Source organism: Streptomyces sp. AC1-42W, from assembly GCF_003248355.1.
Lineage (GTDB): Bacteria > Actinomycetota > Actinomycetes > Streptomycetales > Streptomycetaceae > Streptomyces.
Genome location: NZ_QKWY01000001.1, coordinates 1,952,757 through 2,009,265, shown reverse-complemented (window position 1 = coordinate 2,009,265; position 56,509 = coordinate 1,952,757). Strand labels below are relative to the sequence as shown.

The 56,509-nt window shown below is 71.5% G+C and carries 51 protein-coding genes and 3 pseudogenes (2 of these 54 only partly in view); 36 read left to right on the top strand and 18 right to left on the bottom strand.

Annotated features, from left to right (window positions below; genetic code table 11):
- Window positions 1-672 carry the 3' portion of an IS200/IS605 family accessory protein TnpB-related protein gene (locus DNK56_RS09135; RefSeq protein WP_446750459.1) on the top strand. 1,029 nt of this gene lie to the left of the window's left edge, so the window shows 672 of its 1,701 coding nt (coding positions 1,030-1,701); its start codon lies off the left edge, out of view; the stop codon is at window positions 670-672.
- Between the two features lie 254 nt (window positions 673-926).
- Here DNK56_RS09135 and DNK56_RS09130 read toward each other — a convergent pair.
- A pseudogene (locus tag DNK56_RS09130) lies at window positions 927-2,335 on the bottom strand (IS3 family transposase).
- Window positions 2,336-2,563: 228 nt separating this feature from the next.
- Between DNK56_RS09130 and DNK56_RS09120 the strand changes: the two are divergent.
- Together DNK56_RS09120 and DNK56_RS09115 are read left to right on the top strand one after the other, a co-directional pair.
- A complete protein-coding gene (locus DNK56_RS09120) occupies window positions 2,564-3,115 on the top strand; it encodes a hypothetical protein (protein ID WP_146610507.1) in 552 nt (183 codons plus the stop codon).
- A gap of 47 nt (window positions 3,116-3,162) precedes the next feature.
- Window positions 3,163-3,948, top strand: a complete 786-nt coding sequence (locus tag DNK56_RS09115) for a site-2 protease family protein (protein ID WP_111332235.1) — start codon at window positions 3,163-3,165, stop codon at window positions 3,946-3,948.
- Here the strand turns inward: DNK56_RS09115 and DNK56_RS09110 are convergent.
- Both DNK56_RS09110 and npdG read right to left on the bottom strand, forming a co-directional pair.
- Window positions 3,945-4,130 (bottom strand): hypothetical protein, encoded by a 186-nt coding sequence (locus DNK56_RS09110; protein ID WP_111332233.1) that lies wholly within the window; start codon window positions 4,128-4,130, stop codon window positions 3,945-3,947. The genes DNK56_RS09115 and DNK56_RS09110 overlap by 4 nt on opposite strands.
- Before the next feature lie 94 nt (window positions 4,131-4,224).
- Entirely contained in the window at window positions 4,225-4,938 is a 714-nt protein-coding gene (gene npdG, locus DNK56_RS09105; RefSeq protein ID WP_111332231.1) for an NADPH-dependent F420 reductase, read from the bottom strand.
- A gap of 127 nt (window positions 4,939-5,065) precedes the next feature.
- Between npdG and DNK56_RS09100 the strand changes: the two genes are divergently transcribed.
- On the top strand, window positions 5,066-5,671 hold the full coding sequence (locus DNK56_RS09100; protein WP_111332229.1) for a hypothetical protein: 606 nt from the start codon (window positions 5,066-5,068) through the stop codon (window positions 5,669-5,671).
- Window positions 5,672-5,737: 66 nt separating this feature from the next.
- Window positions 5,738-7,089: pseudogene (locus DNK56_RS09095) on the top strand (MFS transporter).
- Between the two features lie 44 nt (window positions 7,090-7,133).
- Here the strand turns inward: DNK56_RS09095 and DNK56_RS09090 are convergent.
- Window positions 7,134-7,370: a hypothetical protein gene (locus DNK56_RS09090; protein ID WP_111332227.1), complete on the bottom strand. Its 237-nt coding sequence runs from the start codon at window positions 7,368-7,370 to the stop codon at window positions 7,134-7,136.
- A 58-nt stretch (window positions 7,371-7,428) separates the two neighbouring features.
- Between DNK56_RS09090 and map the strand changes: the two genes are divergently transcribed.
- Window positions 7,429-8,286 (top strand): type I methionyl aminopeptidase, encoded by an 858-nt coding sequence (map, locus tag DNK56_RS09085; protein WP_111332225.1) that lies wholly within the window; start codon window positions 7,429-7,431, stop codon window positions 8,284-8,286.
- 228 nt (window positions 8,287-8,514) lie between these two features.
- On the top strand, window positions 8,515-9,177 hold the full coding sequence (locus DNK56_RS09080) for a biliverdin-producing heme oxygenase (protein WP_111332223.1): 663 nt from the start codon (window positions 8,515-8,517) through the stop codon (window positions 9,175-9,177).
- Between the two features lie 13 nt (window positions 9,178-9,190).
- Here the strand turns inward: DNK56_RS09080 and DNK56_RS09075 are convergent, their stop codons facing one another.
- The 3 genes from DNK56_RS09075 to DNK56_RS09065 form a co-directional block, all read right to left on the bottom strand.
- Window positions 9,191-9,907, bottom strand: coding sequence for a PhzF family phenazine biosynthesis protein (locus tag DNK56_RS09075; protein ID WP_111332221.1), 717 nt, complete (start codon window positions 9,905-9,907; stop codon window positions 9,191-9,193).
- Window positions 9,908-9,986: 79 nt separating this feature from the next.
- Entirely contained in the window at window positions 9,987-11,552 is a 1,566-nt protein-coding gene (locus tag DNK56_RS09070) for an HtaA domain-containing protein (protein ID WP_111332219.1), read from the bottom strand.
- A 66-nt stretch (window positions 11,553-11,618) separates the two neighbouring features.
- Window positions 11,619-13,052 (bottom strand): HtaA domain-containing protein, encoded by a 1,434-nt coding sequence (locus tag DNK56_RS09065; protein ID WP_111332217.1) that lies wholly within the window; start codon window positions 13,050-13,052, stop codon window positions 11,619-11,621.
- A 146-nt stretch (window positions 13,053-13,198) separates the two neighbouring features.
- On the opposite strand from DNK56_RS09065, the gene DNK56_RS09060 reads away from it, so the two are divergent.
- The 7 genes from DNK56_RS09060 (at window position 13,199) to DNK56_RS09030 (ending at window position 20,700) form a co-directional block, all read left to right on the top strand.
- A complete protein-coding gene (locus DNK56_RS09060; protein WP_111332215.1) occupies window positions 13,199-14,278 on the top strand; it encodes a heme/hemin ABC transporter substrate-binding protein in 1,080 nt (359 codons plus the stop codon).
- Window positions 14,279-14,331: 53 nt separating this feature from the next.
- Window positions 14,332-15,384 (top strand): FecCD family ABC transporter permease, encoded by a 1,053-nt coding sequence (locus DNK56_RS09055; protein WP_241989951.1) that lies wholly within the window; start codon window positions 14,332-14,334, stop codon window positions 15,382-15,384.
- Complete coding sequence (locus DNK56_RS09050) at window positions 15,381-16,220, top strand: heme ABC transporter ATP-binding protein (protein ID WP_111332211.1); 840 nt, start codon at window positions 15,381-15,383, stop codon at window positions 16,218-16,220. The genes DNK56_RS09055 and DNK56_RS09050 overlap by 4 nt, the downstream gene beginning before the upstream one ends.
- Before the next feature lie 202 nt (window positions 16,221-16,422).
- On the top strand, window positions 16,423-17,559 hold the full coding sequence (efeO, locus tag DNK56_RS09045; protein WP_111332209.1) for an iron uptake system protein EfeO: 1,137 nt from the start codon (window positions 16,423-16,425) through the stop codon (window positions 17,557-17,559).
- Between the two features lie 20 nt (window positions 17,560-17,579).
- Entirely contained in the window at window positions 17,580-18,836 is a 1,257-nt protein-coding gene (efeB, locus tag DNK56_RS09040; protein ID WP_111332207.1) for an iron uptake transporter deferrochelatase/peroxidase subunit, read from the top strand.
- 30 nt (window positions 18,837-18,866) lie between these two features.
- A complete protein-coding gene (efeU, locus tag DNK56_RS09035) occupies window positions 18,867-19,835 on the top strand; it encodes an iron uptake transporter permease EfeU (RefSeq protein ID WP_111332205.1) in 969 nt (322 codons plus the stop codon).
- Window positions 19,786-20,700 (top strand): hypothetical protein, encoded by a 915-nt coding sequence (locus tag DNK56_RS09030; RefSeq protein WP_241989950.1) that lies wholly within the window; start codon window positions 19,786-19,788, stop codon window positions 20,698-20,700. Before efeU ends, DNK56_RS09030 begins: the two co-directional genes overlap by 50 nt.
- 27 nt (window positions 20,701-20,727) lie before the next feature.
- Here DNK56_RS09030 and DNK56_RS09025 read toward each other — a convergent pair whose 3' ends face one another.
- The gene (locus DNK56_RS09025; protein ID WP_111332203.1) at window positions 20,728-21,471 is read right to left on the bottom strand and encodes a bifunctional DNA primase/polymerase; all 744 of its coding nucleotides are present in this window, start codon (window positions 21,469-21,471) and stop codon (window positions 20,728-20,730) included.
- A 363-nt stretch (window positions 21,472-21,834) separates the two neighbouring features.
- On the opposite strand from DNK56_RS09025, the gene ddaH reads away from it, so the two are divergent.
- Window positions 21,835-22,662, top strand: coding sequence for a dimethylargininase (ddaH, locus tag DNK56_RS09020; RefSeq protein WP_342211066.1), 828 nt, complete (start codon window positions 21,835-21,837; stop codon window positions 22,660-22,662).
- Window positions 22,663-22,665: 3 nt separating this feature from the next.
- On the opposite strand, the gene DNK56_RS09015 is transcribed toward ddaH, so the two are convergent.
- The 4 genes from DNK56_RS09015 to DNK56_RS09000 form a co-directional block, all read right to left on the bottom strand.
- Window positions 22,666-23,661, bottom strand: coding sequence for a small ribosomal subunit Rsm22 family protein (locus DNK56_RS09015; protein ID WP_111332201.1), 996 nt, complete (start codon window positions 23,659-23,661; stop codon window positions 22,666-22,668).
- Between the two features lie 52 nt (window positions 23,662-23,713).
- Window positions 23,714-25,027, bottom strand: a complete 1,314-nt coding sequence (locus tag DNK56_RS09010; protein WP_111332199.1) for a multidrug effflux MFS transporter — start codon at window positions 25,025-25,027, stop codon at window positions 23,714-23,716.
- 81 nt (window positions 25,028-25,108) lie between these two features.
- Entirely contained in the window at window positions 25,109-26,737 is a 1,629-nt protein-coding gene (locus tag DNK56_RS09005; RefSeq protein ID WP_111332197.1) for an alkaline phosphatase D family protein, read from the bottom strand.
- Between the two features lie 205 nt (window positions 26,738-26,942).
- Window positions 26,943-27,464 carry an SRPBCC family protein gene (locus DNK56_RS09000; protein ID WP_111332195.1) on the bottom strand — a complete coding sequence of 174 codons (522 nt, stop codon included), beginning with the start codon at window positions 27,462-27,464 and terminating at the stop codon, window positions 26,943-26,945.
- A gap of 79 nt (window positions 27,465-27,543) precedes the next feature.
- Between DNK56_RS09000 and DNK56_RS08995 the strand changes: the two genes are divergently transcribed.
- Window positions 27,544-28,194, top strand: a complete 651-nt coding sequence (locus DNK56_RS08995; RefSeq protein ID WP_111332193.1) for a TetR/AcrR family transcriptional regulator — start codon at window positions 27,544-27,546, stop codon at window positions 28,192-28,194.
- Between the two features lie 31 nt (window positions 28,195-28,225).
- Window positions 28,226-29,011 (top strand): SDR family oxidoreductase, encoded by a 786-nt coding sequence (locus tag DNK56_RS08990; protein ID WP_111332191.1) that lies wholly within the window; start codon window positions 28,226-28,228, stop codon window positions 29,009-29,011.
- Between the two features lie 54 nt (window positions 29,012-29,065).
- Here the strand turns inward: DNK56_RS08990 and DNK56_RS08985 are convergent, their stop codons facing one another.
- Window positions 29,066-29,935: a ScbA/BarX family gamma-butyrolactone biosynthesis protein gene (locus DNK56_RS08985; protein ID WP_111332189.1), complete on the bottom strand. Its 870-nt coding sequence runs from the start codon at window positions 29,933-29,935 to the stop codon at window positions 29,066-29,068.
- A 192-nt stretch (window positions 29,936-30,127) separates the two neighbouring features.
- On the opposite strand from DNK56_RS08985, the gene DNK56_RS08980 reads away from it, so the two are divergent.
- Together DNK56_RS08980 and DNK56_RS35845 are read left to right on the top strand one after the other, a co-directional pair.
- On the top strand, window positions 30,128-30,505 hold the full coding sequence (locus DNK56_RS08980) for a VOC family protein (protein WP_111332187.1): 378 nt from the start codon (window positions 30,128-30,130) through the stop codon (window positions 30,503-30,505).
- Between the two features lie 310 nt (window positions 30,506-30,815).
- Window positions 30,816-30,998: pseudogene (locus tag DNK56_RS35845) on the top strand (NUDIX domain-containing protein); the annotation flags it as partial.
- On the opposite strand, the gene DNK56_RS08970 reads toward DNK56_RS35845, so the two are convergent.
- A complete protein-coding gene (locus DNK56_RS08970; RefSeq protein ID WP_241989816.1) occupies window positions 30,979-31,893 on the bottom strand; it encodes a MerR family transcriptional regulator in 915 nt (304 codons plus the stop codon). The pseudogene DNK56_RS35845 and the gene DNK56_RS08970 sit on opposite strands and share 20 nt — an antisense overlap.
- A gap of 148 nt (window positions 31,894-32,041) precedes the next feature.
- On the opposite strand from DNK56_RS08970, the gene DNK56_RS08965 reads away from it, so the two are divergent.
- Window positions 32,042-33,478 (top strand): basic amino acid/polyamine antiporter, encoded by a 1,437-nt coding sequence (locus DNK56_RS08965; protein WP_274578583.1) that lies wholly within the window; start codon window positions 32,042-32,044, stop codon window positions 33,476-33,478.
- 41 nt (window positions 33,479-33,519) lie between these two features.
- The gene (locus DNK56_RS08960; RefSeq protein WP_111332181.1) at window positions 33,520-34,779 is read left to right on the top strand and encodes an arginine deiminase; all 1,260 of its coding nucleotides are present in this window, start codon (window positions 33,520-33,522) and stop codon (window positions 34,777-34,779) included.
- 134 nt (window positions 34,780-34,913) lie between these two features.
- Here the strand turns inward: DNK56_RS08960 and DNK56_RS08955 are convergent, their stop codons facing one another.
- The gene (locus tag DNK56_RS08955; RefSeq protein WP_111332179.1) at window positions 34,914-35,666 is read right to left on the bottom strand and encodes a lytic polysaccharide monooxygenase; all 753 of its coding nucleotides are present in this window, start codon (window positions 35,664-35,666) and stop codon (window positions 34,914-34,916) included.
- A 532-nt stretch (window positions 35,667-36,198) separates the two neighbouring features.
- On the opposite strand from DNK56_RS08955, the gene DNK56_RS08950 reads away from it, so the two are divergent.
- On the top strand, window positions 36,199-37,932 hold the full coding sequence (locus tag DNK56_RS08950; protein ID WP_111332177.1) for a glycosyl hydrolase family 18 protein: 1,734 nt from the start codon (window positions 36,199-36,201) through the stop codon (window positions 37,930-37,932).
- Window positions 37,933-38,289: 357 nt separating this feature from the next.
- Window positions 38,290-39,486 carry an IS701 family transposase gene (locus DNK56_RS08945; protein ID WP_111332175.1) on the top strand — a complete coding sequence of 399 codons (1,197 nt, stop codon included), beginning with the start codon at window positions 38,290-38,292 and terminating at the stop codon, window positions 39,484-39,486.
- On the opposite strand, the gene DNK56_RS08940 is transcribed toward DNK56_RS08945, so the two are convergent.
- Window positions 39,419-41,338 carry a helix-turn-helix domain-containing protein gene (locus DNK56_RS08940; protein WP_241989815.1) on the bottom strand — a complete coding sequence of 640 codons (1,920 nt, stop codon included), beginning with the start codon at window positions 41,336-41,338 and terminating at the stop codon, window positions 39,419-39,421. The genes DNK56_RS08945 and DNK56_RS08940 overlap by 68 nt on opposite strands.
- 330 nt (window positions 41,339-41,668) lie before the next feature.
- Between DNK56_RS08940 and DNK56_RS08935 the strand changes: the two genes are divergently transcribed.
- Window positions 41,669-42,460 carry a methyltransferase domain-containing protein gene (locus DNK56_RS08935; RefSeq protein WP_241989814.1) on the top strand — a complete coding sequence of 264 codons (792 nt, stop codon included), beginning with the start codon at window positions 41,669-41,671 and terminating at the stop codon, window positions 42,458-42,460.
- A gap of 38 nt (window positions 42,461-42,498) precedes the next feature.
- Window positions 42,499-44,637, top strand: a complete 2,139-nt coding sequence (gene pabB, locus DNK56_RS08930) for an aminodeoxychorismate synthase component I (RefSeq protein ID WP_111332171.1) — start codon at window positions 42,499-42,501, stop codon at window positions 44,635-44,637.
- 20 nt (window positions 44,638-44,657) lie between these two features.
- On the opposite strand, the gene DNK56_RS08925 is transcribed toward pabB, so the two are convergent.
- A complete protein-coding gene (locus tag DNK56_RS08925) occupies window positions 44,658-45,608 on the bottom strand; it encodes a transaldolase family protein (protein ID WP_111332169.1) in 951 nt (316 codons plus the stop codon).
- A gap of 341 nt (window positions 45,609-45,949) precedes the next feature.
- Between DNK56_RS08925 and DNK56_RS08920 the strand changes: the two genes are divergently transcribed.
- From DNK56_RS08920 to DNK56_RS08895, 6 genes are all read left to right on the top strand, one after another.
- On the top strand, window positions 45,950-47,134 hold the full coding sequence (locus DNK56_RS08920) for a 3-deoxy-7-phosphoheptulonate synthase (RefSeq protein WP_199563810.1): 1,185 nt from the start codon (window positions 45,950-45,952) through the stop codon (window positions 47,132-47,134).
- A gap of 18 nt (window positions 47,135-47,152) precedes the next feature.
- The gene (locus tag DNK56_RS08915) at window positions 47,153-47,920 is read left to right on the top strand and encodes a 2,3-dihydro-2,3-dihydroxybenzoate dehydrogenase (RefSeq protein WP_111332165.1); all 768 of its coding nucleotides are present in this window, start codon (window positions 47,153-47,155) and stop codon (window positions 47,918-47,920) included.
- 46 nt (window positions 47,921-47,966) lie between these two features.
- On the top strand, window positions 47,967-48,659 hold the full coding sequence (locus DNK56_RS08910) for an isochorismatase family protein (protein ID WP_111332163.1): 693 nt from the start codon (window positions 47,967-47,969) through the stop codon (window positions 48,657-48,659).
- Entirely contained in the window at window positions 48,656-50,533 is a 1,878-nt protein-coding gene (locus DNK56_RS08905; protein WP_111332161.1) for an anthranilate synthase family protein, read from the top strand. The genes DNK56_RS08910 and DNK56_RS08905 overlap by 4 nt, the downstream gene beginning before the upstream one ends.
- Window positions 50,530-50,877 (top strand): hypothetical protein, encoded by a 348-nt coding sequence (locus tag DNK56_RS08900; RefSeq protein ID WP_111332159.1) that lies wholly within the window; start codon window positions 50,530-50,532, stop codon window positions 50,875-50,877. The genes DNK56_RS08905 and DNK56_RS08900 overlap by 4 nt, the downstream gene beginning before the upstream one ends.
- Window positions 50,878-50,938: 61 nt before the next feature.
- A complete protein-coding gene (locus DNK56_RS08895; protein WP_241989813.1) occupies window positions 50,939-51,502 on the top strand; it encodes an FAD-dependent monooxygenase in 564 nt (187 codons plus the stop codon).
- A gap of 24 nt (window positions 51,503-51,526) precedes the next feature.
- Here DNK56_RS08895 and DNK56_RS35840 read toward each other — a convergent pair whose 3' ends face one another.
- Window positions 51,527-53,128, bottom strand: coding sequence for an IS1634 family transposase (locus DNK56_RS35840; RefSeq protein ID WP_241989812.1), 1,602 nt, complete (start codon window positions 53,126-53,128; stop codon window positions 51,527-51,529).
- A gap of 230 nt (window positions 53,129-53,358) precedes the next feature.
- On the opposite strand from DNK56_RS35840, the gene DNK56_RS08885 reads away from it, so the two are divergent.
- From DNK56_RS08885 to DNK56_RS08865, 5 genes are all read left to right on the top strand, one after another.
- Window positions 53,359-53,766, top strand: coding sequence for a hypothetical protein (locus DNK56_RS08885; RefSeq protein WP_111332157.1), 408 nt, complete (start codon window positions 53,359-53,361; stop codon window positions 53,764-53,766).
- Between the two features lie 189 nt (window positions 53,767-53,955).
- A complete protein-coding gene (locus tag DNK56_RS08880; RefSeq protein WP_111332155.1) occupies window positions 53,956-54,579 on the top strand; it encodes a flavodoxin family protein in 624 nt (207 codons plus the stop codon).
- A gap of 65 nt (window positions 54,580-54,644) precedes the next feature.
- A complete protein-coding gene (locus DNK56_RS08875; RefSeq protein WP_241989811.1) occupies window positions 54,645-55,661 on the top strand; it encodes a 3-oxoacyl-ACP synthase III family protein in 1,017 nt (338 codons plus the stop codon).
- 7 nt (window positions 55,662-55,668) lie between these two features.
- Window positions 55,669-56,493: an arylamine N-acetyltransferase family protein gene (locus tag DNK56_RS08870; protein WP_241989810.1), complete on the top strand. Its 825-nt coding sequence runs from the start codon at window positions 55,669-55,671 to the stop codon at window positions 56,491-56,493.
- Window positions 56,494-56,500: 7 nt separating this feature from the next.
- Window positions 56,501-56,509, top strand: the 5' end (the start) of a protein-coding gene (locus DNK56_RS08865; protein ID WP_111332151.1) for a YybH family protein. 420 nt of this gene lie beyond the right edge of the window; 9 of the gene's 429 nt are visible here — the first part of the coding sequence; the start codon lies at window positions 56,501-56,503; its stop codon lies off the right edge, out of view.

The following is a 56,509-nucleotide window of genomic DNA, read 5'->3' as shown; positions in this document are numbered from 1 at the left end:
CGATTCTTCTACGACCTGTCCGGCAGCGCTGATCGCCGCGACGCGCAGATCCGGCACGCCATCAGCCGACTGCTGCACTGGGCCAAGCGGTGCGGCGTGAAGGCGATCGGCCTGGAGAACCTGGACTTCACAGCCGAGAAGACCCGCGAGAAGCACGGCCGGCACAAGCGGTTCCGTCAGCTCATCTCCGGCATCCCCACCGGCAAACTCAAAGCGCGACTCGTCTCCATGGCCGCCGAGCACGGCCTCGCGATCGTCGCCGTCGATCCGGCGTACACGTCGATGTGGGGCGACCAGCACTGGAGCAAGCCCCTGACCAGCAATAAGCGAAAGATGTCCCGACACGACGCCGCGAGCGTCGCGATCGGGCGACGCGCCCTCGGACACCCGATCCGGCATGGGGTATCCCCTGCTCGAACGGAGCTGAGAGCTTGGGGAAGGACGGCACCGCCCCCGCAGCACCGGAGCGATGCTGCGGGGCATCGGACCGCCCAGGCCGGACCGTGTGCACGAGGGCGTGAGGGAACCCGCCCACCCGTCACGGACCGTGCACACGATGCACGTCGCCGGATCGGGGCACAGCGAACGCGGGAACCCAGCGCGTCCAACACCGTTCGGGATGCGCGCTGTACTGGGAGCTGGCAGCAAATGCCACTCCTGGACACTGTTTAGGAACGGTGACACGCCTCCTCCTCTCCGCGTCCTCCGCGGCACACTGGTCGGACGCTGCCGCGGTTGTCTCACGGCCTGTCCAGGCCCCCCACGTCCGAAGGATTGTCGATGCCTTCAGCACCTGATGACTCCACTGCTGCAAGGCTGCTGGAGGCAACTCAGCAAGCAGCCTCTGCTTCGGTTCACCATCACCGGACCACCGATCTGGGGGTGGGAGGGCGGTAGCTGTCAAGTCAAATGAAACGATTGTGCGGCTATGAACTGTGTTGTTGTGATTCGTGTCGTCGGGTGGGGTCGTTGATCCATGCCTGCTGGGGGATCTTCGGTGGCACGGGCCGGTGGTTGAAGCGTTCGGGGTGCTGCTCGAACGCGACCGTGAGGGTGGTCGCCCGTTGCTCGCGGACGAGGTCGGCGGTGCCGAAATGGACGCTGGCCGGGGTGTGGTAGCCGATCCCGGAGTGCCGGTGGACGTGGTTGTAGTGCGAGATGAACGCGTCCATCCACTCGCGTGCGTGGGCGAGGGAATCGAAGCGTTCGGGGTAGTCCGACTGGTACTTCGTGGTGCGGAACCGGCTCTCGCTGTACGGGTTGTCGTTGCTGACCCTGGGTCTGGAGTGGCTTCGGGTGACGCCCAGGTCGAGAAGCATCTGGGAGACCTGCCTGGAGGTCATCGAGGTGCCGCGGTCGGCGTGAACGGTGTGCGGCACGATCCCGTTGCGGTCGATCGCCTCTTGGATCAACTCCTCGGCTCGCGCCGCTGATTCGGCCTGCTCGACGGTGTGGCCGACGACATAGCGGGAGTAGATGTCGAGGATCACGTAGCCGTGGAACCAGACTCCCTTCGCCGGGCCGGCCAGGCGGGTGATGTCCCAGCTCCAGACCTGGGAAGGCCCGTCGGCGACGAGTTCGGGAATGGTGCGGGGAGGATGGGTGGCCCGCCGGCGGCGTTCGCCGTCCTGACCGGCTTCCTTCAGGATCCGGTACATCGTGCGCTCGGAACAGTGGTAACGGCCCTCGTCCAGCTCGCGGGCATAGACCTGCGCGGGCGGCAGGTCCACGTACTCGGGCCGGTTCATCAGCTCCAGCACCGCCCGCCGCTCGGCCGCCGACAGCGCGTTGACCGGCGCCGGACGCGGAGCCTTCGGCCTGGGCGGGGCCGGGTTGAGCCGCCGGTGGTGGGTGGCCCGGGAGCGTCCCGTCAGACGGCACGCCACCACGATGCCCACGTGCGGAGCGAGCTGCTCGACCAGGGCGTGCAGATGATGTTCGAGGACGTCGTTCAGTCCGCGCTGTCGGAGACCGATTCCAACAGCGCGACAGCTTTTCCCAGCACCTCCACCGCGGCGCGGTTCTTCGCCAGCTCCTTCTCCAGCCGTTCCACCTGCCTGCGCAGCCTGTCGTTCTCCGCCTCGGCCGGGTGCTTCCTCGGGCGGGCGGGGCTGGTGCGGTGATCGGTCAGCTTCTCCAGCGCGCCCGCATCCCTGGCCTGCCGCCACTCGATGATGTGCGAGTGGTACAGCCTCTCCCGGCGCAGGACAGCGCCCTTGTCCCCGGCGGGGGCCGCGTCGTACTCGGCGACGATCCGCAGCTTGTACTCGGGGGCGAAACGGCGGCGCTTCGGCTTCGGCGCCGGATCCTGCCCGGCGGGCTTGGTGCTGGTCATGCGGGTGGTTCTCCTGTCGTACCCGCCCACAATATCTGATCATTTCGGGGCGTCTCACCCAACGGTGTCAGAGAGGGGGGCAGGAGCATCAGCGTGCCGGTCGAGGCTGACCGGTGGCTTCGGCTCCTCACCGTCCCCGAGGACCGCACCCCTTCATGGGATGGGCCCGAGGCAGCCGAGGCCGCGGTACCGGATTCCGTCCCTCGGCCCCGCCTGCATGAAGTGCACATGTGGAGGGGCGACGCCTTCGCCTACCGCGCGGAGGTCTATGACCGAGTGGACCGCCGACCGCTGAGTGACAGCGCCCTCCTGGACTACGCGCCTGACCTTCCCGACTCGTGGTGGTCGGCGTTGCGGCAATCCCTGGACACCGTGGCATCCGTACAGACGGACCGCGTCGCCATCCGCCAGGAGCGCCTTCACTGGGCCCTGCCCAAGTTCCTCGAAGCGGAGGTCGGAACCAAGGTCCCTGCCTGGTCGACAGCCCACGCCGACATCCAGTGGAGCAACGTCTGCGGGCCTGATCTCTGCATCCTCGACTGGGAACGCTGGGGCTTGGCACCCGCCGGCTACGACGCCGCCACGCTGTTCATCTCCAGCCTGATCGAACCAACGCTGGCAGCACGGGTCCGGCGCGAGTTCGCGTACGTACTCGACACTCCTGCCGGCCGCTTCTCCGAGCTGGTCGTCGCCTCAGAGTTCCTCCAGGGCATGGGGCGAGGGAACAACCTGGCACTGGAAGGCCCGCTTCGCGAACGAGTGGACCAGCTCCTCGGATGATGCTTGGCGGCCTCTGCGCGGCACATACGTTCCCCTAGGCTCGGGGCATGCCGAGCACTCAGCACCAACGCATCAGTCCGGTCTTTCTGGGGATCGTCGCGGTGACGGCCGTGGCCGGGTGGGCGGTGTGGACGGACTTCGCGGCGTCGCCCGGGTTCGCCGCGTTCCTGTTCGTCACCGGGGCGTGGGTGGTGTCGCTGTGCCTGCACGAGTACGCGCACGCCAGGACCGCGCTGCACAGCGGGGACATCTCGATCGGGGCCAAGGGCTATCTGACGCTGAACCCGCTGAAGTACACGCACGCGCTGCTGAGCATCGTACTGCCGGTGCTGTTCGTGATCATGGGCGGCATCGGGCTGCCCGGCGGGGCGGTGTTCATCGAGCGGGGGCGGATTCGCGGGCGGTGGCGGCACAGCCTGATCTCGGCGGCGGGCCCGCTGACCAACGTGCTGTTCGCGCTGGTGTGCACCGCGCCGTTCTGGCTGGGCGCGCTGGACGGGGTGCCCGCGGCCTTCCGGAACGCGCTGGCGTTCCTGGCGATGCTCCAGGTGACGGCCGCGATCCTGAACTTCCTGCCGGTGCCGGGGCTGGACGGCTACGGCGTGGTCGAGCCGTGGCTGTCGTACCGGACGCGGCGCGCGGTCGAGCCGTTCGCGCCGTACGGGCTGATCGCGGTGTTCGCGCTGCTGTGGGTGCCGGAGCTGAACCGGGCGTTCTTCGACGCGGTCTACGCCCTGCTGGGGGCGCTGGACGTGCACGGCTTCTGGACCGACTGCGGCCTGGACGTGTACCGGTTCTGGCAGGGGGCGAGTCCGGTGTGCGCGGCCGGTTAGGCGCGGTCGCCGGCCGTCGCGGCGCGGTGGCGGCGCACGTAGTACCAGGCCATGTTGGAGGAGAGGCCGAACAGCAGCACCCAGACGACCCCGATGATCACGCTGCCCTGGGCGAAGGAGACGACCGCCGCGGCCAGGGCGAGGAGGCAGAGGACGAGGGCGTAGAGAGCGAGGCGGGGCATGGGGGTGGCTCCTGTCGGGGTGATGCGCGGTCCCGTCCAGTGTCCCCCATGCCCGGCCCCGGTCCGTGCGGGGCCCGGCGGCGGGCCGTCGCCGTCAGACGTCGGTGGTACGGAGTCCGGCGTGGGCCTTGTAGCGGCGGTTGACCGAGATGAGGTTGGCGACCAGGGCCTCGACCTGGTGGGCGCCCCGCAGCCGGCCGGCGAAGATGCCCCGCATGCCGGGGATGCGGCCCGCCAGCGCCTGGACGATGTCGGTGTCGGCGCGGGATTCGCCCAGCACGAGGACGTCGGTGTCGATCTCCTCGATCGTCTCGTCCTGGAGCAGCACCGCGGACAGGTGGTGGAAGGCGGCGGTGACGCGGGAGTCCGGCAGCAGGGCGGCGGCCTGCTCGGCGGCGCTGCCCTCCTCGGGCTTCAGCGCGTAGGCGCCCTTCTTGTCGAAGCCGAGCGGGTTGACGCAGTCCACGACGAGCTTCCCGGCCAGCTCCGCGCGGAGCGACTCCAGCGTGGCGGCGTGCCCGTCCCACGGCACGGCGACGATCACCACATCGCTCTCGCGCGCGCAGCCGGCGTTGTCCGTACCGCGTACGCCGTTGCCCAGCTCCGCGGCGGCCGCCTCCGCGCGGTCCGCGGCGCGGGAGCCGATGATCACCCGCTGTCCGGCGCGGGCGAAGCGGTACGCGAGGCCGCGGCCCTGGGGTCCGGTGCCGCCGAGGACGCCGATGGTCAGGTCCGACACGTCCGGCAGGTCCCAGGGGTCCTTGGCGGGGGGCTTGGGCGCGCTGCCGCTGTCGTCATTCGTAGTCATGGCCCCGACACTACTGCCAGGTAGCGGGCGCGGTCCCGGACCCGCGCGCCCGCACGGCCACTCGTACGGATGGCGCTCGGGCCGTTCGCCGGTGGCGGGGCTCCGGCATGGTGCAGGATGCCGGGCCATGGATGCCGTACGAGTGGCGCTGCTGCGCGAAGTGCTCGCCAGGACCCAGTGGCCGGCGGCCGCCCGCCGGTTCGCCGGGGCGCTGCGCTCCTCCGTCGTCCCGCACGGCGGCGGGCTGCTGCTGGTGGGGACGGAGGTGTACGAGCCCTGGCATCTGGCCGCCCATCTGGTCGACGAGTCCACCTGGTCCGGGCTGCCCGAACTCCGCCCCACCCTGGTGCGTCACCGGGTGGAGCCGGGCGATCCCGCGCACCTCGCGGTCGGTCTCGGCCGGATCGAGGCGGCCGGGCGCGGCGAGACCCTGCTCGTGGTGATGCCGCGGCGGCCCGGCGAGGGGCTGCTGGAGCGGGTCCACGACGCCCGCCGGGCCGGGGCGACGGTCCTCTCGCTGGACGACGGCGATCCGCAGGTGCGCGGGCTCGCCCACGAGGCCCTGTCCGTGACGGACGGGGACGACGTGGACCTGGACACGGTGCAGCATCTGGTCAGCGCCGCCGCCGGGGAGAACGGCGCGCCCGTGCCGCGCGGCGGGCGGCGCACGTTCCGCGACCGGCTGTCCCGGCTGGCCGACCAGCTGACCTCGCCTCCGCCGCCGCGCTGGTGAGCGGGGCCGTCCGGCGGAGAAAACCCGTTTGCGCGCCGCGCGGAGCACGTCGGAGCATGTCTCCCCGTGACCTCACGCCCCTCCCTCGCCGCCAGGCTGGCCGCGCTGCTGCCCGATCTCTCTCCGTGGCGCTCGTCGGCGGACTTCCGGCTGCTGTGGGTGCAGGGGATCATCACCTACTTCGGCAGCTTCATGGCGCTGATCGCGCTGCCGCTCCAGATCAAGGACCTCACCGGCTCGCCGCTCGCCGTCGGCGCGATGGGCGCGGTGGAGCTGGTGCCGCTGGTGGTGTGCGGCCTGTACGGGGGCGCGCTGGCCGACGCCGCCGACCGGCGGAAGATCATCCTGGCCTCGGAGGCCGGGCTCGGGCTGCTCGCGGTGATCCTCCTGGTGAACGCGGCACTGCCGGACCCGATGCTGTGGCCGCTCTATGTCGTGGCGGCGGGGGTCTCGGCGCTCTCCGGGCTCCAGCGGCCCGCGCTCGACTCGCTGATGGCGCGGATCGTGCCGCACGACCAGCTGCCGGCCGCCGCCGCGCTGAACTCGCTGCGCTGGCAGGCCGGGGCGATCCTGGGGCCCTCGCTGGCCGGTCTGGTGGTGGCCTACGCCGGGCACCCCACCGCCTACTCCGTCACGGTCGTCACCTTCGCCGCCTCCGTGCTGATGTGCCGGCGGCTCGCGCCCGCACCGCCCGCCGAGAAGGGCGCGAAGCCGTCGTTGCGCGGCATCGTGGAGGGCGCCCGCTATGCCTGGAGCCGGCCGGTGCTGCTCGGCACGTACGCGATCGACATGGCCGCGATGTTCTTCGCGTTCCCGAATGCCATCTTCCCCTTCCTGGCGGACGACCTGGGCGCCGACTGGTCGCTGGGCAGGGGGGCACCTCCCATGCCCTTCAGGCTATGGGGGAGTACGCGGCGGACTCGGTCGGCGCGCTGCTGCTGGGGCTGACCAGCGGGTGGACCGCGCGGGTGCGCCGGCACGGGCTGTTCGTGGTGTGCGGTGCCGCCGTCTGGGGGCTGGCCATCGCGGCGGCGGGCTGGTTCGGCAATGTGTGGCTGGTGCTGTGCTGCCTCGCGCTCGCCGGGGCGGGCGACATGCTCAGCGGGCTCGGCCGTTCGACCATCTGGAACCAGACGATCCCGGAGACGCTGCGGGGCCGGCTCGCGGGCATCGAGGTGCTCTCGTACAGCGTCGGGCCGCAGCTGGGCCAGGTCCGGGCGGGCTCCATGGCGAGCTGGACCGGCACCCGGGCGGCGATCTGGAGCGGCGGGGTGGCCTGCGTGGCCTCGGTGGCGGTGCTGGCCGCGACGCTGCCGAAGCTGGTCACGTACGACTCGGCGACCGACGAGGACGCGCTGCGCAGGCGCGCCGCCCGCCCGGAGGAGCCGGAGGAGCCGGCCGCCGCCCCGGCCGCCTGAGAGCCGGGGCGCGGCGCCCGCGCGCCCGGCCTCTCACGGCGTTCTCAGCCCGCCGCGTCGTCCTCCCCGGGGCCCTTGCGGTCGTGCCATTTGGGGTCCGTGTCCCACTCCAGGTTCCGTTCCCGGGCCGTCTCCATCGCGTGCTGCGCCTCCTGCCGGGAGGCGTACGGGCCGAAGCGGTCCTTGGCGGGGCACTCGGGGCCCTCCTCGACCGTTCCGTGCTCCAGGCAGTAGAACCACTCGCCCGGCTTGCCGACCGTGCGCTTCTTGAACAGGGCCATCGTCGGTTCCTTTCCTCTGTGCCATGGTGCCCCGGACTCGCTGGTTAGACTCGCTGGCATGTCTGGCCAGTCGCTGCTCGTACCAGGGGAGATCACTCCCGTCCGTTCCGTGCCCGGAAACATCCGGCGCCCCGAGTATGTGGGCAAGCCGGCTCCGACGCCGTACACCGGTCCCGAGGTGCAGGACGCCGACACCGTCGAGCGGATGCGGATCGCGGGACGGATCGCCGCGCAGGCGATGGCCGAGGCCGCCAAGCACATCGCGCCGGGCGTCACGACGGACGAACTGGACCGCGTGGCGCACGAGTTCATGTGCGATCACGGCGCCTACCCCTCGACGCTGGGCTACCGGGGCTTCCCGAAGTCGCTGTGCACCTCGCTCAACGAGGTCATCTGCCACGGCATCCCGGACTCCACGGTGCTGCGCGACGGCGACATCGTGAACCTGGACGTGACCGCGTACATCAACGGGGTGCACGGCGACAACAACGCGACGTACCTCTGCGGCGACGTGGACGAGGAGTCCCGGCTGCTCGTCGAGCGCACCGAGGAGTCGCTGCGGCGGGCCATCAAGGCCGTGAAGCCGGGCCGGCAGATCAATGTCATCGGGCGGGTCATCGAGTCGTACGCGAAGCGCTTCGGCTACGGCGTCGTCCGGGACTTCACCGGGCACGGGATCAACACCTCGTTCCACTCCGGGCTCATCGTGCCGCACTACGACAGCCCGCACGCCACCACGGTGATGAAGCCCGGCATGACGTTCACCATCGAGCCGATGCTGACCCTGGGCAGCCACGACTACGACATGTGGGACGACGGCTGGACCGTGGTGACCAAGGACCGCAAGCGCACCGCGCAGTTCGAGCACACGCTCGTGGTGACGGAGACCGGCGCGGACATCCTCACGCTCCCGTAGCCCGTACCGCCCCCGCGTCCCCGCTTCCGAAACGGCCGCCCCTCCGGGCGGCCGTTTCCGTTCTCCCCTGCTCACAGTTGCCGACAAGACGTCGGCAAGCAGTTGACTTAGGTAAGCCTAAGTAGGAAGATCGACGCATCGGCCCGCGCCACCGGCGGACAGCTGTGGCGGGCCGATTTTTCCGTCTCTTTCTGGACTTCTCCCCCCCCTTGGCCCCGGAGGCCCGCCTTGGACGCAACCGTCACCGCCACGCCCTTCTCGACGCTGATCCGCACCGCGTCCCACGAGCAGCACACCGAGGCGGAGACCTCTGCCTTCATGGGCGACCTGCTCAACGGACGCCTGGGCGTGGACGCGTACACGCGCTACACCGAGCAGCTGTGGTTCGTGTACCGCGCCCTGGAGGAGGGCGCCGGGACCCTGGCCGCCGACCCGGTGGCCGGGCCCTTCATCCAGCCGGAGCTGATGCGCACCGCCGAACTGGAGCGCGACCTCGCCCATCTGCGGGGCGACGACTGGCGCGAGGGCCTGGAGCCGCTGCCGGCCACCGCCGCGTACGCCGCACGGGTCGCCGAGTGCGCCCGTACCTGGCCCGCCGGGTACATCGCGCACCACTACACCCGCTACCTCGGCGACCTGTCGGGCGGCCAGATCATCCGGGACAAGGCGGAGAAGACCTGGGGCTTCGCGCGCAAGGGCGACGGGGTGCGGTTCTACGTCTTCGAGGAGATATCCAACCCCGCCTCCTTCAAGCGGGGTTACCGGGAGCTGCTGGACGCGGTGAACGCGGACGACCTGGAGAAGCGGCGCGTCGTGGACGAGTGCAAGCGCGCGTTCGCGCTGAACACCGCCGTGTTCCGGGAGCTGGGCGAGGAGTACCGCGCCGCCTGATACGCCGTACGCCCTAGCCGTGGTGGGTCAGGACGACCCGGCCGCCGATCTCCACCGTGCCGTCCGGCGCGGGTGCCGTGAGGATCTGGGAGCCGCGGCCCTGTGTGATGTTGAGCGCGCGCCCGAGGTGCGCGCTCAGCAACAGGGCCGCGGCTCCCGTCGCCTCGTCCTCCGCGATGCCCCCGGTGCAAGCACCGGCTCCACCGGAGCGGCTGACGCCGCGCTCATCGAACCGGCGCGGGAACGCCCGTGCCCGGACGCGGCCCGCCGCCTCCTCCTCCCACGCCCAGGCGTAGAGCCAGCCCTCGCCGGGCGGCGGGGTCGGGAGCGCGTCGACCTCGGCGGCCGAGGCGTACTGCCGGAGGGTGCGCGGCGGCGCCCACTCGGGGCGGGCGGTGATCCAGGTGAACTCGCCGTCGTGGCGGGCGAACACCTCGCCCACCCCCAGCTCCAGGATCTCCAGGTCGAGCAGCCAGGCGGCGCCGACGACGGGATGCCCGGCGAACGGCAGCCGCAGCCCCGGGGTGTAGATGTCGAGCTGCCCGCGCTCGTCGTCGTCCACGAATACGGTCTCGCTGAAGCCGAGCCGGCGGGCGAGTTCCTGCCGGGCCGCGGGGTCGGGGTGGCCGCGCCCGTCGCGTACGACGCCGAGGGCGTTGCCGTGCCGGCCGTCCGGGCCACAGAACACGCGCAGGATGTCGATGCCGGCGGGTACGTCGTTGTCGCTCACGTGGGGCATTCAAGCACCGCACGGGCACCCGCCCCCAACGCGAGGGCCGGTACCCGTGCGGTGCCGTCGTGCGCCGGGGTCAGGCTGTACGGCGGCGGCGGGCTACGACGACCGCTCCGGCGCCGGCCGCCACGACCAGGCCGGAGGCGGCGAGCAGGGCTCCGGCCGGGACGTCGGAGCCCGTGGCGGCCAGGGCGCCCGAGCCGCCGACCGTACCGGCGCCGCCCACACCGCCGACGCTGCCCGCGCCGCCCACACTGCCGCTGCCGCCGCCGGACGTGGTGGAGCCGCCCGTGGTGGAGCCGGACGGGAGCGTGGCGTTCTTGTCCAGGGACACCGCGACGGTCAGCGGGTCGAGCCGGTCACCGGCCTGGTACATCCCGCCGAACACCTTGGTGCCGCCCTCGGCGGTCAGCGTCACGGGGACGCCTGACAGGGTGACCACGCCGTCCTTGGCGGTCAGCTTGCCGCCGGGCAGCTTCAGGTCGGCGACGGGCAGGGCGGTGTACGTGGACACCTTCTTCGTGGCGCGGTCCTTGGCGGAGACGTCGGCGAGGAGGGTGCCCTTGCCTCCGTTCACCCGGACCGTCAGCCGGGAGAGCGACAGGTCGAGGGTGTACTCGCCGTTCTCCTTGTGCCCGAGGAAGCGGACCTTGCCGCCGAAGGTGGCCTTGAGGGTCTGTCCGGCGGCGTCGAAGGTGCCGGTGGCGCCGGTGAAGCGGTAGCCGCCCGCCGTGGCCTTCGCGCCTCCGGTGGTCTCGGCGCGGCCCTGGGCGATGGGGCCGGTGACGTACGAGCGGAAGGACTCCTTCACGCCCCAGTTCAGGGCGCCGTCCACGATGTCGCCGGTCGTGGCGGCGGGCCCGCCGGTGCCGGTCGCCGTGGCCGTGGGGCTGGGCACGGCGGTCGGCTTCGTGGGCGTGGTGGTGGGCTTCCCGGTCGGCTCGGTGGGCTTCTCGCTCGGCTTCTCGGTCGGCTTCTCGCTCGGTTCGGTGGGCTCGGTGGGCTTCTCGGTCGGGGCGGGGGCGGCGGTCACGGTGAGCGTGGCCGGGTCGAGCGCCTCGCCCTCCTGGTACTGGCCGTTGAACGCCTCGGAGCCGGCCTTGGTCAGCTTGGCGGGTATGTCCTTGAAGACCATGGCGCCGCCCGCGCCCTGGCCCGGCTTCACGGCCGAGAGGTCCAGTTCGGCGACGGCCACGTCGTCGGTGGTGCCCTGCGGCGTTGCCACGTCGGCGGTGATCGCGCCGCCCTTGCCGGTGGTGGTGACCTTGACGTCGGAGAGGGTGATGTCCAGGACACCGCCGTGCGCCGAGAAGTTGACGCCGCCCTCGAAGGCGGTGGCGGTGCCGTGCGTGGCGGTGTCGTACGTGCCCTTGCCGTTGACGAAGGTGAAGACGCCGTTGTTCGCGGCCTGGGTGGCGCCGTCGCTGACCGTGATCTTGCCGGCGCCGCCGACGTACCGGCGGAAGGACGCCTTGAAGCCCCAGTCCAGCGTGCCGTCCTTCAGGTCGATGACCGGTGCCCCGGCGGTGGTGCTCCCGTCGGAACGGTCGGCGGCGAGGGCCGGGAGGGCGAGGGCGGCGCCGAGCGTGGCGGCGGTGGCGACGGCTGCGGCAAGGGTGAGGGGGCGGCGGGTGGCTGCCATGGTCGAGGTCTCCTCGGGGATGAACGGTGTACGGGGGTGGGGTGGGGGGACGGGTGGTGCGGGGGGTCAGGAAGAGGCGTCCGGTGTCGCCCGGTTGCGGCGTACGAGCACCAGCACGGTGACGGCCGCCGCGGCGAGCAGTCCGGCGCCGCCGAGGGTGAGGTAGAGCCCGGTGCGGGAGTCGTCCTCCGGGGCCGCGGTGGCCACCGGGGTCGCCGCTGCCGCCGGGCTGCCGGTCGGTTCGGGGGTGGCGGAGGCGTCGCTGCCCAGGTCGGGCAGGGCGGGCAGGACGGCATCGGCGCCGGTGGCCACGGCGAGCGAGACCGGGTCCATCGCGGTGCCGGCCCGGTAGAGCGAGCCGAAGACCTTCGCGCCCTCGGCGGTCAGGGTGGCGGGAGCCTCGGTCAGGACCGCGAGGCCCTTCTCCGGTGCGAGGTCCCCGGCGGCGAAGGTGACGAGCGGCACGGCTTCGGTGGCCCCGCCGTCGCGCAGGACGTCGGCGCGCAGGGTGCCCCGGCCGTCCTTCACGGCCACCGCGAACCGGGACAGCTTCAGATCGAGGCCGTCCTGCGCGGTGAAGCGGACGCTGCCGGCGAAGGTGGCCGCCAGGGTCCCGGCCGCCGGGTCGTAGGTGCCCTTGCCCTTCGGGAAGCGGAAGAGCGCTCCGCCGTCCTGGGCGCCGCCGGCCAGGGTCCATTCGCCCTTGCCGATGGGGCCGGTGACGTACTCCCGGAAGGTGCGGCGTACGCCCCAGTCGACGGCGGCGTCCTCGAAGCGGCCGGCCGCCTGCTCCGTCTTCTTCTTACCGCTCTTCCCGCCGTCCTTCTTCGGGCCGGCGCTCGTGCCGGAGCCGGTCGCGGAGGGCTTCGCCGCCGGGGCGAGGGTGTCCACGGAGAGGCTGATCGGGTCCAGCGGGGTGCCGGCGGTGTAGTAGCCGGCGAAGGACTTGGCGCCCTGCGCGGTCAGCGTGGCCGGGATGTCGGTGAGGGCGACGGGGCTGGTGCCGCCGCGCATGTCGATCCCGGACAGGCCGAGCGTGGCCAGCGGGACCTGGCGGGCGGTGGTGACGCGTCCGCTGCCGCGGTCCTTGCTCACCGTGTCCGCGTACAGGGTGCCCCCGCCGTTGCGGATGTGGACGGTGGGACGGCTGACGGTGAGGTCGAGTTCGTAGGAGCCGTTGGACTGCCGGTGGCCGGTGAAGCGGACGCCGCCCGCGAAGGCGGCCCGGAACTCGCCGGTCGCCGGGTCGTAGGAGCCGCTCGCGGAGTGGAACCGGAACCGGCTGCCGCCGACCGTGGCGGCGCCGCCGGTCAGCCCCCAACTCCCCTGCGCCACCGGGCCCGTGACATAGCTCTGGAACGAGGACTTGATGCCCCAGTCCAGCCGCCCGCCCTGCACCGTACGGCCGGCGGCCTGAGCCGCGGTGGCCGGAAGCAGGGCACCCAGCAGGGCCGCGAACAGCACGACGACCGGCATGCGGGCAGGTCTGAACGGTGGCATGGAACCCCTCCGGGATCTGGAAACGCAGGTAAGGCTAACCTAAGCTACGTACATCCGTGCCGGTACCCCCCTTCCGTCACATTCCTCGCAGACCCCTACCAACTGCTCGCCGCAGTACGAGCCGTAGAACGACAGGACGGTGCCCCGTGCACTTCTCGCAGGACTTCGCCCCACCGGGCCGCGGCCCCCGGCGGACCGGGCTCCGGCGCGGCGGCGCCCGCACGGCCGCCCTCGCCCTGGCCGGGGCCCTGCTGCTCGCCGGCTGCGGCGGTACGGGGGCGCCCTCGGCGAAGTCCGCGGGCGCCGGGGCGTCCCCGGCGGCGGACGCGGACCGGATCGAACCGCTCACCGGGACGCCCGCGCCGAAGCTGCCGGCCACCGTGGAGTCGGCGGACGGCAAGCGGGTCACCGTCACCTCGGCCGACCGCATCGTGCCGCTCACCGGCGGCCTCAGCGAGATCGTGTTCACCCTGGGGCTCGGCGACCGGGTCGTGGCCCGCGACATCACCGCCACCTTCGAACAGGCCGCGAAGCTGCCCGTGGTGACCCGCGCCCACGACGTGTCGGCCGAGAGCGTGCTCTCCCTGCGGCCCACCGTGGTCCTCGCGGACACCACCACCGGACCGGCCGAGGCCATCGGCCAGATCCGCGACGCCGGGATTCCGCTGGTGGTCGTCGAACCCGCCAAGGAACTGGCCGATGTGGGCAGCCGGATCGGCGCGGTGGCCGCCGCGCTCGGCGTACCGGAGTCCGGGACGAAGCTGGAGCGGCGCACCGAGGACCGTATCGACGCGGTCCGCGAGACCGTGCCCGCCCCGGCCGGCGGCGCCGGGAAGCCGCGCGTGGCCTTCCTGTATCTGCGCGGCTCGGCGTCCGTCTATCTGCTGGGCGGCCGGGAGTCCGGGGCGAGTTCGCTGCTGGAGGCGGCGGGCGCGGTGGACGCGGGCAAGGCGTCCGGACTGACGAAGGACTTCACCGCCATCACCAGCGAGGCGCTGGCCAAGGCCGCGCCCGACGCCATCCTCGTGATGGCGAAGGGCCTGGACTCGGTGGGCGGGATCGACGGCCTGGTGAAGATTCCGGGCGTCGCGGAGACCCCGGCCGGAATGGACCGGCGGATCGTCTCCATCGACGACGGGGTCCTCCTCAACTACGGCCCGCGCACCGACCGCGTCCTGGCCGAACTCGTCGCCCAGCTCTACCCGGAGAGCGGGGCCGGCCGATGACGGCGACCACTCGCGAGGCCGCTCGCGAGACCGCTCGGGAGGTGTCGAAGCCGATGGCGCCGCCCCCCGCCGCGGCCCGGCGCTCCACCGCCGTCCCGCTCACCGCCGGACTGGCAGCCGCCCTGCTGGTGGGCTGTCTGCTCTCCGCCGGGCTCGGCGCGTACAGCATCCCGCTCGGGGACGTCCTGGCCTCCGTCCAGCACCGGATCGGGCTCGGCGGGCACGCGCTGGACCGGGTCGCCGAGAGCGTCCTGTGGAACGTACGGCTGCCCAGGGTCGTCCTGGCCCTCCTGGTCGGCGCCTCGCTCGGCTGCGCGGGCGCCCTGATGCAGGGCGTGTTCGGCAATCCGCTGGCCGAACCCGGCGTCATCGGGATCTCGGCGGGCGCGGCGGTCGGCGCGGTCGGCTCGATCGCGCTCGGGCTCAGCTTCTTCGGCAACTGGACCATCACCGTCTGCGCGTTCGCCGCCGGACTGCTGACCGTGCTCCTGGTGTACGCGCTGTCGCGGTCCGGCGGCCGGACGGAGGTGGTGACGCTGATCCTCACCGGGATCGCGGTCAACGCCTTCGCCGGAGCGCTGATCGGCCTGTTCATCTTCTTCGCGGACAACGCGCAGATCACCCAGATCACCTTCTGGCAGCTCGGTTCGCTGGCCCAGGCCACCTGGCCCAAGGTGCTGGCCGTCCTGCCGTGCGCGGCCCTCGGGCTGCTGATCGCGCCCTTCTACGCGCGCAAGCTGGACCTCCTCGCGCTCGGCGAGCGGCCCGCCCGGCATCTGGGCGTGGACGTGGAGCGGCTGCGGCTGGTGCTCGTCCTGGTCGTGGCGCTGCTGACGGCGGCGGCCGTGGCGGTCGCCGGGATCATCTCGTTCGTCGGGCTCCTCGTACCGCATCTGCTGCGCATGGCCAACGGGCCCGGTCACCGCTTCCTGGTGCCCGGCAGCGCGCTGGGCGGCGCGCTGGTGCTGGTCGCGGGCGATCTGGCGGCCCGGACCGTCGCGGACCCGGCGGAGCTACCGCTCGGGGTGCTGACCGCGCTGTTCGGCAGCCCGTTCTTCTTCTGGCTGCTGCGCAGGACCCGTCGCAAGCAAGGTGGTTGGGCATGAACATCCTGCGGAATCTCCTCGCCCCGCAGAGCCGGCGGCTGCCCGTGCGGGTGCCGGCCGGGGCGCCGGCCGCCGAGGCGGTCGGGCTGCGGGTGCGGCTCGGCGGCCGGCCGGTGCTGGACTCGATCGATCTGACGGCGTACGCGGGCGAGGTGCTGGCCCTCGTCGGCCCGAACGGGGCCGGGAAGTCCACCCTGCTGGCCGCGCTCGCCGCCGACCTGCCGGCCGAGAGCGGGGCCGTGCGCATCGACGGGCGGCCGGTCACCGGCTGGTCCGCGCCCGAACTGGCCCTGCGCCGCGCGGTCCTGCCCCAGTCGGCGGCCCTTGCCTTCCCGTTCCCGGTGGAGGAGGTGGTCCGGATGGGCCGGGCGCCCTGGGCCGGTACGGACCTGGCCGACGAGGACGAGGAGGCGGTGGCGTCGGCGATGGCGGCCACCGAGGTCGCCGGGTTCGCCGGGCGGCCGTTCTCGGCGCTGTCCGGGGGCGAGCGGGCCCGCGTCGCGCTGGCCCGGGTGCTGGCGCAGCGCGCCCCGCTGCTGCTGCTCGACGAGCCGACCGCCGCGCTGGACCTGCGCCACCAGGAGCTGGTGCTGCGGATCTGCCGGGAGCGGGCGGCGGCCGGGGACGCGGTGGTGGTCGTCCTGCACGACCTGGGGCTGGCCGCCGCGTACGCGGACCGGGCGGCCGTGCTGCACGAGGGGCGGATCGCGGTGGCGGGTGCGCCGGGCGAGGTGTTCTCGGGCGAGCTGCTGGGCAGGGTCTACCGGCAGCCGGTGGAGGTGTTCCCGCACCCCCGGACCGGGATTCCGCTTGTGGTGCCGGAGCGCACCCCGTGAACCGCGCTTTACCCATGCTTTACCCGAGCGGGGTTCGTCCATGGGTCGACCGTGACCATGCCGTTCCCGGACCCCGCGCAGTGAGAGCTGAATCACTGCACGGGTGGGTATCGGGCAGGTAAGCCTCGGTTAAGTTAGGTCCGCCTCACCCGCCTTTGTCCGGCCCTTCTCCCCTACTCCTTCATCCTCATGTGGAGCCCAAATGCGAGCCGTTCGTCTCTCCGTCGTCACCGCTGCCGTCACCGCGGCCGCTCTGACCGCCGTCACGGGATGCTCCGAGAAGAGCGACGGGAAGGGCGAGGGGGCCGTCGAGGTCATCGCCAAGGACGACTCCTGCGAGGTCTCCCGGACGAAGCTGCCGGCCGGTCACATCGAGCTGGCCGTGCAGAACAAGGGCTCCAAGGTCACCGAGGTCTACATCCTCTTCCCGGACGACCGCATCGTCGCCGAGCGCGAGAACATCGGCCCCGGCACCAAGGCCACCATCACGGCCGAGATCAAGGCCGGTTCGTACGAGATCGCCTGCAAGCCCGGCATGAAGGGCCACGGCATCCGGCAGAAGATCGAGGTCAGCGGCGGCAAGGCGGTCAAGCGCAGCCCCGAGATGGACAAGGCCGTCGCCGCGTACCGCACCTATGTGCAGGCGCAGGCCGACCAGACGCTGCCGAAGGCGAAGGTCTTCACGGACGCCGTCGCGGCGGGTGACATCGAGGCCGCGAAGAAGGCGTACGCCGACTCCCGTATCGGCTGGGAGCGCACCGAGCCGGTCGCCGAGTCCTTCGGTGACATCGACCCCAAGGTCGACGTCCGCGAGGACGGCCTGGAGGAGGGCCAGAAGTGGACCGGCTGGCACCGCCTGGAGAAGGCGCTGTGGCAGGACGAGAAGCTGGGCGCCGAGGAGAAGGCGCTCGCCCCGGTCCTCTACAAGGACCTGGTGGACTGGCAGAAGCGGGTCGGCACCGCCGAGATCACCCCGACCTCGATGGCCAACGGCGCCAAGGAGCTGCTGGACGAGGTCGCCACCGGCAAGGTCACCGGTGAGGAGGAGCGCTACAGCCACACCGACCTGGTCGACTTCAAGGCCAATGTGGAGGGCGCCGAGCAGTCCTACAAGCTGCTGAGGTCGATCGCGGCCAAGAACGACTCCGCGCTCACCGAGACGCTCGACAAGCGGTTCGGCGAGCTGAACAAGCTGCTGGAGAAGTACCGCAAGGACTCCTCCACGTACGAGTTCACCTCCTACGACAAGGTCGGCAAGGCGGACCGCAAGGAGCTGTCGGACGCGGTCAACGCCCTGGCGGAGCCGCTGTCCAAGCTGGCCGCCGCGGTGACGAAGTAACCGGCGGAAGAGGGGCCGCGATGAGCGAGGAGAAGCACGCCTCCGGCGGGGACGCCCCGTCGCGGCGGGCGCTGCTGGGCTGGGGCGGGGCCGGGCTCGCGCTCGGCGCCGCGGCCGGTGTCGGCGTCGGCGCGGCCCGCTCCGGCGGCGGAGGGACGGCCGCGGCAGCCGACAGCGGCGCCGCCGTGCCCTTCCGCGGCGCGCACCAGGCCGGAATCGCCACCGCCGTCCAGGACCGGCTGCACTTCGCCGCGTTCGACGTGACGACGAAGGACCGGGGCGAACTGGTCGCGCTGCTCAAGGAGTGGACGCGGGCCGCCGAGCGGATGACCGCCGGTCACGAGGTCGGCGACGGCGCCTACGGCGGTGTGCCCGAGGCGCCGCCGGACGACACGGGCGAGGCGCTGGGCCTCAAGCCGTCCCGGCTGACGCTGACCTTCGGCTTCGGGCCCTCGCTGTTCGCGAAGGACCGCTTCGGCCTGGCGGACCGGCGGCCCGAGGCGCTGGTGGACCTGCCGAAGTTCCCCGGCGACAACCTCGACAAGGCCCGCAGCGGCGGCGATCTGTGCGTCCAGGCGTGCGCGGACGACCCGCAGGTGGCGGTGCACGCCATCCGCAACCTGGCCAGGATCGGCATGGGCCGCACCGCGGTCCGCTGGTCCCAGCTGGGCTTCGGCAAGACCTCGTCCACCACCCCGGACGCGCAGACCCCGCGCAACATGTTCGGCTTCAAGGACGGCACCCGGAACATCTCCGGCACCGACGCCGCCGCGCTGGAAAAGCATGTGTGGGTCGGCTCCGGCGACGGACCCGACTGGATGACCGGGGGCTCGTACCTGGTCGCGCGGCGCATCCGGATGCACATCGAGACCTGGGACCGTACCTCGCTCAAGGAGCAGGAGGACGTCTTCGGCCGCGACAAGGGCGAGGGCGCCCCGGTCGGCCGCTCCAAGGAGCGCGACGAACCGTTCCTGAAGGCGATGCTGCCGACCGCGCACGTACGGCTGGCGCACCCGGACACCAACGGCGGGGCGACGATCCTGCGCCGGGGCTACTCCTTCACGGACGGCACCGACGGCCTGGGCCGGCTCGACGCGGGGCTGTTCTTCCTGGCGTACCAGCGCGACACCCGCAAGGCGTTCGTCCCCCTGCAACGGCGCCTGGCGGCACACGACGCACTCAACGAGTACATCCAGCACGTGGGTTCGGCGCATTTCGCCGTCCCGCCGGGCGTCCGCGACAAGGACGACTGGTGGGGCCGTGCGCTGTTCTCGTAACGGGACTCGAAGCGGAAAGGGAACCGAGACGTGTTCAGCAACTTCCTGATCGGGCTGCGTGAGGGCCTGGAGGCCAGCCTGGTCGTCTGCATCCTCATCGCCTACCTGGTGAAGACCGGCAACCGCGACAAGCTGGCGCCCATCTGGATCGGGGTGTCCATCGCGGTCGTCGTGAGCCTCGGCTTCGGCGCCGGGCTCGAATTCGGCTCGCAGGAGATGACGTTCAAGGCGCAGGAGGCGCTCGGCGGTTCGCTGTCGATCCTCTCGGTGGGCCTGGTGACGTGGATGGTCTTCTGGATGCGGCGGACCGCGCGCCACCTCAAGGCGGAGCTGCACGGCAAGCTCGACGCGGCGCTCGCCATGGGCACCGGCGCGCTCGTCGCCACCGCGCTGCTGGCGGTGGGCCGGGAGGGCCTGGAGACCTCGCTGTTCGTGTGGCGCGCGGTGCACGCGGCGGACGACGGCTGGCATCCGATGATCGGCGCGGTGCTGGGCATCGGCACGGCGGTGGTGCTGGGCTGGCTGTTCTACCGGGGCGCGCTGAAGATCAACCTGGCGAAGTTCTTCACCTGGACCGGCGGCATGCTGGTCGTCGTCGCGGCCGGCGTGCTGGCCTACGGGGTGCACGACCTCCAGGAGGCCGAGTTCCTGGGCGGTCTGCAAAGCCGGGCGTTCGACGTCAGCTCCGCCATCCCGCCGGACAGCTGGTACGGCACGCTGCTCAAGGGCACCTTCAACTTCCAGCCGGACCCCACCGTCCTCCAACTCACGGTGTGGGCCCTGTATCTGATCCCGACCCTCGCGCTGTTCCTGGCCCCGGTAGGGTTCGGACGGTCAGTGGCGACGGATCAGAAGGCGCGGAAAGCAGCGGATGAGAAGTCTGAAGCCGGTGCGGCGGGCGGCGGCACTCGCGGTGGCGACGGCGCTGAGCCTGACGGCGAGCGGATGCGTGACGGTGCACGGCGAGCGGGAAGTCGTTCCGGCGGCGACGAAAGCTGAGGCCGCCGGGGCGCTCAAGGAGTTCACCGCCGCGTACAACGCCGCCGACAAGGCGTACGATCCCGCGCTCGACGCGGGTGTGGTGACGGGCTCCCTCGGCGCCATCAACCAGGCGGGGCTCAAGGCCCGGCACCGGATATCGCCCACCGGGAACTCGCGGCACCGGCCGCTGGAGCTGACAGACGCCCGGTTCGTGTTCCCGCGCAAGGCCGGCTGGCCGCGCTGGTTCCTCGCCGACACGGACTCCAACCGCGACCAGGACGAGGGCGCGCGGGACAACCGCTGGCTGCTGGTCTTCGTCAAGGCCGGCCCGGACGCGGGCTGGAAGGCCGCCTATCTGTCGGTCGTCACGCCCGGCGACATGCCCGCCCTGGCGAAGGACGGCGAGGGCGGGGCGAAGCCGGTCGCCCCGGACGACCCCGGTCTGGTGGTGGCTCCCGAGGACCTCGGCACCCGGTACACGCAGTACCTCCAGAAGGGCTCGCCGGACGTCTTCGCGCCCGGTCCCGACACCTCTCAGTGGCGCGAGGCCCGGCTGAACACCCGGCGGGCGGGCTTCTCCTACCAGTACGTGGACCAGCCGATGGACAGCGGCGCGTTCGCCCCGCTCGGGCTGGTCACCGAGGACGGCGGGGCGCTGGTCTTCTTCAGCAGCAGGCACTACGAGCGGCAGACCGCCGCCCAGGGGCTGCGCCCTGCGGTCGATCCCGATGTGGAGGCGCTGCTGACCGGCGAGGTGAAGAACACGCTCACCAAGGATCGGGTGTCCAGCCAGCTGGTGTACGTGCCGAAGAAGGGCGCCGACGCGAAGCGGGTGGCCGTGCTCAACCGGCTGCCGGGCCTGACGTCGGCGAAGGGTTCGTAGGGCGGGACCGGGCCGCCGGCTCCGCGGCTATCGGCGCAGCGGCCAGGCCACCGCGTCGTGGTCGGACTCGCCGCCGGCGGAGCCGACGAACCGGGCGCAGGCGTCGGTCAGCGTCTCCAGCAGGGAGAGCGGGTCCGGCAGCGGGTGCTCGGGGCCGCGCAGCCAGGCGACGTCCAGCTCACCGGGCAGCTGGGCGGGCGGCAGCAGCACATAGCTGCCCCGGCAGTGCCAGCGCAGTCCGGGGTGCTCGTCCATCGTCTCGGGGTGGCAGTCCAGCTCGCAGGGCCACCACTCGTCCTCGTCCTCGGGGGTGCCGCGCGTCGCGGTGAAGAACAGCATCCGGTCGTCGCCGGAGCGGGCCACGGGCCCGACCTCGACGCCGGCGGCGAGCAGCCGCTCCAGGGCCTGTTCACCGGCGGCCAGCGGGACGTCGAGGACGTCGTGGATCATGCCCGTCGCGGTGATGAAGTTGGCCTGCGGCTGGCTGCGGGCCCAGCGCTCGATCTGGGCGCGGTCCGTGGTGGACTGCGTCTGCCAGGCGAAGGAGAGCGGGTGCCGGGCGGGGGTGGGACAGCCGATGCGTTCGCAGGAACATCGGTAGCCGACCGGGTGGGCGGCGGGCGCGATCGGCATTCCGGCTTCGGCGACAGCCAGGAGCAGCGCCTCCCGCGCGGTGTCGTCGACCTCGCGCTGCTGCGGTTTGGGTCGGCGCCGCAGCCACTGGGAAAACCTGCCCTCTGAGCCGCGAGAACGGCCGAAATCGACGCCCATCTATCCCCTTGCCTTTGCGTTGTGCCCCAGCCCATGGTCCCACCATCCTGCGCCTCGGGTGGCCAGAGTCCGGAAGCGGGGTGGGACGGGTGAGGGAGCGCGGGCGGCGCTATGCCACTCTTTGTCACGAAAGAGCACGCTTCGTGACGGGCTCGCGCCCAGCCGGTGCCGTCCGCCGGGGGCCTGTGTCCGCGTGAACCACCCGTTCGGACCACTGTGCCCGGGGCGCCGGACGGCGCACCATGGGCTCACGCACACACCCGTGCGACGCACCCGCCGCAGTGGCCACCAGCCGCCGCGACACCTCGTGAGGAGCCCTCTTTGCCCACCCGTCGCCCGACCACCACCCCTCATCGAGGCGCGGTGCGCCACTCCACCAGCCGTCAAGCGACCCCCCGGCACTACCTGATGTGTGCCCCTTCCCATTTCCGGGTGACGTATTCCATCAATCCCTGGATGGACCCCACCAAGCCGGTGGACCTGCCGCTGGCGCAGACGCAGTGGGAGGATCTGCGCGACCGCTACCGTGCTCTCGGTCACACCGTCGATCTGCTGGAGCCGCGTCCGGAGCTGCCGGACATGGTGTACGCGGCGAACGGGGCCACGGTGATCGACGGGCGGGTGCTGGGCGCCCGGTTCGCCTATCAGGAGCGGTTCGAGGAGGCGGCGGCCCATCGCGACTGGTTCCTGGCCCACGGTTTCACCGAGGTCCATGAGCCGGATCACGTCAACGAGGGCGAGGGCGACTTCGCGGTGACCGCCTCCTGGGTGCTGGCGGGGCGGGGTTTCCGGTCCTCGCCGCTCTCGCACGGGGAGGCGCAGGAGTTCTTCGGGCGGCCGGTGATCGGGCTCGATCTGGTGGACCCGCGCTACTACCACCTGGACACCGCGCTGTGTGTGCTGGACGACGCGGCGGACGAGGTCATGTACTACCCGCCGGCGTTCTCGCCGGGCAGCCGGGCGGTACTCGCGCGGCTCTTCCCGGACGCGCTGATCGCCGGGGAGGCGGACGCCGCCGCGCTCGGCCTGAACGCGGTGAGCGACGGGCTGCACGTGCTGCTGCCCCAGGCGGCGACGGGCCTGTTCGACCCGTTGCGGGCGCGCGGCTTCGAGCCGGTGCCGATGGACCTGAGCGAGCTGCTGAAGGGCGGCGGCAGCGTGAAGTGCTGTACGCAGGAGCTGCGCGGCTAGCCGCTACTCCGCGTCCTGCCGGGGCGGCCAGGGGTCGCCCCAGTCGGTGTCCCGGGCGGCGCGGTAGAGCCCGCCGTGCCGCTTGGTGACCGTGGTGCGGCCCAGGGCCTCGTCGCGGGTGCACAGGTCGAGGAGCACCTGCCCCTTGCGGATCTGCGGCCTGCGGATCACGCGGGCGGTGACCGGGTCCGGGGCGAACCGGGTGGCGACGACGTAGGAGAACTTCTCGTCCTCGTACGCCAGTGAGCCGCCCTTGACCTGCCGGTGCAGCGAGGACCGGCTGACCCGGACCGCGAAGTGGCACCAGTCGGTGCCCGGCTCGATGGGGCAGGCGTCGCTGTGCGGGCAGGGCGCGGCGACGGTGAGGCCGGCGGCGGTGAGCCGGTCGCGGGCCTCGATGATCCGGGTGTAGCCGTCCGGGGTGCCGGGTTCGACGACCACGACGGCCTGCGCGGCCGCGGCGGCGGCGTCGATGAGCGCGGTGCGGGCGGGGCCGGTCAGTTCGTTGAGCACGTAGGAGATGGTGACCAGGTCCGCGCGGGCGAGTTCGAGGTCCTCGCCGATGCGGGCCCGCCGCCAGTCGGCGGTGCGCAGCGCGTCCGGGCCGGCGGCGGCCAGTTCGCGGCCGAGGGCGAGAGCGGGTTCGGCCCAGTCGAGGACGGTGGTGCGGTGGCCCCGCCACTCCCCCGCGACGGCCCAGCTCGCCGATCCGGTGCCGCCGCCGACGTCGGTGTGGGTGGCGGGCGCCCAGTCGGGGGCGGCCTCGCGCAGCGCGCCGAGGGCGGCCCGTACCGCTTCGAAGGTGGCGGGCATCCGGTACGCGGCGTACGCGGCGACGTCCGAGCGGTCGCGGAGCACCGGCGTCCCGGTGGGCACCGTGCCCCGGTAGTGGGCGATGAGCCGGTCGACGGCCTGGCCCGCCTGCTTGGGCGGCAGCCCGTCCAGTGCTCCGGACAGGGCCGCGCGCAGGGCGTCCGCGGTGGGGAGGGTGGCGTTCACCGGGGAATTGTAGGCGGGCCGGGGGCGGGCCCCGGACGGCCGCCGGGACCGGTCAGGGGCGGCGGGCCCAGGGGCGGCACAGGGTGAGGAAGCAGAGCAGGGCGCCGGCGGCGCAGGCGAGCTGGACCACGGCCATGGGCACGGCGGTCTCCTCGCCGGCGATCCCGACGAGCGGGGACGCGATGGCGCCGATCAGGAACTGCGAGGTGCCCAGCAGCGCGGAGGCGGAGCCCGCCGCGTGCTTGGTGCGCATCAGGGCCTGCGCGTTGGTGTTGGGCATCGCCAGGCCCATCGCCGACATCAGCACGAAAAGCCCGGTGGCCACGGGCACGAGGCCGACGTCGCCGAAGATCCCGGCGGTCATCAGGAGCAGCGCGGCGGCGGCCGCCACGATGATGACGAGTCCCCAGGTGAGGGCCTTGTCGAGGCTGACCCGGCCGACGAGCAGCTTGCCGTTGACCTGGCCGACGGCGATCAGCCCGATGGAGTTGATGCCGAACAGCAGGCTGAACGTCTGCGGGGAGGCGCCGTAGATCTCCTGGACGACGAAGGGCGAGGCGCTGACGTAGGCGAAGAGGGCGGCGAAGGCGAGGCTGCCCGCGATCATGTAGCCGGTGAAGACGCGGTCGGCGAGCAGGCCGCGCATGGTGCGCAGCGCGTCGCCGATGCCGCCGGTGTGGCGCTCGGCGGGCGGCAGGGTCTCGTGCAGCCACTTGTGGACGGCGAAGGTGAGCAGCAGGCCGACGACGGTGAGGACGCCGAAGATGCCGCGCCAGTCGGTGAGCCGCAGTACCTGGCCGCCGATGACGGGCGCGATGACGGGTGCGACGCCGGAGATCAGCATCAGGGTGGAGAAGAACCGGGCCATCGCGTCGCCGTCGTACAGGTCGCGGACGACGGCGCGGGCGATGACGATGCCGGCGGCGCCGGCCAGGCCCTGGACGAGGCGGAAGGCGATGAGGAGCCCGGCGGACGGGGCGAAGATGCACAGCGCGGTGGCCAGCACGTAGACGGCCATGCCGAGGAGCAGCGGGCGGCGCCGGCCCCAGCGGTCGCTGAGCGGTCCGACGACGACCTGGCCGAGGGCCATGCCGGTGAGGCAGGCGGTGAGGGTGAGCTGGACCGTGGCGGCGGGGGCGTGGAGCGAGTCGGTGACGGCGGGGAGCGCCGGGAGGTACATGTCCATGGACAGCGGCGGGACCGCCGTCAGTCCGCCGAGGACCAGGGTGACGAGGAGACCGGTGCGCCGGGCGGCGCCGGTGGCTCTGCCGGCGGGCGGCTGTCCGGACTGCGCGGGAGCGGCGGTTTCGGGGGTGGTGTCGGTGGTGCGTATGTGCTGGGCCCGGCTGCCGCCGCTCTCCGGCATTCTCATCTCCATGGTTGTTGAATCCGGCTCTATCCTCTCAGCTCGGCGGGACGGTCGATACCTCGCGATGGTCGACGGCCGTCAGGCGGGCTTGAGGCCGGGGTCGCCGGCCTCGGTGACGTAGGAGCCGGCGGTGGTGATCGGCGCGCCCGGGGTGGTGACGGCGGAGACCGTACGGAAGTCGGCGCGTGCCTGGCGCTCCTGGAGGGTGATGACGGCGTAGCCGCGGCGCCCGTTGTAGAACTTCAGGTGCGGGTTGGCGCGGGTGAGGTTGTTGTGGTTGGCCGGCTTCTCGGAGCCGTTCTTGCCGCTGGTGATGGACGTGGTGACGATCTCGGTGCCGACGGTGCGCGAGTCCGGGTCGTCGAAGTCCCGCTTCAGGTCGAAGCCGTAGCTGACGTGGACGTCGCCGGTGAGGACCATGAGGTTGTCCACGCCGGCGCGCTCGGCACCCTCGATGACGCGGTCGCGGGAGGCGGGGTAGCCGTCCCAGGAGTCCATGGACAGCTTGAAGGCGTCGGTGGGCACGTCGCGGCGCTGGGCGAAGGTGACCTGCTGGGGCACGATGTTCCAGGTGGCGTGCGAGCGGCGCCAGCCGTCGAGGAGCCAGCGTTCCTGGGTGGCGCCGGTCAGGGTGCGCCTGGGGTCCTCGGACTCGGGTCCGGGGGTGCGCCAGCCGTCGCCGTACGCCTGGTCGCTGCGGTACTGGCGGGTGTCGAGGACGTCGAACTGGGCGAGCCGGCCGAAGTTCAGGCGGCGGTAGAGCCGCATGTCGGGCCCGGTGGGCCGCTGCGGGGCGCGCAGCGGCTGGTTCTCCCAGTACGCGCGGTAGGCGGCGGCCCGGCGGATCAGGAACTCCTCGGGCGGCACGCTGTTCTCGGGGGTGCCGCCCGCGTAGTTGTTCTCGGTCTCGTGGTCGTCCCAGGTGACGACGAAGGGGTGCGCGGCGTGGGCGGCGCGCAGGTCCGGGTCGGACTTGTAGAGGGCGTACCGCAGCCGGTAGTCCTCCAGCGTCGTCGTCTCGCGGTTGAAGAGGGCCGGCAGGGTGCGGTCGGTGTAGGCGCGGGCGCCGCCGGTGGCGTTGACGGCGTACTCGTAGAGGTAGTCACCGAGGTGGAAGACGACGTCGACGTCCTCCTGGGCGAGGTGGCGGTAGGCGGTGAAGTAGCCGTCGTGGTACGCCTGGCAGGAGACGGCGGCCAGGGCCAGTTCGCGCTTGTGGGCGCCGGGCGGGGGCGCGGTGCGGGTGCGTCCGGTGGGGCTGGTCCACCGGCCCGTGCGGAAGCGGTAGTGGACGACCCGGTCGGGGGCCAGGCCCCGCACCTCGACGTGCACGCTGTGGTGGAACTCCGGATGGGCGTACGTGGTGCCGCGCCGCACGATCCGGGTGAAGCGCTCGTCGTGGGCGACTTCCCAGTGGACCTCGACGCGGGCGTGGGGCAGGCCGCTGTCGGGTTCGAAGGGGCGGGGCGCGAGGCGGGTCCACAGGAGGACGGAGTTGTGCTGCGGGTCTCCGGACGCGACGCCGAGCGTGAACGGGTTCTCGCCGATGCGGTGGCCGCTGAGCTCGGCGGCGCCGGCCGTTCCGGCGGCGGGCAGGCCGACCGAGAAGGCGAGCGCGGCGGCGGCTCCGGTGACGGTGAGGAAGCGGCGGCGGTCGGTGTGCCGGGCGGCGTCGCGCAGCTCCTGCTGTGGCGATGAGTGCGTCATCTGTCCCTCCCCTGACTGGTGGTATGGGTGGAAGTCCACCGGCCGGGCGCATCCGGAGGCTGACGTGTTCGCGTCGTGCGGGCGTCGTCCGGATGAGGAGTGCGGCAGGATGGTGCCCCGGGGGGCAAACGCCGCGTTCGGGGCGGATCGATGATCGCCGAGCGGGGCCGCGAGGGCGCGTGAATCGCCGTGGCCGCCCGCGAATTCACCCCAGGGGGTTGCGTCCGGCGAGGCGTCGCGCGAGGGCGCGCAGCAGCCGTGTGTACGGTCCCCTGCGCGCGGGCCGGGCCACGGCGCCCGCGCAGGACCGTTCCGCCCGGTCCAGGCTCTCCTCGATCAGCGCGTCGTGCAGCGGGCGCCAGACGAGCGGCCGGCTCAGCCGGGCCGGGCCGGTGGCGCGCATGGCGAGGGTGTGCCGCAGCAGCGTTCCCGGCTCTCCCGGCCCGGCGGGCAGTACGGCGTACTCGTGGAAGCCGTGGAAGCCGCGCGGCCCATCGAAGGCGAACCGCACCCAGAGCGCGGGGACATGGGCGACGACCGTGTACCGCACGGGTCCGTGGCCGCCGGCCGCGCCGACGCCCAGCGGCCGGTCGAACGCCATCGCGGGCCAGCTCCGGTGCGGCCACAAGCGGTCCTGGGCGCCGGGGCGCGCCAGGGTGTCCAACAGGGCGCCGGCCCGGTCCGCCGCGACGGGCAGCAGCCGTTCATGCACGTTGTAGACAGCCATGCGTCCCGCCCCCGGCGAATAGAGAAACAGAAAATAGAGACACCTCTCCAAAATCTTTATGGAGAGTACTCTCCGATTCATGGCCAGGCCACCCCGTTTCAGCACCGATCAACTCCTGGACGCCGCCGTGCCGCTGGGCGCCGCCGCCGGCCCGGCCGGGATCACCATGTCGGCCCTCGCCCGCGCGACGGGCGCCCCCAGCGGCTCCGTCTACCATCGCTTCCCCGGCCGCGACACGCTGCTCGCCGAGGTGTGGCTGCGGACGGTGGAGCGCTTCCAGGAGGGCTGGTTCGCGGCCATGGACTCCGGGGCGGACGCCCGGCGGGCCGGTCGCGCGGCGGCCCGCCATGTCGTCGCCTGGAGCCGCGCCCACCCGCAGGAGGCGGCGCTCCTGCTGTACGGCGCCGAGGACTTCGGCCGCTCCGGCTGGTCCGGGGAGCACCGCGCCCGCGCGGACCGGGGCGACCGGCGGGTGCGGGCCGCTCTGGCCGCGCTGGCGGCCGGGCTGGGCGCGGACGGGCCGGGCGCGGACGGGCCGGCGGACCGGGAGCGGATCGCCCTCGCGCTGATCGATCTGCCGCTCTCGGTGGTCCGCCGCCCGCTGCGTGCGGGGCAGCCGCTGCCCGCGCACGCGGAACGGCTCGCCGAGGAGTGCGCGGACGCGCTGCTGGGCGGGTCGCCCCTGTCCGGCGCACCGGATGCTCCCGGCCCCGCCGGTCCTGCGGGCTGAGGGCGACAGGCCACGCGTACGCTGCGGCGGCATGAGCAACAATCTGTTGAACTCCGCGAAGGACTCCGCCCCGCGCACGGCCGTGGTCACCGGTGCCGGTTCCGGCATCGGCCGCGCGGTGGCGCTCGCCCTGGCCGGCGCGGGCTGGTCGGTGGCGCTCACGGGCCGCCGCCCGGACCCGCTCGCCGGGACGGCCGCGCTGGCCGGCCCGGACGCCCGGATGATCACCGTGCCCGCCGACGTCTCGCGCCCGCAGGACGTGGACGCGCTGTTCGCGTCGGTGCACGAGTGCTTCGGCCGTCTCGACCTGCTCTTCAACAACGCGGGGACCTTCGGTCCGGGCGGGGTGCCGGTCGAGGACCTGGCGTACGAGGACTGGCGCGGGGTCGTCGAGGTGAACCTGACCGGGGCGTTCCTGTGCGCGCAGGCGGCGTACCGGCGGATGAAGGAGCAGGACCCGCAGGGCGGCCGGATCATCAACAACGGCTCCCTCTCCGCCCATACGCCCCGCCCGCACTCGGTCGCGTACACGGCGACGAAGCACGCGATCACCGGCCTGACGAAGTCGCTCTCGCTGGACGGCCGCCCCTACCGCATCGCCTGCGGGCAGATCGACATCGGCAACGCGGCGACGGACATGACGGAACACATGCGGACGGGCACCCTCCAGGCCAACGGGGAGCCGGCCGCGGAACCGATGATGGCGGCCTCCGACGTGGCCCGGACGGTCCTGCACATGGCGGAGCTGCCCCTGGAGGCGAACATCCAGTTCGCCACGGTCATGGCCACCACGATGCCGTACGTGGGCCGGGGATGAGGGGCGCGCGGGTGCAGCGGGACGGTGGCCCCGACCGGGACCGCGGCTCCGCTCTCAGGCCGGTCCGCCGAGCGTGCAGGTGAAGACGGTGTCGCCGTCCTGCTCCGCCCGTACGAACACGCCGCCCGGCGCATGGCGGGCCTCGACCCGGCAGGGCCGGTCCAGCTCCACGTACCGCAGGAAGTCGGAGCGCACCGTGACCGGGAGGAAGCCCGGCACCGTGGCGTTGGCGGCCTGCCGGGCGGCTTCGAGGAGCAGGATGCCCGGTACGTGGTCGTTGGGGCGGCCGAACAGCGTCGGGTGCCCGGTGTCGAGCCGCAGCGGCCAGCGGCCGGGGCCCTCGGCGGGCCCGAGGACGACGTCACGCTCGGCGGTCCGGCCTGCCGTGTGCGGCGCGAGGGCCGGGATCAGGGGCACGGACACGGGGCCCCTGCTGCCCCGCAGCCGGTGGTAGGCGGCGGCCGAGGTGCAGCTGATCCGGGAGCCGCAGGTGGCGAGCACCCCGCCGTCCCGGCGTATGACGAAGTCGACCCGCATCGAGCGGAGGCTGCTGCCGCGCCGGCGTATGTCGGAGCAGGTCACCTCCACCACGACGTCCCAGGGCTCCTCGCCGAGCACCAGGTGTTCGGCGGCGGTGGCGTAGTTCAGCTCCCACATCACGAACGCGTCGCCGAGCGGCACCCCCAGCTCGGCGTGGCAGACCAGCATGGCCGCCTGCCGCATGGTCTCCGCGATCAGCAGCGGGTCCTGGTGGCTGCCGCCCACAGGGGCGAAGAAGCGGTGGGCGCGCGGCCAGTGGGCGGGCACGCAGAACCGGGTCTCGTTCAGCCGGGCCACCGCCGTGGGGAACACGTCAAGCGGGTCCCCCCGGTGGACCAGTCGCCGGAAGTGTTCCTCGGCCACGCGCGAGGAGAACTGGATCATGAGGCGCCCCCGGGGAACTCCGATGCGAATGGCCGGTTCGGGGTCACCCCGGACCGGCCGTGATCAGGCCAGTTTGCCCCGGCCGCGCCCGCAGTTTCCAGCCACCCCCTGGAGTAGCTCTCAAGCGGCCTCGGAGCGGACGTCTAGTGTGGGTTGAGTGACTGACCGTCATCAATGTGACAGGAGTGATCCATGTCTGTACAGCGTGTGGTCCCGAACATCCCGGTCGGCACGGGTGACGAGGACGGAGCGAACGAGTCCGTGCTGCGGGACAACGCCGCGTTCTACGGTCTGCTCGGTTTCGAGGAGGTCATGAACCTTGGCTGGATCATGACCCTCGCCTCGCCGACGCGGCCGGCGGCCCAGATCAGCTTCATGACACGGGACGCGACCGGCCCGGTCAACCCGGACATGAGCGTCGAGGTGGCGGACGTGGACGCGGTGCACGCCGCGCTGGTCCGCGCGGGCGCGGAGATCGTCCACGGCCCGCAGGACGAGGAGTGGGGCGTACGGCGCTTCTTCGTGCGCGACCCCAACGGCAAGGTGGTCAACGTACTGTCACACCGCTGACACGGCGGCAGCCCGGCGTTTCGGCCATTCCCGCTCCGGGTGGCCGAAATACAGGGGTGCGAGGGGTGGGGGCGGTCGTTGAACACGGTGATCCTGCCGCGACGACCCCAGGAGGGCCTTGTTGACCTCGTACAACACGCATGGAGGCGGCACGAGCGGGCGGGTGCTGCTGCCGCCCGACGAGTACGCCCGCTCGGTGCCCAAGTCGACCGGCTTCGCCTTCGTCTTCTTCACCGACGAGGACTGCCGCCCGGTGCAGTTGCGGGCCACGTACTCGCGCACGCACCCCTGGCAGTTCCCGGGCGGGACGATGGACCACGGCGAGCGGCCCTGGGAGACGGCCCGCCGGGAGTGCCGCGAGGAGACGGGTATCGAGGTGCCGGGCCCGCCCCGGCTCCTGGCCTCGGTCTTCGGGCCGCCCGGCGCCGACTGGCCGTACAGCACGGCGGGCTGCGTCTTCGACGGCGGCCGGCTCACGGACGAGCAGATCCGTTCCATCGTCCTGGACCCGGACGAGCACGACGCGGTCCGGGTGCTGTCCCTGGACGAGTGGCGGCCCCTGATGCCCCGCCAGGACTTCGCCCGCCTGGAGGCGGTGCTGACGGCCCGTCTGACGGGCACGGCGGCGTACTTCGACGCGTGGGGGTGGGGGGACGGCTGAGCGGCGGGGTGCGGGTGCGGCGGTGAGGCGGCGGTACGACCAGGGCGAAGGCGCGCGGATCGGCGGCGAAGTCGTCCGCGATGCGCCGGTGCATGTCCGGCGGGCAGGCGGTGAACCAGCGCGAGATGTGCAGCCGGTGCTCCTCGGCGAGGTCCCTGGCCCGCTCGCCGTCGCTCGGCTCCCCCTCGTCGAAGGCGGCCAGCAGTTCCGCGCGCCAGGCCGTGGCCTCGCCCATGAGCCGGCGCCAGTCCTCCTTCGTATGGGCGGCGGCGCGGGCCATCGACTCGCGCCGGCCCGGCGAGTCGGCCCACTTGAGCTCCGCCTCGGTGGCGTAGCTCAGGTCGAAGGCGATCTCGCCGAACACCTCGAAGCGCTCCTGCGGGGTGAGCGCGACCCCGGTCCGCTGCACCTCGATCGCGCGGCGGGCCACCTCGGACAGCCGTTCCAGCCGGGCGATCTCCGCCGCCGGCCGCTCCTGCCGTGCCAGCAGCCGGTCCAGGGCATTGGCCTGCGGGTCCTTGAAGATCTCGGCGATCTCGTCGAGGGAGAAGCCCAGGTCGCGGTAGAAGAGGATCTGCTGGAGGCGGACCAGGTCGGCCTCGCCGTACAGCCGATACCCGGCCGGGGAGCGGCCGCTGGGCGAGAGCAGCCCCGCCTTGTCGTAGTGGTGCAGCGTGCGCACGGTCACTCCGGCGAAGGCCGCGACCTGACCCACGGAATAGCTCATGCGCCTGCCCTTTCGTCGTGGCCGATCTCGGGCCTGACGTAAGGGGAGGGTCAAGCCGGGCCCCGATCCGGGGACACCGGCCCGTCAGCCGCGCCCAGCAACGTGACGAAAGGTACATTTCACCCCCATGCAGGAAGGGCCCAGCTCCGTGTCCACAGTCACCGAAGAACAGCCCCACACGGCGAAACTCTCGCTGATGACGCTGTCCGCGCTGGTCGTGGGCTCCATGGTCGGCGCCGGGGTGTTCTCGCTGCCCCGGCGCTTCGCGGAGGAGACCGGCGTCGCGGGGGCGCTGATCGCCTGGACGATCGCGGGCACGGGCATGCTGATGCTGGCGTTCGCCTTCCAGTCCCTGGCGATGCGCCGGCCGGACCTGGACGCCGGGGTGTACGCGTACGCCAAGGCCGGGTTCGGCGAGTACCTCGGGTTCTTCTCGGCGTTCGGCTACTGGGCGAGCGCCTGCGTCGGCAATGTGACGTACTGGGTGCTGATCATGTCGACCATCGGCACGATCTGGCCGGCGCTCGGCGACGGCGACACCGTTCTGGCCGCGGCGCTCTCCTCGGTCGGGCTGTGGAGCTTCTTCCTGCTGATCCGGCGGGGCGTCAAGGAGGCCGCGGCGATCAACCGCGTCGTCACGGTCGCCAAGGTCGTACCGATCCTGGTCTTCGTCGTGCTGGCGCTCTTCTGCCTGGACCCGGAGGTGTTCGCGGAGAACTGGGGCGGCGCCGACTACGCGGGCTCCCTGTTCGACCAGATCCGCGGCACCATGCTGGCCACCGTCTTCGTCTTCCTCGGCGTCGAGGGCGCGAGCGTCTACTCCCGGCACGCCCGGCGCCGCAAGGACGTGGGCCGGGCCACGGTCCTGGGCTTCCTCAGCGTCTTCGCCGTCTTCGCCTCGGTCACCATCGTCTCGTACGGGATCATGCCGATGAGCGAGATCGCGGAGCTGCGCCAGCCCTCCATGGCCGGGGTCCTGGAGCACGCGGTCGGCACCTGGGGCACCGTCTTCGTCAGCGTCGGGCTGATCGTGTCCGTCCTCGGCGCCTATCTGGCCTGGTCCCTGATGGCCGCCGAGGTGCTGTACGTGGCCGCGCAGGACCACGACATGCCGCGCTTCCTGCGCCGGGCCACGGCGGACGACGTGCCCGTGCCCGCCCTGGTCATGACCACCGTGCTGGTGCAACTGGTGCTCGTCGTCACGCTGCTCTCGGACGACGCCTTCAACTTCGCGCTGAACATGACCAGTTCGCTGACCCTGATCCCGTTCCTGCTCGCCGCCGCGTTCGCGCTGAAGATCTCGCTCACCGCGGACCCGCTGGCCCAGCGGCCGACGACGGGGCGCGACCTCGCCATCGGCGTCCTGGCCACCCTCTACACGGCGTTCCTGCTGTACGCGGCCGGGCTCAGGTTCGTCCTGCTCTCCTTCATCGTCTACGCCCCGGCCACGATCCTGTTCGTGATGGCACGCCGCGAGCAGGGCCGGCGCCCCTTCTCCCCCCGTGAGCTGCTGATCTGCGCCGTCTCGGTCGCCGGTGCCGCCCTGGGTGTGATCGCCCTCGCGGTCGGCTGGATCAGCCTCTGAGCCGGACCCGCCTCCCCCAACCCGTCTGCGAAGGACCGCACATGACCGCTGCCAGCGCTTCCCGCATCCCGCTCGGTGTCCACTCCGAGGTCGGCCGGCTCCGCAAGGTCCTGGTGTGCGCGCCGGGCCTCGCGCACCGCAGGCTCACCCCGACCAACGCCGCCGATCTGCTCTTCGACGACGTGATGTGGGTGGAGAACGCCCAGCGGGACCACGCCGGTTTCGTGGACGCGCTCACCGCTCGGGGCGTCGAGGTCGTCGAGCTGCACGGCCTCCTTGCCGAGACGCTGGCCGTGCCGGGCGCGAAGGACTGGCTGCTCGACCGGAAGATCACGGCCGGCGAGGCGGGCCTGGGGCTGATCGACTCCACCCGCGCCTTCCTGGACACCCTCGCCCCGCGCGCGCTGGCCGAGTTCCTGATCGGCGGCCTGGCCACCACCGACCTGCCCGACGACTACCGCCCGCCGTACATCGCCCTGGCCCGCGAGTCGAACGGGGTGCGCGAGTATCTGATGCCGCCGCTTCCCAACACGCTGTACACCCGCGACACCACGTGCTGGCTGTACGGCGGGGTCACGCTCAACCCGCTCTACTGGCCCGCCCGGCACGGCGAGACCCTGCTGATGAAGGCCGTCTACCGCTTCCACCCGGACTTCGCCGACGCCACGGTGTGGTGGGGCGACCCGGAACGGGACTGGGGCCAGGCCACGTTCGAGGGCGGCGACATCATGCCCGTGGGCAACGGGGTCGTCCTGATGGGCATGAGCGAGCGCACCTCGCGCCAGGCCATCACCCAGGTCGCCGCCGCCCTGTTCGAGCGGGGCGCGGCGGAGCACGTCGTCGTGGCGGGCATGCCGAAGCTGCGGGCGGCGATGCATCTGGACACGGTGTTCACCTTCGCCGACCGGGATGTCGTGACCCTCTACCCGCGCATCGTGGACGCGATCCACGCCTTCTCGCTGCGGCCGGGCGGCGGCGCGGTGCCGGTGGACATCACCGACGAGGGCTCCCGGCCGTTCACCGAGGTGGTCGCCGGGGCGCTGGGGCTGCCGGGGCTCCGGGTGATCGAGACGGGGGGCGATGTGTACGCCTCCGAGCGGCAGCAGTGGGACAGCGGCAACAACGCGGTCGCGGTCGAACCGGGCGTGGTGTTCACGTACGACCGCAACACCCAGACCAACGCGCTGCTCCGGGAGGCGGGCATCGAGGTGATCGAGATCGTCGGCGCGGAGCTGGGCCGGGGGCGGGGCGGCGGCCACTGCATGACCTGCCCGCTGATCCGCGAGCCGGTGGCGTTCTGAGACGGGGCCCCGAAAGCGGCCGTACCCGGAACACACGGCGGCCCAGCGGGATATCGATCACCGCTGGGCCGCCGGTACGGGCGTACCGTCAGGGGCACGCCGTCATTGGGGGGCGCTCCGTGGAGCGTGGCGCGTCAGGCGCAGGCGCCGAGGTCCTCCCAGACGCCCCACTCACCGCCGGCGCCGGGCTGGTCGCCCTGCACCCACCACTTGGCGCGCCAGTTGTGGCCCTCGTAGGAGACGGTGTTGCCGCCGGTGTAGACGGCCTCGGTGCTCCACGCGGGCGCGTCGCAGGTGCCGGTGTCGCCACCGCCGGTGTTCCCGCCGTCGCCGCCACCGGTGTTGCCACCGTCGCCACCGCCGGTGTTGCCGCCGCCGATGTTCACGTCCACGCAGGCGTAGAAGGCGTTGCCGGTGTCCGCGACGTTCCACACGGCGAGCACCTTCTGCTTGCCGGTGAAGTTGCCGAAGTCGACCTGCTGGCTGACGTCGACCGGCGGCTGGGCGTTGTTGCCGGAGAACTCGGCGATCTTCGTGTCACCGATGAAGTACTGCCAGTTGGCCGTGGCGTGCCGGGCCGTGTGGTGCCAGGTGAAGGTGAAGGTCTTGCCGACCGGGGTGACCTTCCAGCCCCGGTTGTCGTCGTCCAGCTCGGCGTAGGCCGCGTTGCCGCCGCTGCAGCTCTTGAGGCCCTTGGGGCCCTCGACGCTCTGCGGCTCGTACTTGATCTGGCCGCAGTCGACGACACCGTCGGCGCACTGGGCCTGCCGGCTGGAGGGAGCCGAGACCCAGCCGTGGGCGCTCGCGGTACCGGCCTGGATGCCGAGGGCGAGGGCGGGGGCGACCAGCGCGCCGATCGAAAGGGCCATCCGTCGCTTGCTGTTCATGCCACATCACTTCCTTTGCTCTTACGGAGACCGGCCGGATGCTCGCCGGGGCGCTCGGGGGTGTGCGCCCGGCCATGGGGGGAAACGGCCGTTCCGTCGGTACGGGGGTGGGACCGCCCGGTCCGTCGCGGCCACCGCTCGGGCGGGCCGCGTCTTCGGGCAGGCGCCATCCTCGACCGGGTGCCCCCGGACGAGGTCTAGACCTGGACGATGCGGTCTAGACCTTAATCGCGTTCAGGCGCCAGTCAAGGGCTCGGAGCAAGCCCGGCGGCGGCTCCGTTTTCCGCATTCAAGTGGTTCGTTTTCGAACTACTCGTTTGCCATTTTTAAGTGATCCTTAAGCCCCTGGTCACCGGCACCGCCCGACCGATCCCCGGTGCGCACCGACCCTCCGACCGGCCCACAGACCGTCAAATTGGTCTAGTCCTAATCTTGTTGGAATCGTTGACGCGCAGGTCACGGGCCGGTTATCACTGCTCCAACCCCCCATTCCCACAGCACCACCCCGCACCCCCATGCTGGAGGCCCGCACGTGCACCCCCGCAAGACATTCACCGCCGCGCTCCTGAGCACGGCCCTCGCCGCCGGAGCGCTTGCCGCGACCGTCGGCATCGGCTCGGCGCAGGCGGCCGACGCGCCGGCTTCCGCTTCCGCCTCCGCCTCCGCCTCCGCCTCCGCCGGCAACGTGCGCATCGCGTACTACGACCAGTGGAGCGTGTACGGCAACGCGTTCTACCCGAAGCACCTCGACACCCGGGGCATCGCCGGGCAGCTGGACATCATCAACTACTCGTTCGGCAACATCCACCCGACGAACCTGACGTGCTTCGAGGCCAACAAGGCCGCGGGCGACGACAACAACCCCAACGCGGGTGACGGTGCCGGCGACTCGTACGCCGACTACCAGAAGTCGTTCAGCGCCGCCGACAGCGTGGACGGCGTCGCCGACAAGTGGGACCAGCCGATCGTGGGCGTCTTCAACCAGTTCAAGGAACTGAAGGCGAAGTACCCCCACCTGAAGATCAACATCTCGCTGGGCGGCTGGACGTACTCCAAGTACTTCAGCGACGCGGCCAAGACGGACGCGAGCCGCAAGAAGCTGGTCTCCTCCTGCATCGACCAGTACATCAAGGGCAACCTGCCCGTCGAGGGCGGCTACGGCGGCCCCGGCACCGCGGCCGGCATCTTCGACGGCATCGACATCGACTGGGAGTACCCGGCCTCCGCGGGCGGGCACCTGGGCAACCACTACGCCCCCGAGGACAAGCAGAACTTCACGCTGCTGCTGGCCGAGTTCCGTAAGCAGCTCGACGAGTACGGCGCCGCCAACGGTGGCAAGAAGTACCTGCTGACCGCGGCGTTCGGCGCGGGCCAGGACAAGATCGCGAACATCGAGACCGACAAGATCGGTCAGTACCTCGACTACGCGAACATCATGACGTACGACATGCACGGCGCGTGGGACAGCGCCGGCCCGACGTACCACCAGTCGCCGCTCTACTCGGGCAGCAACGACCCGTCCAACCCGGTCGCGCCCGGCACCGAGAAGTACTCGATCGACAACGCGGTCGACTCCTGGATCGACGGCAAGCCGGCCTACGGCATCGCCGGCGGCTTCCCGGCGAAGAAGCTGACCCTGGGCTACGAGCTGTACTACCGCGGCTGGAAGGGCGTCCCCGAGGGCGGCACCCACGGCCTCGCGCAGTCCGCGACCGGTGGCTCCGGCGCACGTCCGCTGAGCCAGCAGGCCGGTATCGCGCACTACAAGGAGCTCGGCGGCATCGTCGACAACCCGGCGACGACCTACTGGGACGACGAGGCGAAGGCCTCCTACTTCTACAAGGACGGCGAGTTCTTCACCGGCCTGGACAAGAAGTCCATCCAGGCGCGGGCCGACTACGCCAAGCAGCGCGGCCTGGGCGGCGCGATGATGTACTCCCTGCTCGGCCTGGACGAGAACATCACCCTGCTGAAGCAGATCAACGCGGCGATCGGCGGCTCCACCACGGAGCCCACCACCCCGCCGACCACCGAGCCGAGCACCCCGCCCACCACGGAGCCCAGCACTCCGCCCACCACCGAGCCGAGCACCCCGCCCGCCACGGGCTGCGGTTCGACCCCGGCGTACGTGGCCGGCACGGTCTACAACTCGGGCAACGAGGTCTCCTACAACGGCCACAAGTACAAGGCCCAGTGGTGGACCCAGAACGAGACGCCGGGCAGCACCGGCGAGTGGGGCGTCTGGAAGGACCTCGGCGCCTGCTGATCCCGCCACCGCCTGAACGCGAGCCCCCGCCGGAGCCCCGGCGGGGGCTCGCGCGCGTGGTCGGACTTCTGCGGCAGTGCCCGGATCCGCATCACGCGGTACGCGTGTCACCTGCGAAGACGTATGCCTCCCTGTGGTCTCGTCACCACTTCCCCCCCTCATGCGGTGGCCGGCCCACCACCGCCTGGAGAGAGACCTTCCCGCTGCTCCCCGCCCGCCTCCGGAGTACCGGGGCGATGAGGGGCCGCAGTACACGGCCGGCCGGAAGTGTGTGACGGCCATACCTGGTTCGCGGTGCTTCTCGAACCCCACTGTGAGGGGACGAAGCACGAACCCAGGGGGAAAGGGAGGCAGCCGATGAGCTTGCTGAGTCCGGAGCGGGCTCCGGGGCAAAGACGGTGGTCCCTGCCGGCCACGGTGGTGGAGGAGCTGAGTGCGGAACTCTTCGCCTCATTGCCGCGCAGCGACCAGCGGCGCAAGGGCGAGCTGTACCTGCGGGGCCTGCTCCTCGCGGAAGGCCGCAAGTCGATACGCAACATCGCCGCATGCGTGGGAGACCGGGCCGCCGAGCAGAGCCTGCACCACTTCATCGCCTCGTCCACCTGGGACTGGGCACTGGTCCGCGCGGCGCTCGCACGCTATCTGGAACGAACGCTCCAGCCGAGGGCGTGGGCGGTGCGCCCCGTCGTCATCTCGAAGGCGGGCACCGAGTCGGTGGGCGTCACCCACCGGTTCGTCCCCGATCTCGGGCAGATGGTCAACAGCCAGAAGGCGTACGGGCTCTGGGCGGTGGGCGAGGGCCACGCCTCTCCGGTCAACTGGCGGCTCGACCTCTCCGACAAGTGGCGTGACAGCCTCCTGGGCGCCTCGCCGCACACCATCGGTTCGGCGCTGACCACCATGCCGCTGGAGAATGTCGCATCGGCCGCGCACGAAGTGCGGGGCTGGTCCGGAGGGCCGGTCCGGCCCGTGGTGATCGACCTGCCCGACCTGCGGCCGGCCGAGGTGGCGCACCGCTTCGCCCGGACCGGGACACCGTTCGTGCTGGCGGCCCGCGGCACCACACCCGTACGGTGCACGGACCCGGCTCTGCCGAGCGGTGCGGACAACGGCATCGGGGCGCACCGGCTGCTGTTACAGGCCCGGACCCTGCGCCGCCCGGTGGCCTGGACCGAGCCGGCCGAGCTGCGCACTCGTACCAGTCTGGTGGTGGTGGTACGGATTCGGCTGCCCAGTAGCACGCGGCCGCTCGTGCTGCTCGGAGAGTGGACCGATCCACGAGGCTGGCCCGAGCGCTGCTGGATCAGCGATCTGACGCAGGTGTCCCCGGGCGCGCTGCTGCGTATCGCGAAGCTGTCGCGGTACGCCGAGCGGGACTTCAGCGGGATCTCCCTGCCGGTGGGGCTCGCGGACTTCGGCGGCAGGTCGTTCGAGGGCTGGCACCGGCATGTCACGCTGGCCTCCGCCGCGCACGCCGTACGTATGCTCACGCTCGCCGAGACGAGTGCGGTGTCCCCCTCGTCTGCTTGGTCGGAGTACGGCGCCCTCGGCTGAGCACCTTCCGCGTCTGGTGCAGCTGAAGGGCCAGCTGCACCTGGAGCACCCGTGCGGGCTTCTGCCATTCCTCGCCGAGCAGTTCGGTGATCCGCTCCAGGCGGCGGGAGACCGTGTTGGGGTGGACGTGGAGTAGCTCGGCGGCCCGCGACGGGCTGCACGAGGAGTCGAAGTAGGCATGCAGGGTGGGCACCAGCTCGGTGCACTGCTGCTCGTCGTAGTCGAGGACCAGGCCGATCGTGTCCTGGATGAATCCGCTGACATCCGGCTGGTCGGCGAGGAGGAGACCGAGAAAACCCAGCCGGCGGGGCGAGGCACTGCTCCCGGGACCGGCCAGGGCCCGCATCGCGTCCAGGCAGCGCCGAGCCTCCTGGTGGACCCGGGCGACCGAGCCGGGGTCGGCGGTCGGGCCGGCCGAGCCGGTCGTCACCGGAACGCCGAGGACCTCGCCGAGTTCCCCGGAGACCTTCCGGGCACGTTGCTCGGGGTCGGTGCCGGGCAGCAGCAGCACAATGACGTCGCCGTCCACTGCTCGCAGCCCGTTGTACCGGTGCGCGTAGGACGACGCCCAGGTGACGGCGCGTCCCCTGACGCCTTGTTCGGGCCTGGCGGCCACCAGGACGTGCGGCTCGTCCAGGAGGACGGAGAAGCGCCGTCCCTGCTCGACGAGCTGCCGTGAGGGCTCTTCGGTGCCGTTCAGCAGGCCGGCGAAGAACTCGTCCCGCAGGTGGCCCTCGGTCAGGGCGGTACGATCCTCCAGCACCAGAACAACGGCCGTGACCTGGGCGGTCACTTCGAGCAGTTGCGACTGGAACGGTGTGACGGGTTCGTCTCCGATCAGGACGATCCCGCCGAGCATCTCCTCCCCGGCGCTCACCGAGGCGACCCAGGTGTGCGCGTCGAGCGACAGCGCCGTGCCTTCGGTGTGCGCGTCCAGGAGGCGGGCCTGCGACCCGGCCGGTTCGACCCGCGAGGACGTGCCGTGGGTGTGACGGGCGAGGGTGCGGCCTTCCCGGTCCTGCACGACGAGTGTGGCGCCGATCGCCTCGGCGGCGGCCGCGGCCAGCACGGGCAGCCCCGCCCCGCCGAGTACCAGGTCGAGCAGGGTCCGGTGGGTACGGCTGAGAGAGCTGCTGGCGGAGGACGACAGCATGGCGCGCGACGTGCCCCGCTCCAGCTCGGAAACCTCGTGGCGCGTCTGTTCGAGCAGACGGGTCTTTTCGATGGCAACCGCGGCAAGGTCTCCGAGCGAGCTCATCAGCGACACCTCGTCCGGCGTGAAGTGCCGGACGTTGCGGTCGGCGACGTAAAGGACGCCGAGTGCGGCATTCTCGTGGTGCAGCGGGACCGCCATGATGGCGTGCAGGCCCTCGGCCCGTACCACTTCGTCGATGACCTTGTTGTGGGCGAACCGGTCGTCCCGCAGGTAGTTGGAGGTCCAGAACGGGGCCGTACTCACCGCCGCCTGCCGTCCGACGCCGCCGTCGAGCGGCACGGCGAAGCCGACAGTCAGCGCCGAGGCGTGACCGTCCGCGGCACCCACCCGGGAGCAGCCCTCCACGAGGTCGGTGAAGGTCACCCAGGACATGTCGAGTCCGAGCAGCAGCCGGGCCCGCCGGGTGATGACTTTGAGCAGGGCGTCCAGTTCGTACGGCTCGGTCAGGTCGCGCGCGGTGTCCACGAGTGCGGCAAGACCTGCCTCGCGTTGCTGCCGGCGGGAGAACAGCGACCGGATGTTCAGGCTGAGGCCGGTGGCCCGGACCAGACGGGACAGCTCTTCGGGCGATGCTCCGTCCTGGCGCGCCTGACGAACCAAGTCCTCGAACGCGGTGGCGGGAGCTTCTCTCTCCAACAGTTCAAGGATGTCAAAAACTAAATCTGCCACGGTAGTTCGCTGCCCCCTAGTGACCGGACCCCAACGCGCCCGGTGCGCCCAGCGCCCCGATGGCCCCTCGGTGCGCCCCCAGGTGAACGTAAGCGGCGGTACGAGAAATGGTCAAGGCCGCCTAGGACGCGAGGACCGCACGACCGATGTGCGGAGTGTGACCGGGCCACCACCCTCCATGATGACGATGTTACCGGGACACCTTCTGAAGCACCGAGTCCAGCGGCAAACATGATCGGCGGTCGGGTGGGTGCCACAGCCACCACGCAGAGCACGTCCGCTGACGAGGGAGACATCGTGTCGCAGCTTCAGAATGCCGAGACGCCACTGCTCGAACTGTCCGGGGCGCAAGGGCACCGCACCGCCTGCCGGCTCCGGAGCTGGGAGCGGTCACTGCGTCGCAGCCGGCTCTCGCTCACCCGGCGGGACCGCCCCCGGACCTTCGTCCTGGGCGGTCTCGAATGGGACCTGTTCGACGAGGTCTTCGCTCCCGTCTACTCACCGTCCACTCAGGTGGCGCTGGACCTGCTCGGTCTCGACCCTCGGCAGACGTCAGCGCGGCGCTCCGGGTCCTTCCTGGAGATCGGCTGCGGTACAGGTGCCGTCGCCGTGCTGGCGGCGCTGGCCGGCTGCGAACGCGTCACCGCATCGGACATCAGCCCGCAGGCGGTTGCGAATGCGGCGGCCAACGCCGAGCGGCACGGGGTGGGCGATCGAATACGGACGCTGCGCAGCGACATCTTCTCGGGCATCGACGAGGGCGAGCGGTTCGACACGGTCTTCTGGAGCTCCAACTACGTGCTCGGGCCGGACTCCTACGAATACCGCTCGGTGCACGAGCGCGCCTTTGTGGACACGGGATACCGCTCACACCGCAGATATGTGGAGCAGGCCCTGCGCCGGATCACGCCGGGCGGCACCGCGCTGCTGCACTTCAGCGACCGGGGCGACGTCTCCGCACTCCACCGGATAGCGGACGACTGCGGCCGGGAGTTGCGTGTGCTCAAGAGCGTGCCCGTGCACGAGAGCCAGTACGGGGACGACGTCGTCGAGCACATGCTGATCGAGATCCTGCCGACAACACGCTGAACGCATCCGCGACCGACCGGAACAGGGAAGGAACAAGCGTGCGCACGCTCCTGGTCGACAACTACGACTCCTTCACGTACAACCTCTTCCACCTCCTGGCAGAGGTCAACGGCCGCGAACCCGAAGTCGTCCGCAACGACGCCCCACACTGGACGGCCGGCCGGCTCACGGCATTCGACAACGTCGTGATCTCACCCGGTCCCGGGCACCCGGGTCGGGCCGCCGACTTCGGCATCTGTACCCGGATCATCGACGAATCCGACCTTCCGCTGCTGGGCATCTGCCTCGGCCACCAGGGGATCGGTCTGTCGGGCGGCGCCACCGTGAGCCGCGCGCCGAAGCCCCGGCACGGGCTGCCGTCGCCGGTGTTGCACGACGGCACGGGGCTGTTCGACTCGCTGCCCTCGCCGTTCGAGGTGGTGCGCTACCACTCGCTTGCGGTCACGGATCTTCCCGAGGAGCTCGAACCCACCGCATGGACCCCCGACGGGGTGCTCATGGGACTGCGGCACCGCACGCGGCCACAGTGGGGGCTGCAGTTCCACCCCGAGTCGGTCTGCAGTACGTACGGCGCCGGTCTGCTGCGGAACTTCGCACGGCTCACACGGGAGCACCGGCGCGCAACCGCCGGCACGGTACGGACAGCGGGCCCTGCTTCCGGCCGTACGGCGGCAGCCGTGGCCCGTACCGGACAGGACACCGCCGAACGCGCACCGGCGTCCACGGAGCGGATCCGCTCACTGCGGGTGCTCAGCCGCACCACGCCCGCCCGTTGCGAGGCCGAGACCGCCTACGACCTGCTCTTCCGAGGCAACGACCACGCGTACTGGCTGGACAGCAGCCAGTACGGCCATGGGCGGGGCCGCTTCTCGATGATGGGGGACGCCACCGGTCCGCTGGCCCGCGTGGCTGTGGCCGATGTGTGGAGCGGCACGGTCACGGTGACTCCGGCGCACGGTACGGCGGAGATCGTCGCGGGTCCGTTCCTGGAGTGGCTGGACCGTGACCTGCGCGGAATCAGCACACGACTGCCCGACACCCCCTGCGACTTCGCGCTCGGCTGGGTCGGCTTTCTCGGCTACGAGCTGAAGGCCGAGTGCGGTGGCGACTTCGTGCACCGATCGGACGAGCCCGACGCGGTCATGGTGTTCGCCGACCGTGCGCTGGTCTTCGATCACGTCGAACGCGTCGTACACCTGCTGGCCCTGGTGGAGGGCGCGGACGAGACGGCGGCGCTGACCTGGCTCGACGCGACCGGGCGGCGGCTCGAACGGGCCGCGGGCCGCGTCCTGCCCGGGCCGCGGCCGCCCGAACGGCAGGCGGCCGTCACTCTGCGACACGACCGGGATGACTACCTGGGGCTCATCGACGACTGCCTCGACCAGATCGCCCACGGCGAGACCTACGAGGTCTGTCTCACCAACCAGGCTGTGATATCCGGGAGTTACGATCCGTGGGAAACGTACCGCGTCCTGCGCAGGGTCAGCCCGGCACCGTTCGCCGCGCTGTTGCAGTTCGGCGGCGTGAACGTCCTCAGCACCTCGCCCGAGCGGTTCCTGCGGGTGGACCCGACCGGCCTGGCCGAGTCCTCCCCGATCAAGGGCACCCGGCCTCGCGGAGACACCCCCGAAGCGGACGCGGCGCTCGTCGCGGACCTTGTCTCGGACCAGAAGGACCGCGCCGAGAACCTCATGATCGTCGACCTGGTGCGCAACGACTTGGGCCGCTGCGCGGTACCGGGCTCGGTCGAGGCGAACGACATCTTCCGGGTCGAGAGTTACGCCACTGTCCACCAGCTGGTGAGCACGGTGCGCGCCCGGCTGCGTCCGGAGCTGACCGCCCTCGATTGTGTGCGGGCGGCGTTCCCCGGCGGCTCGATGACGGGAGCCCCCAAGATCCGCACGATGCGTGCCATCGACAGGCTGGAGGGAGGGCCCCGTGGGGTCTACTCGGGCGCGGTCGGCTACTTCTCGCTTTCCGGCGCCGCGGATCTGAGCATTGTGATCCGTACGGCCGTGGTGACCCCTGACCGGATCACCTACGGGGTCGGCGGCGCTGTGGTGGCGCTGTCCGATCCGGCGGCGGAGTTCGAGGAGACCGCGGTCAAGGCCGCGCCCCTGCTCGCCCTGGCCCGCACAGAGTTCCCACAGCGCACCCAGCGACGGGTCCAGGCGTAAGTCCCCGTAGGGCGTTGTCCCTAGTCGCGCTGGAGATGGCTGTGCCCCGCCGCCTCCAGCGCATCGGTGACCTCGTTCACCGGCACCCCGAGCCGGACCAGGGACTGGAGGGTCCGCCGGCCCTCTGTGTCCGAGTTCATCAAGGTGTCGCCACGCAGGCCGGGACCGTCGGCGGCCTCCTCCAGAGTCTCCAGGGAGAGCGCGTGCGCGGTGTGCCAGCCGACCAGATCACTCACGCTGCGCCGGTCACCACCCGTCCACAGCAGCCTGGGGGGGACGGCGCCTGCCGCTCTGAGCACCCGCCACCACTCCTGCGCCAGCCGACCCTCCCTCAGCCGGAACATGCGGCGCGCCATCGCGAGCCCGGCCGTGCCGCGGGCTTCGTGGTCGGCGACGATTCCGAGCTGGTCGAGGCGGGTCTCCACCGCCCTGTCGAGCATCCCCACGGGACACGTCGTCTCCACCGGGATGTGGGCGAGGTGCCGGCCCGCCACGAGTGCTCGCTCCATCCCGTCGTAGTAGGCGTCGAGGACCTCGTCGTACCGCTCGGTGGAGAAAACCGCGGCCGCGTCCACCCCGATGCCGTCGGCGAGACAGTCGGCGAAGGCCTTCAGGCCCTCGGCCGTCATCGGGATGCGCACCATCAGGTTGGACCGGTGCACGGCGGAATGCAGCATGCGCGCCCCCGCATACTGGGATTCGGCGTCCTCGGCAAGACGGCGGGCCATCGGCACCGACACCTGGCCCGCCATGCCCTCACTGTCGGTGAACAGCGGCAGCAGCGCATCGCAGACGCGCCGGACCTGGGCCTCGGTGCTGCCCGCCGGCAGCACCGCGCCGTGGAAGTGCCCGTCCAGCAGATCGTCGAGCGGTTCGTCCTCGATCTGTTCGGGGCGGGAGAAGACGATCCACGGCGAGACACCTTCGGCCGTCAGTTGTTTCAACAGCGCAGCGGCTGCTCGACTCACCATGCTCCCGACCCTAGGACGCCCGCCCTTTCCTCGGGGAAACCAGCGAGTGGAATGTCAAGTCCGGGCCGGGAGACATACCCCTGTGCCCGTCATGGACGGTCCCGGACGGAATGACATGTCCCGGTTCCGGCGGCTACCCCGCTCCGGATTCCGCGACACCATAAGGCGCGGCGCCGTCGTGCGGCAGCCTCCGTCTGCGCTGTGTCACCTCAATCCTGTTGTTCTTCCGCCGACTTGATCGAGTCGGGAACACCTGACGGACTAGTCGGATTCAAATGGTTCCTTCCTTTCTATTTTTCCACACTTCCCTCTGCACCCGAAGTGACAGCGAATTCAGTTCTATGGGGAGGCACCAGGTGTTCGGAGCCGCAGTCTGGCGAATGTTGCCGGCCGGTCAGCAACCCGACTGGCCCGACGAGAACGAGCTGAACAACGCCCGCGCGCGGCTCGTCCGCGCGCCGGGTCTCGTACGGGCCCAGGACGTATCCCGGCTCAGGTGGCAGCTGGCCCGGGCCGCACGTGGCGAACTGCACGTGATCCAGGCCGGCGACTGCGCCGAGGACCCGGCGGAGTGCTCGCCCGGGCATGTGGCACGGAAGACGGCGCTGCTCGACGTGCTCGCCGGCGTGCTGAAGGAACGCACACTCAAGCCGGTGCTGCGCGTGGGCCGGCTGGCCGGGCAGTTCGGCAAGCCGCGCTCCAGTCCGTTCGAGACCGTGGACGGCGTCCAGCTGCCGGTGTACCGGGGGCACATGGTCAACCACCCGGAACCCGACCCGGCGCTCCGGCGCCCCGACCCCCGCCGACTCGTCGCCGGGTACGAGGCGGCCGGTGCGACCATGCGGCTGCTCGGCTGGCACGGCGAGCACGGGCCGGACGAGGCGGAGGCGCCGGTGTGGACCAGCCATGAGGCCCTGCTCCTCGACTACGAGGGCGAGCTGCTCCGTACCCAGGACGACGGCTCCGTACTGCTCACCTCGACGCACTGGCCCTGGATCGGCGAGCGCACCCGGCAGCTCGACGGCGCCCATGTCGCTCTGCTCGCGTCCGCCGTCAACCCGGTCGCCGTGAAGGTGGGTCCGGGGATCGACCCCGCCGAGCTGACCGCGCTGTGCGAGCGACTCGACCCGCGGCGGGAGCCGGGCCGGCTCACGCTCATCTCCCGGATGGGCCGGGGCACCGCGGCAGAGCGGCTGCCGGGACTGGTGCGTGCGGTGCACGCGGCCGGCCACCCGGCGCTATGGCTGTGCGATCCGATGCACGGCAACACCGTGAGCGCGCCCGGTGGCGTCAAGACGCGTTATGTATCGACCATTATCGGCGAGGTGGAGGAATTCCAGCAATCCGTGGCCGGGAACGGCGGAACAGCCGCCGGACTCCATCTGGAAACGACTCCCGATCAGGTCCACGAGTGCGTGAGCAATGAGATTCACCTGGTCGAACTCGGCGAGAAATACACATCTTTCTGCGACCCGCGGCTCAATCCCGAGCAGGCACGCGAAGTCGTTTCCGCCTGGCGCGGCTGACCGAAGGAGTACTCAAACATGAAGGAAAGGATTGCCCTGGTCACCGGTGCGGCCGGCGGCATAGGCGAAGCCGTCGTGCGCGCGCTGGCGGCACAAGGCGTGCGCGTCGTCGCGGTCGACCGCGACGCCGACCGGCTGCACGCGACAGTCGGGAGGCTGTCCGCCGTCGGCAGGGTCGAGGCGTTCCCGGGCGATGTGACGTCGAGCGCCGGAGTCGAGGCGTTCGTCGACGAGGTGGAAAGGGCCGTGGGCCCGCTGGACTACCTCGTCAACGCGGCCGGGGTGCTGCGGCTCGGTACGGCGCACACCCTCACGGACGAGGAGTGGAACTCGACGTTCGCGGTCAACACCACGGGCGTGTTCCTCGTGTCCCGGGCTGTCGTCAACCGGATGGTGGCGCGCCGCCGCGGCGCGGTCGTCACGATCGCGTCCAACGCCGCGGGCACCGCACGCACCGAGATGTCGGCCTACGCCGCGTCGAAGGCCGCCGCGACGATGTTCACCAAGTGCCTGGGCCTGGAGGTCGCCAAGTACGGCATCCGCGCCAATGTGGTCGCGCCGGGCTCCACCGACACCCCGATGCTCACGTCGATGTGGCAGGACGAGGGCAGTGCCGAAGCCTCGATCCAGGGGGTACCGGACGCGTTCCGGGTGGGCATCCCGCTGGGCAGGCTGGCACGCCCCGAGGACGTGGCGGAGGCCGTGGTCTTCCTGCTCTCGGACAGGGCCGCGCACATCACCATGCACGACCTCACCGTGGACGGCGGTGCCGCCCTGGGCGTCTGAGTCCGGTGCAGTCCGACAGCCGACCGTGAACCAGAAAGAGGCCTACATGCCAGGTATCCCTGAGATCACGCCCTACCAGATGCCGCCGGCGGGCGAGCTGCCCGCCGGCGTGGACTGGTCGGTCACCCCTGACCGGGCGGTACTGCTCGTCCACGATATGCAGAAGTTCTTCCTGTCCCCGTTCCCGGCCGGGCAGCAGCCCGTCACGGATCTCGTACGCAATGCGAGCCTGCTCCGCGACCGCTGCGCGGCACTCGGCATCCCGGTCGCCTACACGGCGCAGCCGGGCGGCATGACCCCGCAGCAGCGCGGCCTGCTCGCGGACTTCTGGGGGCCGGGCATGACGCCGAGCCCCGAGCACCGGGAGGTGGTCGCGCCGGTCCGGCCCGTCACCGGCGACTGGATGCTCACCAAGTGGCGCTACAGCGCCTTCTTCAGAACCGACCTGCTGGAACGTATGCGCAAGGCGGGCCGCGACCAGCTCATCATCTGCGGCGTGTACGCGCACGTCGGTATCCTGACCACCGCCATAGAAGCGTTCACCCACGACATCTGGACGTTCCTGGTGGCCGACGCCGTCGCCGACTTCAGCCGGGCGGAGCACGAGATGGCCCTTCGGTACGCGGCCGGTCGCTGTGCTGCGGTGACCACCGCCGAGGACGTCCTGCGAGCACTGCCCGTCCACGTCCGGCCGGGTACACGGGCCGACTGCTGCGACGAGGCGGAGGTACTCGCATGAACGACGACCTGTTGACGCGGGTGCTGGCCGAATCCCCCGGGCCTTTCGCGCTGATCCAGCGTCCGGAGTCGGCCGGGGGCGATCGGGTGGACGTGCTTCTCGGTGAGTTCGCGCGGTTCGAGACCCTCGCCGAGCTGCCGCTCCCCGAACCCGGCCGGATCGCGCGGCACGACGTGCTCGTCCTCATCCCGTACCGGCAGATCACCGAACGCGGCTTCGAGGCACCGGACGACGGTACGCCGCTGCTCGCCATGACCGTCGGGGAACAGGCCTCGGTGCCCCTCGACGAGGTGCTGCGGCGTATACCCGACCATCCCGTGTCGCTCTCGGACGGCGGCGGCTTCGACCTCGACGACGCCTCTTACGCCGAGACTGCGCGCCGGATCATCCGCGACGAGATCGGCACCGGCGCCGGCGCCAACTTCGTCCTGCGGCGTTCCTTCGTCGCCGACATCAGCGACTACTCGGTGGCGTCGGCGCTGCGCTTCTTCAGCCGTCTGCTGGAGCAGGAGTCCGGCACGTACTGGAGTTTCATCGTCCACACCGGCGAGCGCACTCTGGTCGGCGCGTCCCCGGAACGGCACATCAGCGTCGCCGGCGGCCGCGCTGTGATGAACCCCATCAGCGGCACCTATCGCTTTCCCTCGGCGGGGCCGGAACTCGACGGCGTCATGGATTTCCTGGCAGACCGCAAGGAAGCCGACGAGCTGTACATGGTCGTCGACGAGGAACTCAAGATGATGGCCCGGATCTGTGACTCCGGCGGCCAGGTCGTCGGGCCCTATCTGAAGGAGATGGCCCGGCTCGCGCACACCGAGTACTTCATCGAGGGGAACACCACCCTCGACCCCCGTGCGGTGCTGCGCGAGACGCTGCTCGCACCGACGGTGACCGGCTCCCCGCTGGAGAGCGCGAGCCGGGTCATCAAACGGTACGAACCGCACGGCCGCGGCTACTACAGCGGCGTCCTCGCCCTGATCGGCCAGGACGGCCACGGGATGCGCAGTCTGGACTCCACGATCCTCATCCGCACCGCGGACATCGACGGCCGCGGCCGGATGCGGATCGGCGTCGGCGCCACCCTCGTGCGGCACTCGGACCCGCTCTCGGAGGTGGCGGAGACCCGGGCGAAGGCCGCAGGACTGCTGGCCGTCCTCGGCCCTCCGGTGCCGCGACGCTTCGGCGACCATCCCCGGGTACGGGACGCGCTCGGCCGACGCAACGAGACGATCGCATCGTTCTGGCTGGAGGAGGAGCGGGGACGCGCACGGCCGGTGCCGCGACTGGCGGGGCGCAAGGTCCTGGTGGTCGACGCCGAGGACACGTTCACCGCGATGATCGCGCACCAGTTGCGGGCCATGAGCATGGAGGTGACGGTCGTACGGTTCGACGAGCCGTACTCCTTCGCCCCGTACGACCTGGTCGTCATGGGGCCCGGTCCGGGCGATCCGCGGGACGCGGCGCACCCGAAGATCGCGCATCTGCGCGAGGCGGTGGACATGCTGCTGCTGGAGCGGCGCCCGTTCCTCGCCGTCTGCCTGAGCCATCAGATGCTGAGTCTGCGGATGGGGCTCGACCTACGGCGCCGGGCGCATCCCAATCAGGGCGTGCAACGGGAGATCGACCTGTTCGACCGACGCGAGCGGGTCGGCTTCTACAACACCTTCGCCGCGCACAGCGTCCTGGACCGCTTCGAGGTGCCGGGGATCGGGACGGTGGAGGCGTGCCGTGAGGCGGAGAGCGGGGAGGTGCACGCGCTGCGCGGACCCGGGTTCCGTTCCATGCAGTTCCATGCCGAGTCGGTGCTCACCGGGGACGGAACGCGCATCGTCAGCGAGGCCCTGGTCGGACTTCTCGAGGAGCAGACCGTATGAGGGCGACGATCGCGTGGTGGGATCTGGCCGGCACCGGACACTCCATCGCCTCGATGCGGAGGTATCTGGCCGACGAGGCCATCGACCACTTCCGCGGGGTCGAGGGGCTGCGGCTGAAGTTCTGGATCGCCGATCCGCGGACCGAGCGGTGGGGCGCGGTCCTGCTGTGGGAGTCCGCCGAGGCCGCGGCGCGCCCGCTGCCGCCGCGCGCCGCCGAGCTCATCGGACGGTCTCCGGCGCAGCACACGGTGTTCGAGGTCGAGGCGGTGCTGGAGGGGCTGCACACGATGCCAGGCCTGCCGGCCGGGCTGCTCACTCCACCGGCTCCGGCGGGTGGGGGCTGAGAGGCGCGGCCGGACCTTCCCCTCACTCTCCATGACGCCGAAGACAAGGACCTGAGGCACCATGGCCGACATCCTCGTCGCGGGCGGCGGCATCGGCGGACTCACCGCGGCGCTCGGCCTCGCGCGGTGCGAACATCGGGTCACGGTTCTCGAACGCAGGGAGATCCGCGCCGACGCGGGGGCCGGTATCCAGCTCGGAGCCAACGCTTTCCGTGTGCTCGGCGTGGGCCGTGAAGTCCGCGAACGTGCCGTCCATGTGGATGAGTTGTGCTTCATGGACGGCACGACGGGCGACCGGGTCATGTCGCTTCCGGTGGCCGGTGCGTACCGGCAGCGGTTCGGTCATCCGTACGCCGTCGCGCACCGCGCGGACCTCTGCCTCCCGCTCCTGGAGGCATGCCGCCGCCATCCGGCGGTCACGCTGCTCGGCGGGCACCACGTCGTGGCGTACGAACAGGACGGGGCACTGGCCACGGCCATGCTCGCCGACGGGCGGCGTGTCACGGGCGACGCCCTGATCTGCGCCAACGGACTGCACTCGGACCCTGTGGGCGGGCCCCGAGTGGCACGTCGTGCACTACCCCAACTCGATCTCGCGGTGCCCCGGGACGACGACGCCCGCTAGACCCGTACTTCGCGGGTGACCGTTTCAGGTCTGTGGCCAGCGGGTTTGTCCGATGTCGGTGTCGAGGAGGTCGAGGAGGTGGAGTTGGACGCCGCGGTTGATCTGGACGGTTGGCGGGTCGGTGACGTTTCCGATCCGGAGGGTGAGTTCGCCGAGGTGGTAGAGGATCATGCGGCCGGTAGGGCGGACCCGTCGGTTGTCCGGGTAGAGGCCGGCCATGGTCTCGTCGGGGCCCAGAGCGCGTCTGACCTGCCGCTCAATCAGACAGAAGACGAGCAGGGCCAGGCAGATGACCTGGATGAGCGCGGCGACGCGCCGGTTGTGCTGCACGAAGACCGGTGCGACCGCGAGGGGGCCCTTGAAGTCGTGGTAGCGCCGCTCGACGGTGCCCTGGCCCTTGTACTGAATCAGGACGTGGGCGGGTCCGGCCTTCTCGGCCGGGACGCTGGTGATCAGCGCCCACCAGCCGTCAACGGCGGCTTCGGCTTCCAGCACGTCCTGGTCGAAGTGCCAGGTGAGGCCCGGGGTGCCCTGCTCGTCGGCGGTGATCTGCCAGCGCAGGCAGGAGGTGACACGGCGCTTGGCGGTGACGACGCCGATCCGGGCGACGATCTTCTCCCGGGTCTTGTAGTGCCGTCCGCCTGCCGCACCGGCGAGCTTGTCGAGGTCTTCGGCGGCCTTGGCCAGTCGCTTGGCCCGGGCCGCCCGCTGGCCGGCCGCGACGGCGGTGGAATGCACCAGGATCCGGCGCACCGTCAGCGACGGGTCGCTTTTGCGGCGCCCGGTCAGCGTGTGAATGTCCTCCAGGACTCGGTAGGTCTCCCGTTCCGTCTCCGGTTTCCTCTCGTCCCGCTCGGGCACCCAGTCGACGGCCTGCGCCTGCTGGGGATCCAGGACCGCGTAGACCTCGTCCTTGATCTGCGCGGCCGGGACGGGCGCGATGAACTCCACACCGGCCTCAAGCAGGGCGGTGATGTTGGAGTAGGACACCAGTTTGGAGTCGGCGACCATCAGAAACTCGTGGGTGCCGGCCATCGACCGCAGGTCTTTCATCGCCCCGACGACCTGGCTGGCCTCGGCCGCGGCGCCGTCGAAGACCCGGGAGTGGACGGGGATACCGCCGTCGGCCGAGACCGCGAGCCCGGACTGGATCTGTTTCAGATCCACGCGCCGGTCCTTTGGATGCCCGTTGCAGGCGATGAGCGGGTACCGCTCGTCCTGCTCCTCGGCAGGGAAAGCGCCATGGACGGACATGCTGGTCATGTCCCAGTGCAGCCGCGAGACATCGATCCCGAACTCGGTGATCGCCCGAGCGCCGACCGTGCCCGCGATGACCTCCAGCTTCGGAGCGATCGCGTCCAGGGCGCGGGCCAGGCGGTCATCATTGAGGAGGTCCGGCGTGATACCGAAGACCTCCTCCACCGCCCAGGTCCTCGCCCAGTCCCCGACGCGCACCAGTGGTGCGGGCGAGGTCAGCCGGTTGGCCACCAGTGCCTCGATGACCTGCCCGTGCGTCAGATGGGCGCTCGCACCGCCTGGACACACTTCGTCGACGATCCCCGCGACGTCCAGCCGGCGCAGAAACTCGGCAGCGACAGGCAGAGCGCCCAGACGCTTCTCCACCACGGACGTCACCACCACTTCAAGGCGCTGACGCTCAGATCGTGGCCGCGGGGACCGGGAAGTCATCGACACATCCGGACCAACGCCATACGACCGGCCCGGGACACTCCCAGACCGGTCACACCATACGAATCAACGACCCGCGAAGTACGGGACTAGATGGTCGCCGGTGCGCCTGCCCGGCGGTCCCGGCACTCGGTTCCCTCCCCGGCCTGTCGGGAAAGGCGCGGCGGGTGCTGGAACCGGGCCGGGACTGGAGGGCCTGGACGCTGTACGACCGGGAACCGGTCGAGTGCTGGACGGACAGCCGGGTTGCGCCGCTCGGTGACGCGGCGCACCCGATGCTCCAGTACGCGGCACAGGGCGCCTGCCAGACGGTCGAGGACGCGGCGGTCCTGAGCGAACTGCTCCGGGGCCACCCGGCCGGTTTCGTCCAGCTCCTGGAGAAGTACAGCGCGCCGCGCCGGAAGCGCACGGCACGGGTGCAGTTGGTCGCACGGGAGATGGGGAGCCGCCTCTACCACGCGGCGAGCTCCGCGCGAACCGAACGCAACACGATGCTCTCCGCACTGTCGGCCGGCGCCATGTGCGACAAAGTGGCCTGGCTCCGCGAGGCCGCCCCACTCGTGCGGGCGAGGTGACACAGTGCCCGTCCGCCTTTCGGCCGAAGCCCTCGCTCCGGGGCATCGTGACTCCTGGATGACGCTCGCCGTGCCGCACCGGGAGATCCGGGCGTGAAGGGCGCCGTCCGCCCGCGCACGCTCCGAGCGGAGCCGTACCGCCCGGCCCCCCTCATCCGTCCACTCACGCAACGAGGAGTCCTCTCCGCCATGGTCAAGATCGCCGTCGTCCACTACTCGTCCACCGGCAACGTGCACAAGCTGGCCGTCGCCGCCGCCGAGGCCGCGGAGAAGGAAGGGGCCGAGGTCCGGCTGCTGCGTATCCCGGCGCTCCCCCGCGACACCGTCGTTCCCGGCACGGAGGAGGCGGTCGCCGCGCAGACAGCCGCGGCCCGGTCCGTCCCCGAGGTCACCCTGGACGACCTGCTGTGGGCCGACGGCATCCTGCTCGGCAGCCCGGTCCGGTTCGGCATGCCGGCGGCCCCGGTGTCGGCGTTCATCGACTCCACCGCACCGGTCTCGATCCCGGGCGAGCTGGCAGACAAGGTCGTCTCCGCGTTCACCTCCGGCTCGGCACCGCACGGCGGCCACGAGACGACGCTGATGGCGCTCTACAACGCCGTGTGCCACTGGGGTTCGCTCATCGTCGCCACCGGCTCCACCGGCGAGGTCCTGTACCGCCCCGAGAACGGCAACCCGTACGGCAGCAGCAGCGTCACCCGCAACCGTCCCGGCAACGTGCACGAGGACAACCTCGAAGCCGTCCGCTTCCAGACCCGTCGCGTCGTCGTGGTCGCCGAGACCCTCGCACGAGGCCGGACGACCTGCGGCTGAACATCTGTCGTACCCGCCCGCATTCCGGCCCCCGCGGGGGCAGTCGAAGACCTGAAGGGAAGACCTTGATCACCACCGGCCGATACGAACGGGGACCGGCCTCATCGGCCGTAGCGATCCTCGGCACCGGTTCCTGGCTGCCCTCCCACGTCGTGACCAACGACGAGGTGGGCGCTCCGGCAGGCGTCGACCACGACTGGATCCTGGGCAAGACCGGTATCCGGGAGAGGCGCTGGGCCAAACCCGACGAGGCCACGTCCGACCTGGCCGCCGCGGCGGGCCTCGCCGCCTTGGAGGCCGCGGGCATCCTCGGCTCGGAACTCTCCCTGGTCGTCGTGGCCACCTCCACCCCGGACCAGCCCCAGCCACCGACGGCCAGCGCGGTGGCCGACGCCGTCGGCGCGGGCTTCGGCACCACGGCCTTCGACCTCAACGCCGTCTGCAGCGGGTTCGTCTTCGCCCTGGCGGCGGCGGAGCGGATGCTGCGCGGTACCGACGGCTACGCGCTCGTCATCGGCGCGGACATCTACTCCCGCATCCTCGACCGGCACGACCGCCGCACCACGATCCTGTTCGGCGACGGCGCGGGCGCGGTCGTGCTCGGCCCGGCCGACGGCACCGGCCGGATGCACGGCGCCCGCCTCACCGGGTTCGGCGCGGACCGCGACCTGATACAGGTTCCCGCCGGCGGCAGCAGACTGCCCGCCTCGGAGCAGACCCTGCGCGAGGGGATGCACCACTTCGTCATGAACGGGCGCGCGGTCCGTGACTTCGTCGCGCAGCAGGTACCTCCGGCCATCTCGATGTTCCTGGCGGACAACGGCATGCGCCCGCAGGACGTGGACCACTTCGTCCCCCATCAGGCCAACGGCCGGATGCTGGAGAATCTCGCCCGCGGCGTCGGCATCCCCCTCGACCGCACGCACACGACGTTCGAGGAGTACGGCAACACCGGCTCCGCGTCCGTCCCCGTCACGCTCGACCGGGCGGCTCGTTCCGGAGCGGTCAAGCAGGGCGACCTCGTACTCCTCGCAGGCTTCGGCGGCGGCATGGCCATGGGCCTCGCGCTGCTCACCTGGTGATCCAGCCATGACACAGGAAGGGAACGACATGCTGAACGAGGCTCAAGTGGAGGCGTACCTCGCGCGGATCGGCGCCTCCCGGCCCGCCGTCGCGGACCTCGACGCACTGCGCGTCCTCCAGCAACGGCACTGCCTGACCGTGCCGTTCGAGAACCTCGACTACCACCTCGACCAGCCCGTCCACATGGACGAGCAGGTCCTGGAGAAGATCGTCGACCGTCGCCGGGGCGGCGGCTGCTACGAGCTCAACCCCGCCTTCGGCTACCTGCTGCGCGCCCTCGGCTACCAGGTCGATTTCCTGCCCGGCCAGGTCCACCGCCCGGACGGGCCGGGGCCGTACATGGGGCATCTGGCCCTGCGGGTCCGACTCGATGAACCCTGGCTCGTGGACGTCGGTTTCGGCCGCAACAGCCGTACGCCGCTCCGCTTCGCCACGGCCGAGCCGCAGCCGGACGTCCAGGGCGACTACCGGGTGGTAAGGGCCGAGGGCGAGGGCGCCTGGGGCCACGACGTGCTGCTGAACGGCAAGCCCCTGTACCGGATCGATGAACGCGTCATGCAGGTGGGCGACTTCGGGCCGACCCTGTGGTGGTGGCGGACCGCCCCCGAGTCACCGTTCCTCCAGGACCTGTTCTGCTCGATGCCGACCGAGGACGGAAAGGTCACGCTCAAGGGTGACCGGCTGACCGTGATCGCCGGCGGCGAGCGCACCACCGAGGAGCTCGGGGACGACGAGGCGATCCGTGCCGCCTACCGCAAGCACTTCGGCTTCGACCTCGACCGGGTGCCCCGGCCCCCGCGGCGGGCCGGCAGCGGCATCGAGACGGGCTGAGCACGGCATGACCCAC

Bases quoted from the DNA above. Each gene is read 5' to 3' on its own strand.
- DNK56_RS09120 (WP_146610507.1), top strand. From the start codon at position 2,564: ATGTGGAGGGGCGACGCCTTCGCCTACCGCGCGGAGGTCTATGACCGA.
- DNK56_RS08905 (WP_111332161.1), top strand. From the start codon at position 48,656: ATGAACGACGACCTGTTGACGCGGGTGCTGGCCGAATCCCCCGGGCCT.
- DNK56_RS09065 (WP_111332217.1), bottom strand. From the start codon at position 13,052: ATGCCACCGTTCAGACCTGCCCGCATGCCGGTCGTCGTGCTGTTCGCG.
- DNK56_RS09050 (WP_111332211.1), top strand. From the start codon at position 15,381: ATGAACATCCTGCGGAATCTCCTCGCCCCGCAGAGCCGGCGGCTGCCC.
- DNK56_RS08895 (WP_241989813.1), top strand. From the start codon at position 50,939: ATGGCCGACATCCTCGTCGCGGGCGGCGGCATCGGCGGACTCACCGCG.
- DNK56_RS08900 (WP_111332159.1), top strand. From the start codon at position 50,530: ATGAGGGCGACGATCGCGTGGTGGGATCTGGCCGGCACCGGACACTCC.
- DNK56_RS09090 (WP_111332227.1), bottom strand. From the start codon at position 7,370: ATGGCCCTGTTCAAGAAGCGCACGGTCGGCAAGCCGGGCGAGTGGTTC.
- DNK56_RS08925 (WP_111332169.1), bottom strand. From the start codon at position 45,608: ATGGTGAGTCGAGCAGCCGCTGCGCTGTTGAAACAACTGACGGCCGAA.
- DNK56_RS09055 (WP_241989951.1), top strand. From the start codon at position 14,332: ATGGCGCCGCCCCCCGCCGCGGCCCGGCGCTCCACCGCCGTCCCGCTC.
- DNK56_RS09000 (WP_111332195.1), bottom strand. From the start codon at position 27,464: ATGGCTGTCTACAACGTGCATGAACGGCTGCTGCCCGTCGCGGCGGAC.
- npdG (WP_111332231.1), bottom strand. From the start codon at position 4,938: ATGACTACGAATGACGACAGCGGCAGCGCGCCCAAGCCCCCCGCCAAG.
- DNK56_RS08880 (WP_111332155.1), top strand. From the start codon at position 53,956: ATGGTCAAGATCGCCGTCGTCCACTACTCGTCCACCGGCAACGTGCAC.
- DNK56_RS09100 (WP_111332229.1), top strand. From the start codon at position 5,066: ATGGATGCCGTACGAGTGGCGCTGCTGCGCGAAGTGCTCGCCAGGACC.
- DNK56_RS08990 (WP_111332191.1), top strand. From the start codon at position 28,226: ATGAGCAACAATCTGTTGAACTCCGCGAAGGACTCCGCCCCGCGCACG.
- DNK56_RS08955 (WP_111332179.1), bottom strand. From the start codon at position 35,666: ATGAACAGCAAGCGACGGATGGCCCTTTCGATCGGCGCGCTGGTCGCC.
- DNK56_RS09115 (WP_111332235.1), top strand. From the start codon at position 3,163: ATGCCGAGCACTCAGCACCAACGCATCAGTCCGGTCTTTCTGGGGATC.
- DNK56_RS09005 (WP_111332197.1), bottom strand. From the start codon at position 26,737: ATGACGCACTCATCGCCACAGCAGGAGCTGCGCGACGCCGCCCGGCAC.
- DNK56_RS08870 (WP_241989810.1), top strand. From the start codon at position 55,669: ATGACACAGGAAGGGAACGACATGCTGAACGAGGCTCAAGTGGAGGCG.
- DNK56_RS08995 (WP_111332193.1), top strand. From the start codon at position 27,544: ATGGCCAGGCCACCCCGTTTCAGCACCGATCAACTCCTGGACGCCGCC.
- DNK56_RS08980 (WP_111332187.1), top strand. From the start codon at position 30,128: ATGTCTGTACAGCGTGTGGTCCCGAACATCCCGGTCGGCACGGGTGAC.
- DNK56_RS08910 (WP_111332163.1), top strand. From the start codon at position 47,967: ATGCCAGGTATCCCTGAGATCACGCCCTACCAGATGCCGCCGGCGGGC.
- DNK56_RS08915 (WP_111332165.1), top strand. From the start codon at position 47,153: ATGAAGGAAAGGATTGCCCTGGTCACCGGTGCGGCCGGCGGCATAGGC.
- DNK56_RS08985 (WP_111332189.1), bottom strand. From the start codon at position 29,935: ATGATCCAGTTCTCCTCGCGCGTGGCCGAGGAACACTTCCGGCGACTG.
- efeB (WP_111332207.1), top strand. From the start codon at position 17,580: ATGAGCGAGGAGAAGCACGCCTCCGGCGGGGACGCCCCGTCGCGGCGG.
- DNK56_RS08920 (WP_199563810.1), top strand. From the start codon at position 45,950: ATGGGGAGGCACCAGGTGTTCGGAGCCGCAGTCTGGCGAATGTTGCCG.
- efeO (WP_111332209.1), top strand. From the start codon at position 16,423: ATGCGAGCCGTTCGTCTCTCCGTCGTCACCGCTGCCGTCACCGCGGCC.
- map (WP_111332225.1), top strand. From the start codon at position 7,429: ATGTCTGGCCAGTCGCTGCTCGTACCAGGGGAGATCACTCCCGTCCGT.
- DNK56_RS08970 (WP_241989816.1), bottom strand. From the start codon at position 31,893: ATGAGCTATTCCGTGGGTCAGGTCGCGGCCTTCGCCGGAGTGACCGTG.
- DNK56_RS09110 (WP_111332233.1), bottom strand. From the start codon at position 4,130: ATGCCCCGCCTCGCTCTCTACGCCCTCGTCCTCTGCCTCCTCGCCCTG.
- DNK56_RS09025 (WP_111332203.1), bottom strand. From the start codon at position 21,471: ATGGGCGTCGATTTCGGCCGTTCTCGCGGCTCAGAGGGCAGGTTTTCC.
- DNK56_RS09010 (WP_111332199.1), bottom strand. From the start codon at position 25,027: ATGCCGGAGAGCGGCGGCAGCCGGGCCCAGCACATACGCACCACCGAC.
- DNK56_RS09070 (WP_111332219.1), bottom strand. From the start codon at position 11,552: ATGGCAGCCACCCGCCGCCCCCTCACCCTTGCCGCAGCCGTCGCCACC.
- DNK56_RS08945 (WP_111332175.1), top strand. From the start codon at position 38,290: ATGAGCTTGCTGAGTCCGGAGCGGGCTCCGGGGCAAAGACGGTGGTCC.
- DNK56_RS08960 (WP_111332181.1), top strand. From the start codon at position 33,520: ATGACCGCTGCCAGCGCTTCCCGCATCCCGCTCGGTGTCCACTCCGAG.